At 61.2% G+C, this 57,671-nt stretch carries 49 protein-coding genes and 3 pseudogenes (1 of these 52 cut by a window edge); 26 read left to right on the top strand and 26 right to left on the bottom strand.

The annotated features are described in order from the left end of the window. Positions 1–224 carry the 3' portion of a S8 family peptidase gene (locus ASE89_RS12180; protein WP_056678484.1) on the top strand. Its footprint begins 1,909 nt before the window's first position, so the window shows 224 of its 2,133 coding nt (coding positions 1,910–2,133); its start codon lies off the left edge, out of view; the stop codon is at positions 222–224. Positions 225–638: 414 nt separating this feature from the next. Here ASE89_RS12180 and ASE89_RS12175 read toward each other — a convergent pair whose 3' ends face one another. The 3 genes from ASE89_RS12175 to ASE89_RS12170 all read right to left on the bottom strand — a co-directional run bounded on the left by ASE89_RS12175 (position 639) and on the right by ASE89_RS12170 (position 4,187). Then, positions 639–1,676, bottom strand: a complete 1,038-nt coding sequence (locus tag ASE89_RS12175; RefSeq protein ID WP_056678100.1) for a transferrin-binding protein-like solute binding protein — start codon at positions 1,674–1,676, stop codon at positions 639–641. 1,098 nt (positions 1,677–2,774) lie between these two features. After that, the gene (locus ASE89_RS19835) at positions 2,775–3,299 is read right to left on the bottom strand and encodes a CAP domain-containing protein (RefSeq protein ID WP_082451457.1); all 525 of its coding nucleotides are present in this window, start codon (positions 3,297–3,299) and stop codon (positions 2,775–2,777) included. Between the two features lie 162 nt (positions 3,300–3,461). Beyond that, entirely contained in the window at positions 3,462–4,187 is a 726-nt protein-coding gene (locus ASE89_RS12170; RefSeq protein ID WP_236701752.1) for a L,D-transpeptidase family protein, read from the bottom strand. A 2,735-nt stretch (positions 4,188–6,922) separates the two neighbouring features. Between ASE89_RS12170 and ASE89_RS21200 the strand changes: the two are divergent. The 3 genes and pseudogenes from ASE89_RS21200 to ASE89_RS19825 all read left to right on the top strand — a co-directional run. Continuing rightward, positions 6,923–7,295, top strand: a pseudogene (locus ASE89_RS21200) (transposase); the annotation flags it as partial. Positions 7,296–7,548: 253 nt separating this feature from the next. Next, positions 7,549–8,232 carry a recombinase family protein gene (locus ASE89_RS12160; RefSeq protein ID WP_236701751.1) on the top strand — a complete coding sequence of 228 codons (684 nt, stop codon included), beginning with the start codon at positions 7,549–7,551 and terminating at the stop codon, positions 8,230–8,232. 184 nt (positions 8,233–8,416) lie between these two features. Beyond that, positions 8,417–8,914 (top strand): MucR family transcriptional regulator, encoded by a 498-nt coding sequence (locus ASE89_RS19825; protein ID WP_082451455.1) that lies wholly within the window; start codon positions 8,417–8,419, stop codon positions 8,912–8,914. Between the two features lie 278 nt (positions 8,915–9,192). Here ASE89_RS19825 and ASE89_RS12155 read toward each other — a convergent pair whose 3' ends face one another. From ASE89_RS12155 to ASE89_RS12145, 3 genes are all read right to left on the bottom strand, one after another. After that, on the bottom strand, positions 9,193–9,603 hold the full coding sequence (locus ASE89_RS12155) for a hypothetical protein (protein ID WP_056678092.1): 411 nt from the start codon (positions 9,601–9,603) through the stop codon (positions 9,193–9,195). A 40-nt stretch (positions 9,604–9,643) separates the two neighbouring features. Continuing rightward, positions 9,644–9,850, bottom strand: a complete 207-nt coding sequence (locus tag ASE89_RS12150) for a ParD-like family protein (RefSeq protein ID WP_056678089.1) — start codon at positions 9,848–9,850, stop codon at positions 9,644–9,646. A 316-nt stretch (positions 9,851–10,166) separates the two neighbouring features. Further along, positions 10,167–10,574, bottom strand: a complete 408-nt coding sequence (locus tag ASE89_RS12145) for a response regulator (protein ID WP_056678079.1) — start codon at positions 10,572–10,574, stop codon at positions 10,167–10,169. Between the two features lie 584 nt (positions 10,575–11,158). Between ASE89_RS12145 and ASE89_RS12140 the strand changes: the two genes are divergently transcribed. Both ASE89_RS12140 and ASE89_RS12135 read left to right on the top strand, forming a co-directional pair. Then, the gene (locus ASE89_RS12140) at positions 11,159–11,671 is read left to right on the top strand and encodes a GAF domain-containing protein (RefSeq protein WP_056678077.1); all 513 of its coding nucleotides are present in this window, start codon (positions 11,159–11,161) and stop codon (positions 11,669–11,671) included. Next, positions 11,668–13,722 (top strand): putative bifunctional diguanylate cyclase/phosphodiesterase, encoded by a 2,055-nt coding sequence (locus ASE89_RS12135; protein WP_056678074.1) that lies wholly within the window; start codon positions 11,668–11,670, stop codon positions 13,720–13,722. The genes ASE89_RS12140 and ASE89_RS12135 overlap by 4 nt, the downstream gene beginning before the upstream one ends. A gap of 460 nt (positions 13,723–14,182) precedes the next feature. Here ASE89_RS12135 and ASE89_RS12130 read toward each other — a convergent pair whose 3' ends face one another. After that, positions 14,183–15,130 carry an alpha/beta hydrolase gene (locus ASE89_RS12130; RefSeq protein WP_056678069.1) on the bottom strand — a complete coding sequence of 316 codons (948 nt, stop codon included), beginning with the start codon at positions 15,128–15,130 and terminating at the stop codon, positions 14,183–14,185. A gap of 37 nt (positions 15,131–15,167) precedes the next feature. Next, positions 15,168–16,136 (bottom strand): annotated as a pseudogene (locus tag ASE89_RS12125) (glycoside hydrolase family 43 protein). Positions 16,137–16,376: 240 nt separating this feature from the next. Here ASE89_RS12125 and ASE89_RS12120 point away from each other — a divergent pair. Then, positions 16,377–17,462, top strand: a complete 1,086-nt coding sequence (locus ASE89_RS12120; protein WP_236701750.1) for a carboxylesterase family protein — start codon at positions 16,377–16,379, stop codon at positions 17,460–17,462. A 367-nt stretch (positions 17,463–17,829) separates the two neighbouring features. Here the strand turns inward: ASE89_RS12120 and ASE89_RS12115 are convergent, their stop codons facing one another. After that, entirely contained in the window at positions 17,830–19,371 is a 1,542-nt protein-coding gene (locus ASE89_RS12115; RefSeq protein WP_056678064.1) for a tryptophan halogenase family protein, read from the bottom strand. Between the two features lie 75 nt (positions 19,372–19,446). Continuing rightward, a complete protein-coding gene (locus ASE89_RS12110; protein WP_056678062.1) occupies positions 19,447–22,464 on the bottom strand; it encodes a TonB-dependent receptor in 3,018 nt (1,005 codons plus the stop codon). Positions 22,465–22,720: 256 nt separating this feature from the next. Here ASE89_RS12110 and ASE89_RS12105 point away from each other — a divergent pair, with 256 nt between their 5' ends. From ASE89_RS12105 to ASE89_RS12095, 4 genes are all read left to right on the top strand, one after another. Further along, the gene (locus ASE89_RS12105; protein WP_168427658.1) at positions 22,721–23,389 is read left to right on the top strand and encodes a SapC family protein; all 669 of its coding nucleotides are present in this window, start codon (positions 22,721–22,723) and stop codon (positions 23,387–23,389) included. Between the two features lie 8 nt (positions 23,390–23,397). After that, positions 23,398–24,393 carry a cupin-like domain-containing protein gene (locus ASE89_RS12100; RefSeq protein WP_236701749.1) on the top strand — a complete coding sequence of 332 codons (996 nt, stop codon included), beginning with the start codon at positions 23,398–23,400 and terminating at the stop codon, positions 24,391–24,393. 39 nt (positions 24,394–24,432) lie between these two features. Then, a complete protein-coding gene (locus ASE89_RS20410; RefSeq protein ID WP_156363456.1) occupies positions 24,433–24,828 on the top strand; it encodes a hypothetical protein in 396 nt (131 codons plus the stop codon). 198 nt (positions 24,829–25,026) lie between these two features. Further along, a complete protein-coding gene (locus tag ASE89_RS12095) occupies positions 25,027–27,513 on the top strand; it encodes a glycoside hydrolase family 9 protein (RefSeq protein WP_236701748.1) in 2,487 nt (828 codons plus the stop codon). A 266-nt stretch (positions 27,514–27,779) separates the two neighbouring features. Here ASE89_RS12095 and ASE89_RS12090 read toward each other — a convergent pair whose 3' ends face one another. The 8 genes from ASE89_RS12090 to ASE89_RS12055 all read right to left on the bottom strand — a co-directional run bounded on the left by ASE89_RS12090 (position 27,780) and on the right by ASE89_RS12055 (position 33,277). Then, a complete protein-coding gene (locus ASE89_RS12090) occupies positions 27,780–28,166 on the bottom strand; it encodes a type II toxin-antitoxin system VapC family toxin (protein ID WP_056678049.1) in 387 nt (128 codons plus the stop codon). Next, positions 28,163–28,453 carry an AbrB/MazE/SpoVT family DNA-binding domain-containing protein gene (locus ASE89_RS12085; protein ID WP_269082963.1) on the bottom strand — a complete coding sequence of 97 codons (291 nt, stop codon included), beginning with the start codon at positions 28,451–28,453 and terminating at the stop codon, positions 28,163–28,165. Before ASE89_RS12085 ends, ASE89_RS12090 begins: the two co-directional genes overlap by 4 nt. A gap of 224 nt (positions 28,454–28,677) precedes the next feature. Further along, a complete protein-coding gene (locus tag ASE89_RS12080) occupies positions 28,678–29,340 on the bottom strand; it encodes a recombinase family protein (RefSeq protein ID WP_056678047.1) in 663 nt (220 codons plus the stop codon). A 322-nt stretch (positions 29,341–29,662) separates the two neighbouring features. Beyond that, positions 29,663–30,058, bottom strand: coding sequence for a hypothetical protein (locus ASE89_RS12075; protein WP_056678045.1), 396 nt, complete (start codon positions 30,056–30,058; stop codon positions 29,663–29,665). Continuing rightward, the gene (locus ASE89_RS12070) at positions 30,055–30,741 is read right to left on the bottom strand and encodes a DUF433 domain-containing protein (protein WP_056678041.1); all 687 of its coding nucleotides are present in this window, start codon (positions 30,739–30,741) and stop codon (positions 30,055–30,057) included. Before ASE89_RS12070 ends, ASE89_RS12075 begins: the two co-directional genes overlap by 4 nt. A gap of 193 nt (positions 30,742–30,934) precedes the next feature. Further along, positions 30,935–32,401 carry an 8'-apo-carotenoid 13,14-cleaving dioxygenase gene (locus ASE89_RS12065; RefSeq protein ID WP_236701747.1) on the bottom strand — a complete coding sequence of 489 codons (1,467 nt, stop codon included), beginning with the start codon at positions 32,399–32,401 and terminating at the stop codon, positions 30,935–30,937. Further along, positions 32,398–32,715, bottom strand: coding sequence for an antibiotic biosynthesis monooxygenase family protein (locus ASE89_RS12060; RefSeq protein WP_056678039.1), 318 nt, complete (start codon positions 32,713–32,715; stop codon positions 32,398–32,400). The genes ASE89_RS12065 and ASE89_RS12060 overlap by 4 nt, the downstream gene beginning before the upstream one ends. A gap of 154 nt (positions 32,716–32,869) precedes the next feature. Beyond that, positions 32,870–33,277 carry a response regulator gene (locus ASE89_RS12055; RefSeq protein ID WP_056678036.1) on the bottom strand — a complete coding sequence of 136 codons (408 nt, stop codon included), beginning with the start codon at positions 33,275–33,277 and terminating at the stop codon, positions 32,870–32,872. Between the two features lie 270 nt (positions 33,278–33,547). On the opposite strand from ASE89_RS12055, the gene ASE89_RS12050 reads away from it, so the two are divergent. Beyond that, entirely contained in the window at positions 33,548–35,512 is a 1,965-nt protein-coding gene (locus ASE89_RS12050) for a GAF domain-containing protein (RefSeq protein ID WP_056678472.1), read from the top strand. Further along, positions 35,509–35,946, top strand: coding sequence for a response regulator (locus ASE89_RS12045; RefSeq protein WP_236701746.1), 438 nt, complete (start codon positions 35,509–35,511; stop codon positions 35,944–35,946). Before ASE89_RS12050 ends, ASE89_RS12045 begins: the two co-directional genes overlap by 4 nt. Before the next feature lie 211 nt (positions 35,947–36,157). On the opposite strand, the gene ASE89_RS20970 is transcribed toward ASE89_RS12045, so the two are convergent. Further along, positions 36,158–36,919: a CPBP family intramembrane glutamic endopeptidase gene (locus ASE89_RS20970; protein WP_201781536.1), complete on the bottom strand. Its 762-nt coding sequence runs from the start codon at positions 36,917–36,919 to the stop codon at positions 36,158–36,160. Positions 36,920–37,032: 113 nt separating this feature from the next. Between ASE89_RS20970 and ASE89_RS12035 the strand changes: the two genes are divergently transcribed. From ASE89_RS12035 to ASE89_RS12025, 3 genes are all read left to right on the top strand, one after another. Further along, complete coding sequence (locus ASE89_RS12035) at positions 37,033–37,485, top strand: hypothetical protein (RefSeq protein WP_056678030.1); 453 nt, start codon at positions 37,033–37,035, stop codon at positions 37,483–37,485. Then, a complete protein-coding gene (locus tag ASE89_RS12030; RefSeq protein ID WP_236701745.1) occupies positions 37,463–37,786 on the top strand; it encodes a transcriptional regulator in 324 nt (107 codons plus the stop codon). Before ASE89_RS12035 ends, ASE89_RS12030 begins: the two co-directional genes overlap by 23 nt. Positions 37,787–38,340: 554 nt before the next feature. Further along, positions 38,341–38,739, top strand: a complete 399-nt coding sequence (locus tag ASE89_RS12025) for a VOC family protein (RefSeq protein ID WP_056678026.1) — start codon at positions 38,341–38,343, stop codon at positions 38,737–38,739. Positions 38,740–39,069: 330 nt separating this feature from the next. On the opposite strand, the gene ASE89_RS12020 is transcribed toward ASE89_RS12025, so the two are convergent. Further along, positions 39,070–40,644: an ATP-binding protein gene (locus tag ASE89_RS12020; protein WP_443024348.1), complete on the bottom strand. Its 1,575-nt coding sequence runs from the start codon at positions 40,642–40,644 to the stop codon at positions 39,070–39,072. 63 nt (positions 40,645–40,707) lie between these two features. Beyond that, positions 40,708–41,007, bottom strand: a pseudogene (locus tag ASE89_RS21575) (PAS domain-containing protein); the annotation flags it as partial. Between the two features lie 290 nt (positions 41,008–41,297). Between ASE89_RS21575 and ASE89_RS12015 the strand changes: the two are divergent. Both ASE89_RS12015 and ASE89_RS12010 read left to right on the top strand, forming a co-directional pair. Further along, positions 41,298–42,404, top strand: a complete 1,107-nt coding sequence (locus ASE89_RS12015) for a histidine kinase dimerization/phosphoacceptor domain -containing protein (protein WP_056678013.1) — start codon at positions 41,298–41,300, stop codon at positions 42,402–42,404. Then, positions 42,401–42,853 (top strand): response regulator, encoded by a 453-nt coding sequence (locus ASE89_RS12010; protein ID WP_056678011.1) that lies wholly within the window; start codon positions 42,401–42,403, stop codon positions 42,851–42,853. Before ASE89_RS12015 ends, ASE89_RS12010 begins: the two co-directional genes overlap by 4 nt. 240 nt (positions 42,854–43,093) lie before the next feature. Here the strand turns inward: ASE89_RS12010 and ASE89_RS12005 are convergent, their stop codons facing one another. Both ASE89_RS12005 and ASE89_RS12000 read right to left on the bottom strand, forming a co-directional pair. Continuing rightward, positions 43,094–43,564 (bottom strand): group I truncated hemoglobin, encoded by a 471-nt coding sequence (locus ASE89_RS12005; protein WP_056678007.1) that lies wholly within the window; start codon positions 43,562–43,564, stop codon positions 43,094–43,096. A gap of 12 nt (positions 43,565–43,576) precedes the next feature. Then, complete coding sequence (locus ASE89_RS12000; RefSeq protein WP_082451453.1) at positions 43,577–44,473, bottom strand: DUF3034 family protein; 897 nt, start codon at positions 44,471–44,473, stop codon at positions 43,577–43,579. Positions 44,474–44,608: 135 nt separating this feature from the next. Between ASE89_RS12000 and ASE89_RS11995 the strand changes: the two genes are divergently transcribed. The 6 genes from ASE89_RS11995 (at position 44,609) to ASE89_RS11970 (ending at position 52,452) form a co-directional block, all read left to right on the top strand. Further along, entirely contained in the window at positions 44,609–45,208 is a 600-nt protein-coding gene (locus ASE89_RS11995) for a hypothetical protein (protein WP_056678003.1), read from the top strand. Further along, on the top strand, positions 45,208–47,547 hold the full coding sequence (locus tag ASE89_RS11990; RefSeq protein ID WP_056677999.1) for a putative bifunctional diguanylate cyclase/phosphodiesterase: 2,340 nt from the start codon (positions 45,208–45,210) through the stop codon (positions 47,545–47,547). Before ASE89_RS11995 ends, ASE89_RS11990 begins: the two co-directional genes overlap by 1 nt. Before the next feature lie 555 nt (positions 47,548–48,102). After that, positions 48,103–50,259 carry a TonB-dependent siderophore receptor gene (locus ASE89_RS11985; RefSeq protein WP_236701744.1) on the top strand — a complete coding sequence of 719 codons (2,157 nt, stop codon included), beginning with the start codon at positions 48,103–48,105 and terminating at the stop codon, positions 50,257–50,259. Next, positions 50,256–50,570 carry a hypothetical protein gene (locus ASE89_RS11980; protein WP_056677997.1) on the top strand — a complete coding sequence of 105 codons (315 nt, stop codon included), beginning with the start codon at positions 50,256–50,258 and terminating at the stop codon, positions 50,568–50,570. Before ASE89_RS11985 ends, ASE89_RS11980 begins: the two co-directional genes overlap by 4 nt. Then, positions 50,567–52,162 carry a PepSY-associated TM helix domain-containing protein gene (locus ASE89_RS11975; RefSeq protein ID WP_056677995.1) on the top strand — a complete coding sequence of 532 codons (1,596 nt, stop codon included), beginning with the start codon at positions 50,567–50,569 and terminating at the stop codon, positions 52,160–52,162. The genes ASE89_RS11980 and ASE89_RS11975 overlap by 4 nt, the downstream gene beginning before the upstream one ends. Further along, positions 52,159–52,452 (top strand): DUF3325 domain-containing protein, encoded by a 294-nt coding sequence (locus ASE89_RS11970; protein ID WP_056677993.1) that lies wholly within the window; start codon positions 52,159–52,161, stop codon positions 52,450–52,452. Before ASE89_RS11975 ends, ASE89_RS11970 begins: the two co-directional genes overlap by 4 nt. A gap of 268 nt (positions 52,453–52,720) precedes the next feature. Here ASE89_RS11970 and ASE89_RS20405 read toward each other — a convergent pair whose 3' ends face one another. Continuing rightward, entirely contained in the window at positions 52,721–53,092 is a 372-nt protein-coding gene (locus tag ASE89_RS20405) for a hypothetical protein (RefSeq protein WP_156363453.1), read from the bottom strand. Positions 53,093–53,375: 283 nt separating this feature from the next. Next, complete coding sequence (locus tag ASE89_RS11965) at positions 53,376–54,278, bottom strand: LysR family transcriptional regulator (RefSeq protein WP_056677991.1); 903 nt, start codon at positions 54,276–54,278, stop codon at positions 53,376–53,378. Between the two features lie 96 nt (positions 54,279–54,374). Here ASE89_RS11965 and ASE89_RS11960 point away from each other — a divergent pair, with 96 nt between their 5' ends. Then, on the top strand, positions 54,375–55,484 hold the full coding sequence (locus ASE89_RS11960) for an aldo/keto reductase (protein ID WP_056677988.1): 1,110 nt from the start codon (positions 54,375–54,377) through the stop codon (positions 55,482–55,484). A 202-nt stretch (positions 55,485–55,686) separates the two neighbouring features. Here the strand turns inward: ASE89_RS11960 and ASE89_RS11955 are convergent, their stop codons facing one another. Continuing rightward, entirely contained in the window at positions 55,687–56,283 is a 597-nt protein-coding gene (locus tag ASE89_RS11955) for a TetR/AcrR family transcriptional regulator (protein WP_056677984.1), read from the bottom strand. A 118-nt stretch (positions 56,284–56,401) separates the two neighbouring features. Between ASE89_RS11955 and ASE89_RS11950 the strand changes: the two genes are divergently transcribed. Further along, positions 56,402–57,622, top strand: coding sequence for an MFS transporter (locus tag ASE89_RS11950; RefSeq protein WP_056677983.1), 1,221 nt, complete (start codon positions 56,402–56,404; stop codon positions 57,620–57,622). Positions 57,623–57,671 lie beyond the last annotated feature (49 nt).

The raw sequence follows: 57,671 nt of genomic DNA, 5'->3' as shown, positions 1-57,671 counted from the left end.
TGCCGACCGCCTATGACTATGCGACCAGCCAGGTAACCGGCTGGACCACGCAGCGCCTGAACCTCACGCCAAGTGGCCGCCAGCTTGATATCGAGACCCGGTACGGCCTGCCAGCGTTTGGAGGCGGACTTGAAACCAATCTGTTCCTGCGCCACGACCCCGGCAATTTTGCGAATATTCCGACCGATTACGGTTTGGCGGTGCGCTTCAACCGCGGATTCTGACACGCGGGGCCGCTTAACTACCGGCCCGGATCCACGCGGTCGGACTGGCTGTCCTGATTGTAAGATGGTGGCCAAGCCTTGGACGGGATCTCAGCGATGCAAGGAAGAGGGCAGCGAAAGCAACAAGGGGTCGGTTCAGGCCGAGGACAAAATGGCACCTTAGGTATTACCTCCCAGCTATAGGCCATGAAGGTCAACCACCATCGAGGCAATTTTGGGCGGTATCCACAAGCAGATTACCGCCTCGGTGTCGCACATATCCTGAGTTTCGGACGTCGCGTATGTCGCCGGTTTTGCGACAGCGGGATGGCTGAACTGGTGGGAAGGCGAGCGGCAGCTCCTGGGCGGAAGGTACAGTCCGCTACTGTCGTACGTCGTCTTACAGTCCTAACACCGCTGAAGCAGGATAGGGTCTTACTCCTGACCCGCCAGAACACCGCCGAGCACCGATCCGGACTCCCCTGATGAGATCAGCACTAGGCCGATCTCGTCACCCGTTGGTCCGTAGAGTGCGCCGGTCAGGTACCCTGCTTCGAAAACACCGGTACCGCGGACCGTGACCTTGCCGGTAAGCGTGCCGTCCGCCGCGATCTCTCCAACGATCTCGACCGTCAGCGTGGGTCGAACGGGGGTAGAACCAAGATATTGAGCGATCGTGATCTGACCTGTGAGTGTCCGCCGACTGTAATCGACGGTCAGGACGGAGTCGCCGACATAGTCCTGCACGTTAGCATTTGAAAAATACCGCACCCCGAAAGACTCGCCGACAAACGTCCGAGTGCCTGCCGTCGGGACGGCGTTCGACATGGTGCGATCACCGACGAGTTGCAGCGCGCGGCTCTGAGGTGGGTTGCCGCTGGCGGCGACACGCACGTCCAGAAGTCGGACGCTTTCAGTGACGTTGTCCGTCCTCGCCGCCGTAGCCGCATTCTTCCGAACCTCCTCAAGCAGCGGCATGATGAGGAAGGCGGACGACGTCTGGCCGATCCGGCTCTGATAGCCTCGTGTGGGCAGGAACCGCTCGGCGCTCGACCCGGTGTAGAAACTATTGCTGCCGGCACCGCGATAGCTGTCGGATGCGAAGGTCTCTTTGTATGGAATTACCGGGCCGGTGTGTCGGACGACGATGGTCTCATCTCCGTCGAAGTTGATGTCGCCGAATGCGTTGGCGCCCGGCGCATCGGGATCGCCAATCGCAACGCTGAACGCCGTCGCGTTCTGCGTATCGAGCGTGTTGCCAGTGCCGCCCGCAGTCAGACCTGCCTGTACGAACGTCTGTACGACGACGGAGGGGGTTGGCGTGGGTGAAGGGGTTGGCGTGGGTGAAGACGTCGGCGTTGGCGATGGGACGCTAACGATCGGCGCTGTGGATGTCCCACCGCCACCACCGCCACCGCCGCACCCGGCCAACGCGAGTACGCAGACACCGGACAGCAAACGGTTGATAATCATACACTTGCCCTCGAGATCTGCTTGCTATTGGTACAGGTCTGCCTGACACTATGCGAGTAACTGACCGCCACGTCCATCGATAGCGGGTACGGCTCGAGCAGCTGAGCTTGATCAGCGGATCGGCATTGACAAGCTTCCAGTTCTGAAAAGCCCCCTCTCGTTTGCCGGCGCCCGGCCCGGCGCCCGGCTTCGGGCGGAGGCAGACATTGCGGTGTCGCGGAAGTGCTGATTTCGTGACACGCAAATTGCTGCCGGCTGTCGGAATGATATGTGTCGAAAACCCCTGTTTGTTGACCACTCAAGATTGAAGTGAGGCTTCGACACATTTGCCCGCTGGACCGCTATGATTGGTAAACACGCGACGGACAGATCGTGAAAGACGTAGAGGGCGCAATAATCGCAGTGGTCGACCTGGGGGAGGCGTAGACGGGCACGTGACAAATGAAAAATAGCAAACGGCAAACGGCAAACGTTGAGCTATATGACCACGAGGTACAGGAGAGTGTTTTATCTAAACCTAGGAGCTTGAAAGTCGCAAATTGTTACAAATAAGTCGCCGGGTGTTCTGCGTACTTTCTGAGAGCGACGACTTACCGCCTGCTTAAGGCGCATTATGGCGCCGACCGGCGAGGAGTTCTGTTCCAATGTTCGAAAGTGCTTTAGCGCAGCGGGCGACAATCGCCCTTTGATCATTCGCGCGTCTGGCAAAACTACGCCCGGAATACCGTCAGTGACGAGTTCGATTTCAAAGGTGCCGTCGTCATTTACCATCCCGATGACCTCAATCGGTGCTGTCGCCCTTTTCGCCCGGCGCAAGTTCGGGTCAAGGCAGCATGGCCATACCATCGAGTAATGTCGCTGTATCGCAAGCCGATCATGACGATGAGGCTTAGGAGGCGACGTCGCATTTTCTCTTCGTATATAAGCCTCGAATGACTGTAATTAATCGTTCTGCTGTTGCAACTAAAAGTCCTTTTCCCGACAACAGTTCACGCGCACGATCTGGAGAGAGGTGACGCGCCAAAGGTGGTTCAAGCCGCTTCAATTAATATTCGCGCCGAGCTGTTTTAATGAACCGAGACACCTCTATGCTTGCCCTCAGAACGGCTTCTCGCCAAGGTAGTTTCCAGCGCTGTTGTATCGACAGACGAGCACGTCTTCGCGAAATCCCGTAGCCTCGGCGCATCCGACCTCGTGCGTGTCGCGCCACATCAACTGTGTGTAGTGACCTACGTCGCCGATCTTGCCCGTCACGCTATTATTAGGAAACAACCCAGGCTTGTAATACCGCTTTTCTCTAACCCAGGCTTCTACACGAGCCTCAAGAGGATAATAACCTTTCGTTCCTGCCCAGAGGTTTTCTCCCTGTGGATCGGACGGCAATTCGGGCGCGTGCTCGAATGCTCCCGTTGCGGCGAGATGATCGGCCCAACGCTGCGCCGACTGCGCCAACCCGGCATTCCAGCGCAAAGGCGCGATGCCGAGCGCCGCTCTCTCCCGATTGTGCACCGTAAGGATACGGACGTCGAAGATCGAAGCCAAGCTGGTTGCGCCGATCAGAAACGGCGAGGATAGAAATAGTACAGCAACAGCCGCCTTTGATAGTAACAGTTTGCCCGGCATAATGTCGAATGCTCCGTTAAGTAACGGACGTTGGCACGGCATTCTATCGGGAGGGTTGCTATGTTCGGTTAGCAATGCGTTAAGTAAAATCGCTTCCTCGAGCTTCACTTCAGCTGCGGGGACTTGAGGGTTTGGCCTATAACAGCCTGCCTTGAGGTCGAGTTAAACGATTACCACCTGATCCCCTCGGCGCATTTGCCCGTAGAGAAGTTTGGCGAAAGCGAGCGGAACGCCGATGCAACCGTGTGTCGCAGAGCCTTCGCGGACGTTGCTGGCATGGATGGCGACGCCATCTTCGGTGAGCCGCAACATAAAGGGCATTTGAGCGTCATAAAGCGTCGACCGGTGAGTTCGTGCCTTGGAGAGGACCGGGAAGATGCCGGTTGGTGTTGGCTTGCCGTCAGTCCCATAAAGGATGACCGTCGTACCGATCTCATGACCGGCTCTAAATACGGATAGAGTCTGATGCCCGCGGTCGATGCGCACCCAAGTCAATCCGGCTGGAGTTCCAACTTCTTCCCAAACATAGTCACCGAACATCATCGGCTTTTTGATATTTAGCACGCTGCGGACGACGCGCTTCTCGCCATTCGGTAACAACAACTCGGGGTAGCCCGTTGAAGGGTAACGTATACGCGAACTCGGTTCCGTTACGGCGTTAAACGACCGAATGGGTTCTTGGACCTTAGGCTCGGAGCAACCGCCAACAATCGACAACATGTAAATGAAGCATAGAGCGATGCGACCCAATGGCGTGGGCCTCGACAAAAGTGCGAATTCGGAAATTGCCACCACCGTCACCGAACTTGAGCTGGCGGTCGCCCTTTGCGCCGTGCGGCACGTAAAGCTGAACCGATACCAAAAAAACCAGCCAGCATCATGAGCCATTGCGACGGCTCTGGCACGCTGGATACGGGTACACCGCCGGAGCCACCGCTTCCGCCGCCAAAGAACGGGCCGAATATAGGCGTGATCAATAACGGCGGGCCGAAGTTTAACCCGTTTTCTGGTACTGGCGGGTTGAAGAAAGACTCAGCCGGTAACGCTACAGTCACGTCGAGGCGTGGGAAGTTGGTTGTCAAATCAATAAATGGTCTCCATCGGACGTTGGAAAGCACACGTTCTGTCGGTATCCGATTAGCCGGGATGCGAGGAACGCCCCTCGCGGCCTTCGTTTGGACTAAAGTGCCGGAGCTTCTTTGGCCAGGAGAACGTAGCGCAAGCAACTCCAGGGGGTCCGCGAGGACGGCCGCGATCGCTTGCCGCGTAGGACCGGGGGTCATTGCGAAAAATCCGGCCGCGGCAGCTAAAGACGCTAACAGGAAGGCGCACCATGCGCGCCACGATCTCTTATTTGCATGCAGTTGCTTCTTACGAAACTTATTCATATCCCCCCCCGGTTGATATATACGTTAAGAATAACGTTAAGCTTTTCGCGTGAAAAAACAACGACGTTAGAAGGGCATCAGGGTAACCGGGGCAGATTGGCCGGCGGTCAGCCCTTTGCAAGCCGACCTGCAGGTGAAGTCAAAGCATTTGAGGGTCTGTTCCGCTCGGGCTACGCCCGCCCGATTCTGTTAAAAAGGCAGGGTCGGCAGCGGGCAAGCCCGTGTTTTAAAACAGCCGGGCGCGCGTGACGCCTCAGGCGGGTGCCATCTGTGTCGGCATCGGGATCAGCTTAACTACAGGCCCCCAATCAACTTTCTGTGCAGCGTTCGATTTTACAGCGCCTGTCGCGGCGAGCACGGGCGCCTCACCTCTCGTAAAGGGCACTAGTTGATTTGTAGGGCGGAAGTGTCTCGATCCTGACCATTGCTTACGACGTTAAAGCGTCTGGAGGGCCAGTGCGGGGCGTCCAAAACCTACCCGCAGGCAACAACTGTAGCAGGATACTTAATAATCAAACCGCCCGACCTGACTAGGGAGGGCTACGATGCCTGAAGACGGAAGCACTGCCAGCCACGCAAATTCGCATCAGTAACGTATTCAGACCTGCTGCGGTTTAACATATAAAACGCCCGGCTTTTGCAAGCCGGGCGAGCCAATTACTTGTTTGGCTTGTCGAAGATCCAATAACGCATTTTCGGTCCCCTTGTTTGCTAATTAAAATGCCGCCCTTCGGCGCCGCCAGCGTTGTAAGTTTAATATTTCATTAACATGAACGAACAGTCAGGCTTTGACGTCAGTGCGATGAATCGAACGCTTTTTGAGGCAGTGGGATTGGTGCAATACCTGAAACTCTAACGGCTTGGTCGTTGCCCATCCGCTCGAGTGCTGGGAGAGATTTTGGCCCAATGGACATCGACAGTGCGCAGTTTTTCGTGTCCGGACCATATACCTGAGTTCCGGGCGATCATCATTGCAAGCCGCTACACCTAAGGTTGCAGCACGAGCGAAGAGCCGCTTTTTCCCCACCTACGAAAAGCTTGGCCGTTTGGCTGTCTTACGGTCGGGGTTCTTGCGTCTGGCATTGGCAGTATTGTACTGATGGGGAACCTGTTGAGTACGTGCGACTCCTCAATCGGTTGTGCTGAAACGCATATTTTGGCCAGTCTCGGGTGGGCGCTATTAATCGCTTCATCATTCGCCGCACCAATATGGCTGGTCTACCCTTCGGCTGGCACATTTACGACCAACTTCTTTCTGACGTTCGTGGTGGTTCTTACCGTGCTGCTCTGCTTCAGCCCTACCGTCGACCTTCTATTCAGGATCGATAGATGAGAACCGTCATAATCTGCATCAGATGTGAGTGAGTCGGCCTTTGATCAGCATTGGTCGGCTTTTCTTGCCTATAGCTATGTGAGCTACTATCACTTCTGCCGCCTGCACGTCCGTGTTTTGGCGTAAGCGGAATGGCCGCAATCGGGCGACTGCGGAAGGGCCGCTTCCTGACGTCCGCTCGCCACTCCTGAATGGTGCGGCGTCGTAATTAGCTGAACATACCGCAACATTAGCGGTTTCAGGCTCTCGCCTACCTATGCGTCCGCCGCTTCATCTTTTTTAGGGACTGTGCGGATTGAACCTGCGCCGGACCGCTTTGCCCCTTGCTCTTGCGAGCCGGCTTTGCAGGAGCGCTCGTGACGTCAAAGGAGAAGCAAGTGTTGGGCTTCGAAAGGGTGTCGCCGATCATCTTCGAGGCGACAACCCGTTCTGACGACCGTGAACAATACGACAAGGTCTTAAGCGCGAAAAAATACCCGGCTTAGAAAGCCGGGTATTTTTAAGTTCAGCTTTTATGAGGCTTACCATTCCTCTAGTAACGCATTGCATGATGCCCTGCAAAACACGTTAGCAAGAACGATGACATTCCAACATAATTTCAACTATATCAACCCCGGATGGGCTTACCGATAGGCCAGTAGCGCATGTGAACCTCCCTAGTTGAGAAAGCGTCTGTCTTTCGACAGGGGCACTTATGCATTAAACTCTTTTATAAATTACAACGCGATAGGGTTTAAAGCGTGTTAATCGCGAGGCTTGGCTTTCAGTATTTTACCCTGTTGATGATGCCTCGAATCTCTCAAAGCCTTCTTTGGTAAAGGCAGGGTAAATTATCACCGAACTCACGTGTGTAGGCTGATCAGGTGAAAGTGAACTCGCCATCAACAAGATCGCCGCTCAACCGCCTGCGTCCCCGCAACCGCATTTTATGCAAGCCCACGGCGATGTTGGTAAGGATGGCTTCATCCGTTATCGCGCCCGCCAGCAGGACTGCACCAGCTGCAGCCTGGGGCAACGCGGCACGGCCAACATGCCGGCCCGCAAGGTCGCTGGCTCCATCCACGAGGGCGCGCGTGACCTGGCCCGCAGCCTCCCGTAGCCAGCGGAAGAAGGTGGAGATGCTGTTTGTGCATCTCAAGCGCATCCTGAAACTGGATCGATTGCGCTGCGAGGTACCAGCGGCACCAGAGACGAGCTCTTCCTAGCCGCTACACCCAGAACCCCCGCAAGATGCCCAAGTTGATCCCGATGCCGACGCATATGGCACCCGCCTGAAGCGCCGCGCAAACCCGAGTGTATTTTAAACTACGCGCTTGCTCGATGCCGCCCCCCCCACTTCTTCAACATGATCGGGCAGAACCGGCCTGGCTACGTTTATGCGCCGACTGCCCACCACGCCCCTGTCGGAAAACACATGATTTGCAACACCCTCAGTCTTGGCCGCAGCTGGATCAATGCAGCCTCCGGAAATGTGGTTCGACAAACCCTGTCGCTTTGACAGGGTGTTCGAGAACGTACTTTAGAGGGTTTGTCGTACACGCTCGTTGGATATATGCGGGTCTCGTCGGCCGATGACCGCCAAACGGTCGATCTCCAGCGTGACGCGCTAGTCGCAGCCGGCGTCGATCATCGTCATTTCCATACCGACAAGGCATCCGACGCACGCGACGATCGGCCGGGACTGAAAGCCTGCCTCGATTATCTGAACGCTGGCGACACGCTGATAGTGTGGACGCTGAATCGGCTTGGACGGCCACTGCCGCACCTACTGTCGATCGTTACAGACCTGAAGGCGCGCGGTATCACGTTCCGATCGCTGACTGAGAAGATGAATACGACCACGTCACACGGCGAATTGCTACTCTCTCTCTTCGGCGCACGGGCACAGTATGACCGAGCACTGATGCGCGAGCGCGTAATGGTCGGGCTCGCCGCGGCGAAGCGTCGTGAACGTCAGGGTGGCCGCCCACCTATGATTAATACTGAAATTCCCGAACGAATTGCAGCCGGCACTGGACGGTGGGGCCAGCAAGGCGTCTGTCTGCCGGACCTCAAGATACCGCGCTCGACGCTTATCAATGCGCTGGCCCGGATCGGCTGGACCACACCGGCCAAGGCCTGGACCCGATCGCATCAGACCGACTGTCGGCAGAACACGACGCTATCAAGAAGAGGTTCTGCATGGTCACTCATCCTGGGTCACCTGCCGTAATCACGGCACCAAACGATGGGCAAAACATACTTCGTCTTACGCAGTACGTCCCAAGATGGACAACCAAACACCATTTTCCTGAAATATCGTCAGGCGACTATCTTGCTGGTTAAATATCTATTTATCTTGAAGTTGGGATCGGTTGATCCTAATTGCATACTTTGCACAAGATATAGAGATTACAATGAGCGATGAGATCAACGCGGTTGAGTTGGCCGCAGAACTGACTGCTGCGTGGTTAGCCAATCCAAACACGCGCACGAATGCGGACGATGTGCCGGCATTTTTGCGGTCAATGCATGCCGCTGTCGCTCAACTGTCAGGCGCGTCTATCCCAGCAGAGCCGGAAGAAGCTGCCCAAACTTATGAGCCTGCTGTCACGGTGCGTAAGTCACTGGCGTCGCCCGATCACATCATTTCAATGATTGACGGCAAGCCATACAAGACATTACGCCGCCATCTGTCGAGCAACGGCCTTACGGCCCAGGAATACCGTGCACGCTATAATCTGAAGGCTGACTATCCAATGGTCGCGCCAACGTATTCAGAAGCGCGTCGAACGATGGCGAAGTCGATCGGCCTGGGGCGTAATAAGCCTGGTCAGACGGTCGAGAAGGCTACTGATAATACCCCTAAAGCCCCTCGTAAACCTCGCGCAACTAAGGTCACTGAAGAAGCATAAGCAAGGCGGGGAGGTTAGCCCTCCCCGTATCCCTTCCGGCTTCGCTAAATTTCGCGACAGAGCGTTTGCACATTCGAGACCGATGACGGCTTGTATCGCATCGCAAAAGGGCTAAATTTATGACGTTGCGAATGTCGGCGCTTTAGCGACAATAAAATGTTGCACCTTGGGGATTGCCGACTGGCTGCTTTTGGGAACGAGGGTGGCGATAGCCGACATTGCGGCCTTGCGGTTTTGCAACGACGGTATTTCGGGAATGGTCGAGCGGCAGCATTCGATCAGAGCTTAACGCCTTTTGCCGTCCAAGCTGCCATCTCGCCATCGGCTATGGTAAGCGATACGCGCCAGGTGTTGGTATGCCGTAGGACATAGACATGCTCCCACTCGGCCACCGGAGCGTCATCAGCACCCATCATGCGATAGGCCATGCGCGCTTGAGCAACGCCCGGGAACAGTTCGTCGGCGGATAGCAGGGCGCCCTCCGGCCGCACGATGCCCTGAGCTCGATAGAAATCGAACAGCGTGGCACAATGGTCACGGAACGCGGATCGCGGCATGGCGAAGTTGCCGGTGGGGGTGGGAAACAGTCCAACCTCGTCCCATAGCTCGCTTAACGTGCCTGCGTCTTCACGTGCGAAGGCATCGACGTAGCGGCCGAAAAAGTCTGCGATGTCGTCGTGAAAAGGCATGTCAGTCCTAGCTGGTGGCTGGGTCGATGGCAGTGCTTGATCAAGCCGCAAGCGGCCGGACCAGGCGGACGTTCGCCTCCGCGAGCTGCGCCTTCATGATGTCGTTGAAGGCCATGGTGGGATTGGCCTCGGCGAGCATACCGATCTTCATCCAGAACTCAGCCTGAGCGTTGATCGATCGGCACATGACGGCGCTGGCGCGGCGGGCTTCCTCGTGCAGCTCGTCATCGATCTTCACCAAACCCATTATCCAATCCTCATGCCCCGATATATGCATCGTCTATGTATCGTATATTATGGGGTCAATAGCTGTTGCGCCCTACTGCGGCCCCGCGAAGAAGGTCGCGCCCTATGAATGGCCGGTATCGGGATCTAAGGTCGTCACCCTGATCGTCCGGGCGTCGGCGGGAGCGGACATAGGCTTGTCGCGTAAGTGCTAAGTCTCGGACGTTTCGAATGTCGCGACTTTTGCGACAGCGGCATGCGCTAGGCGGTGGACTGCGAGAAAGCGTTCGGGGCGAACCGCTGATAGATGCCAACTCGCATCCAGCGTAAACGCCAGTCTAGACCGCTTTTTTCAGGGGCTCCGGCAGCTTGCCATCGGGAAGGGTCTTGCGGAGATGGCCATGGATCATCTGCGCATTGAACGGCTTGGATACGAATGTCGCCTTGTCAGGCAAGTCACCTGCCTTCGGGCGGAGGTGGCCGCTGCCGATGACGATCTCAATCCAGGGGTAGTTCTCCGCAACGTGGTGGGCGATTGCGAAGCCGTTAGTATCGCCCGGCATATCGACGTCTGAGAAGAGCAGGGTGATTGTGTGCGCAAACTCAGGCAGCATCGCGATCGCAGCATCGCCGTGATCTGCTTCATATGTACGGAAACCTGCATCTTCGAGAATGCCTGTGACATCCATGAGGATGAACGGGTCATCGTCGACGGCAAGCGCATAGGGGACTGTTGATAGGGACATGCCGGACTAACCCGTAACTTACGAAAACGGCACCATCGAATCGGTGTCTCGGCACTGGTTTTGACACGGCTACGCCATCGTTGCAGATACAGATCCCCAATTGCCTCATTGTCCAAGTGGACCCAGACAATAAAATGCCCCGCTGCGGGGGGGGGCAGCGAGGCGTCTTAAAACCAGCGAAACCAAGGGGGGACAAGTATCCGACCGGTTATGACAAAAACAGAGCAGCGCGGTGTCGGTTCCGCACATAGTTACAAAAATGCCCTGCCGGTCTAAGGACCGACAGGGCATTGCGAGCTTTCACCGCCGTTCCCCCCGAAAGGGCAGGACGCTTCAAGCACATGTAGAAACTGCTTAGCTTGTAGTGTGTTCCCAGTGCTCGCCTGTGATGCTCGCCCATCTGGTTGGTCGAGCGGGCGTCAGAAGTTGTCATCAAAGGATATGGTCGGCGATAACGCCCGCGACGCGCGGTGCTGAAACGCAGGCGCGCAGCCGGTCGGGGTTGGCACCTCCCAGGCGCGGTTACGGTTCATCAACAAGTTCAGAAGATATGTCACCGGTTAGCTATTTGATGGTGCCCTTCGATGCTCAAAAATCTCCTCCATGAGCACTTACGCTCACTTGCGGTGAAGGGGCTTGGCGTCCTCGATACCCCTGCAGAGCCGAGCTTCGACCGCTTCGTCAACGAAGCCGCCTCTGCCTTCAAGGCTCCGATTGCGCTTCTTTCGTTGATCCACAACGAGGATCAGTGGTTCAAGGCCACGCATGGTCTGACACTATCTTGTATTCCCCGTGACAGCGGCTTTTGCGGACACGCGATCGACCATGAAGGCGCACTCGAATGCTGCGATCCGCAAAGCGATCCACGCTTCGCTTATCTCGCTGTGGTCACCGGCGATCCGTTCGTTCGCTACTATATCGGCGCACCCCTGCGACTGTTGAACGGTATCGATGTCGGTGCCCTTTGCGTTGTCGACACCGTCACGCGGTCACCTGCTTCTGCCGATCAACGCGCATATCTGCTTGGCCTGGCACGCCAGGCATCGATGGTTCTCGAAGGTCGGCGTGATCTCTGGCGTGCAAGGACTGCGGCATGATGCAGGTGGCCTTATGTATCACGCAGCAACACGACCTGCGCCTCGTATTCACAGCGCTACTGGTGTGCCTGATAGGTTCGGTCGCAACCGTCCAGCTGTTCGGGCGGATCCTGTCGGCGAGCGGCACCAGCCGGGTAGGCTGGGTCATGCTGACCGCGGTCAGCACGGGAACAATGGTATGGTCTACACATTTCGTGGCAATGATGGCGTTCCGGACGCAGGCGCCTGTCGTCCTCGATCCGATCCTTACCCTGGCGTCGCTGGTGCTCGCCATTGTCGTTGCAGCGCCCGGACTTGCCCTGGCTGCGACCAAACGGCGATGGGCGGGTGCCGCTGGCGGCGGGATCATCGGCGTGGCCATTTCGACGATGCATTATCTCGGCATGTCCGCATACCGGATCGATGGTCTTGTCACATGGGATTGGCGCTATGTCACCGCCTCGGTCGTCCTGTCCTCGGTGCTTGCGGCAGCTGCATTCCAGACGAACAACAATGCTGACCGCTGGCGAAGGGCACAGGCGGCAGGCTTGCTCAGTCTCGCCGTGGCCGCTCTCCATTTTACCGGCATGGCATCGATGCATATCACGGTGCTGCAACTGGGCTCAGGTCTGTCAGACGGCACCTTGTCCGCGCTCGGCGTCACGACAGCGGTTGCTGCTATGCTCGTGGTCGGATGCGCAGCCCTCAGCGCCCTGATCGATGGCCATACCCAGGGTGAATCCTACCGGCGGCTAAGGCGTATGGCGTTGCACGACGGGCTTACCGACCTGCCGAACCGGATGAGCTTCAACGACGAACTTGGCCGCAGGCTTGCGATGCGCACGGGCCTGCCGTGTATGGCCGTCGTCATGCTCGACTTGTCGCGCTTCAAGGCCGTTAACGATACTTACGGCCACCAGGCCGGCGATCAATTGCTGATCGCACTGTCTGCCCGTTTCTCGGCCATGCTGAGGACGGGAGAATACATCTGCCGCTTGGGCGGCGACGAGTTTGCGGGGCTGATTTCATATACGTCGGCCGATGACCTGTCCGACTTCCTGGATCGCTTGCACGAGACGTTCGTGGCGCCGTTCGAGTTCGATCGGTTCACCGCCTCGGTAAGCGCCAACATAGGCGTGGCACTGGCCATTCACGACGGTCGCGATGCCGACACCCTGCTCGCGAAGGCCGACCTCGCCATGTACCGGGCAAAGTCGCTGCATTCTGACGCGCCGTGTTTTTATCAGGCGGACATGGATGATGCCGTACGCGAACGTCGCGAGCTGGCCAATGACCTGCGCGATGCCGTTGCTGCCGGCAGCTTCGAACTGCATTACCAGGTTCAGGCATCGGTAAAGACCGGGGAGGTCACCGGTTACGAAGCACTCATCCGCTGGCAGCATCCAGTGCGGGGCGCGATTTCCCCTGTAACGTTTATTCCGATCGCCGAAGACAGCGGTCTGATTGTGCCACTTAGCATCTGGGTATTGCGGCAGGCGTGTTTCGAGGCGGCCCTCTGGACCAATCGCCATGTTGTGGCGGTGAACCTGTCGCCGCTCCATCTCTCCGACCCACAATTGGTGGAGACGGTTCGATTGGCCTTGCTCGACAGTGGGCTACCTGCCGAGCGGCTCTCGCTCGAGCTTACCGAAAGCGCCATCATTCACGATCGCCGCTTTGCCCTGAACCAGCTGCGCCAACTGAAGGCGATGGGGATCGCCATTGCGCTCGACGACTTCGGCGTGGGATATTCGTCGCTGGACGTTTTGCGGGCTTTTCCCTTTGACCGTATCAAGCTGGACGCTTCGTTTGTAGCCGAGATCGAACATAGCGAACAGGCTGTCGCCATCCTGCGCTCCGTTACGGCGTTAGGTATCAGCCTCGACATGCCGGTGCTGGCAGAAGGCATCGAGCAGCCAGCACAGCTATCGATCGTAGCCCGGGAAGGCTGCGCTGCGATCCAGGGCTATCTGATCGGTAAGCCGTCGCGTTCGCTCGCCAGCCCGGACCAGGTTCGTCGCGCGATGCTATTGGCACCGCGGGCTGTTGAAGAGGGCGCAGCTTTCGGCTGACGACCCGAGCTTCAGCGTGAGAGGACGCCCAGAACATCATCAGCGGCCCGTGCTCTGGGCAATGGGCGATCGACCGGTTCGTGGATTGGTCGAGCATCCGCGAACATCTGAAACCGTTCTACAACGAGATGGGACGATCGTTTTTACGCCCCCCCGTCAGCCGGCCGGGCCGAGGCGAGTGGACTACGGCAAGCCGTGGCTACCCAAAGAGCTTTGCGCAGAGGGCATGGTGAGCGTTCGGGCAGGGCGCCGGGCCGATGAAAGCCTGAATCGGCAGCAAGGAAAGGGTGGCGCGCAACCTCATAGACGGGAAAATCGGAAATTGGCACGCTGGATGTGTATAGATCGGCCCGACGGGGAAGAGGACACGGTAGCCGCCGCCGCACCGAAGCGGGCCCGCAAAAAGGCCTGACCGAACAGGGGCGGATGCAGTAGCGTCCGCCCCAACATGCTTACGTGACTACGCTGCTTTCGGCTTCAGATAGCCGTGCATCGCCAGCCAGCGCGAAAAGTCACCGAACCAGCCCGTGCTGGTCGTCGCCTTCTGGTACATGCCGAACCCGTGGCCGCCCTGTTCGTACAGGTGGAACTCCACCGGCCGCTTCGCCGCGGTCCAGCTTTCGATCAGCCCATATCCTGCATTGGCGAACAGCGGATCGTCCGCCGCCAGCGCCACGAATAACGGCGGCGCACCGGCCGGCACCTTCACCGCGGCCAGCGGTCCGTAGATCAGCCCCAGGAACGCCGGCTTCGCATCCTGGCCCGCAAGCTCGGTCGCCAGCGTCAGCATCGCGCCCGCCGAGAAACCGACCATGCCGACCCGGTCCGGGTCGATCTTCCACTCCGCGGCGCGCGAACGCACCAGTGCGAATGCCGCGCGCGAATCGGCAATCATCGGTGCGATCCCGGCCATCCGTTCCTCCGGCGTCGCCCGCGGACTGGGCGTGGCCGCCGGGCCCGCTGGTTTCGCGAATTCCGCCATGTCGGACGGCGTCTGGTTAAGCCGGTATTTCAGCACGAACGCCGCAACGCCCTGCGCCGCCAGCGCCCGCGCCACGTCCCAGCCTTCGTTCTGCATCGACAGCGTCCGGAATCCGCCGCCCGGCGCCACGATCACCGCGGCACCCGTCGCCTTTGCCGGATCGGGCAGGAACGGCGTCAGCGTCGCGGTCGTCACGTTGCGCGCGAACACGCTGCCATACTGGCTGTGCCACGACTCCTGCGCCTTGGCATCAGGCAGCGGGGCGGTGTTGAGCGTGATCGCATCGGGCTGCGCCGGGATTGCGATCGGCGCCATCTTGTCGCTCTGCGCAACCGCCGGTCCGGCCGCGATACACGCCACGGCAAACGCCATCATCGCCGGCCGCAACCACCGCCGTGCCGCCGCGCCCTTACCCATCGTCGTCATCGTCTCTCTCCCTGTCTTATCGTTGTCGGAATTTCGTTCAACGCGTCGCCGGCGCGGTTACGCCCGCATCGGTCTGCACCACCGGCCGCATCGTCCCGTCCGGATTATAGTACAGCCGCTCCACGGTCACCGCGCGTCGGCCGATCGCCCCGCTCATGTCGCCGATCGCCAGATTTGCATTGTGCAGGAACAGATAGGACTGGCCTCTGAACTCGGCGATGCCGGGGTGGATGGTAAAGCTGTACTTGCCCGATTCGGTCAGCTCGCCGCGATACGTCCACGGCCCGAGCGGATTCGTCGCGGTAGCATAGGATACGCGTTCGTCGCGGTGCTTCGACCGGTCGAGCGAGGCATAGGTCAGGTACCAGAGCGCCCCCCGCTTGTGGAGCCACGGCCCCTCCTCGAAATGCGGCGGGGTGATCTCGGTGATCGGCCCGTCCATCTCGATCATGTTGGGTTTCAGCTTGGCGATATAGGCCTGCCGGTTGCCCCACGCGATCCAGGTCGTGCCGGCCTCGTCGGTGTAGACGGTGGGGTCGATATCCTCCCAGCTGTGCGTGCCCTTCGGCGTCATCTGGTTGGTCACCAGCGCCGATCACTTGGCATCGACGAACGGGCCGGTCGGCGTATCCGCCACCGCCACCGCGATCGCCTTGCCCGGATGCGTCGCGTCATGCTCGACCGCGGCATAGAACCAGTATTTGCCGTTCTTCGCGATCGTCTGCGACGCCCAGGCGTCCGCCTTGGCCCAGCGGAAATCGCTAACGTTCATGATCGGCCCATGGTCTTGCCAGTGCATCATGTCCGTGGTTGAATAGACCAACCATTCGCGCATGTTGAACATCTCGTCGCGCTGCGCCTGGTCATGTCCGACATACAGATACAGCCGGTCGCCAACGACCAGCGCCGCGGGGTCGGCGGTGAACTTGTCGCGGATGATCGGGTTGGACCCGGGCACTGTGCGCGCCGCGACCGAGCCGGTCTGGCCGAACGCCGCGGCCCCCATGCCTGCCACGCACAGCGCGATTGCCAACTTGTTTCCAACGTATCGCACGCCACCTCCCCGTTCGGTTTCTGCACGGAGTAAAGCACGGTTCTCAGCGCCCGTCACCCGTCCCGCATTGCCGCCGGATCTTGTGCAGTGAGGATGCCGAACGGCTGGGCGGGACGAGGGCCGAGTTGCGGGCGACGGCTTGCGCGACGTGCAGGCACGTATGACGGTAGGAAGTTGGCGCGCCGGGGTGTCGTGATCGTCACGGTCAACTACCGCCTCGGAGTGCTCGGTTACCTTGCCCATCCTGTCTTGAGCAAGGAGTCTCCTATTGGGTCTTCGGGAAATTATGGCCTGTTGGATCAAATCGCGGCGCTGCGATGGGTCCGCGGCAACATAGTGCGCTTCGGCGGCGATCCTGCGAACGTCACGGTTGCCGGCCAGTCCGCAGGTGGCGGATCGGCGATGCTGGTGACTGTGTCCCCGAGCGCGCGGGGCCTGTTCCAGAAGGCGGTCTTTGAGAGCGGTGCGGCGCTTGGGCTGCCTGGAACAAGCGCCCAGATAGGCCTTGATGAAGCCGAAATCGCCGGTGCGTCGTTCGCGCGGCGGTTGGCAGCAACGACGGCAGACCAGCTTCGCGCACTACAGGCCAAGGCGTTAATCACATCCAGCGTGCCCCGTGCCGCCACCGGACCGATCAATATTGCTCCCGCGTATCGCAGCGGACGCGACGCAGGCGTTCCCATCCTCCTAGGCTGGAACAGCAACGAAGCAGCGCGCTTTATCGATCATGTGACGCTGGATGCCTATGCTGCCACGGTTCGCCAGAGCTACGGCGTGATCGCGCCCGATATGCTGCGGCTTTATCCGGCTACGACCGATGCGACCGCGACCGGTGCCGCACAGAATTTGATCAGTGATGCTGGGTTTGGCTTGCGGAGTTGGAGTATTGCGGAAGCGCGCACGGCAAAGAAACCGGCTGCGGCGTTCCTGTACCAGTTCGATGGATCTCCGCCGGGACCTGACGGATCGCGCGCCAAGGGAGCGGTGCACTCCGATGAACTGGGATATGTCTGGGGGAAGAACGACCCGCAACGACACTGGTCGCCCACCGATAACGCACTTGTCGAGACGGTACACAGTTACTGGCTCAATTTCATGCGAACGGGTGATCCGAACGGGCGCAGCCTTCCGCGGTGGGCGCATTACGGACGGGCGGCGACCGCATTATCGTTGCGCGCCGGCAGGGTGACCAATGAACTGCCGCTGCGTGTCGCGAAGCTGAAGAGTATTAATAATGTGTTGAGTACTATCCTTCCGCCTAGCAAAAGACTGGAATAGACTGCGTTTTAGTAAAGATCACATGCTTAACGCGTAAATATGCGTTATAGAATGGTCAAACCGGTGAAAATAACTTCAGCCGTCTTTTACGGCCTGTCTGGTGGACGCTACCGGTGCTCACGGTTCAACCGTTGAGAGCAACATGGACGAGCTGACATCAGAATCGATCTTTGCTTACTTCGCAGGTGAGAGTTTCTGCAGAGGTCCGCAATGCGACGATCGGATACGCGCCGGGTTGCGGACGTGGCGAACCGAGGTCCCGCTAGGTACTGCCAGCCGCCGCCGTCTTGATGGCAGAAACAGTATCGCTTCGCGGAGCAAGCGCTCTGCGCACCGGATTACGCCCGCCGTCTGGTTGCCCAGGACGTCAGATCGTCGGCAACCCGTATTCGACGATTTTGCGGATTAGACCACGGTGAAGCGGAAGGCCGGCCATTAGACGTTCGGTCTGCGTTTGGTTCTCACGGATCGCGCGATCCGCGGCACGGACGTCCGCCTCCGCCACGCCCGGCGGGACATGCGTGCGATGACCCATGCCGTAGAGCACATACTGGTAACTGGCAGCTGGAAAGACCTCTTCCGCTCGGTCGAATTCGTCTAGCATCCAGGGCGCATGGTAGCGCCACAGGTCCATCAGGCCCTGCAACCGGTCCGGAATCGACTCCGGGCGGACGTTGTCCCGCCAAAAATCGTTGTCGGTCCGCTGGGTGAGCGCATAGTGCAGCTTGAGGAAATCGATGATCCGACCCCAGCGGTAGAGCGTCGTCTCGTTAAAGCGGCGGGCGACGACGTCCATCACCTCGCGGCAGGCGGGCAGCTGGTCGGCGATCAACTTGGCGGACAGTTCGATCAGCACGATCGCGGAGGCCTCGAGTGGCTCGAGGAACCCCGCGGCCAGCCCGACGGCGACCGTGTTGTTCTTCCAGAAAATCTCACGGTGACCGGCCTTGATCGACAGCTTGCGGACCGGCAGGTCGGCGGCGGCGTCGCCGATATAGGCGCGCAGTTCGCGTTCCGCCTCGTCCACGCTGATGTGGCTGCTGGAGAACACATGGCCGACGCCGCGGCGGGTGGGCAGGCCGATGTCCCACGTCCAGCCCGCCGATTGCGCGGTGGAGATAGTGTGGCTGGCGATCGGGGTTTCGTCGTCCGGGTAGGGGACCTGGATGGCGAGCGCTGTGTCGCAGAACAGCGTGTCGGCGCAGCTTTTGAACGGGACGCCGAGCGTGCGGCCGATGAGCAGCGCGGCAAAGCCGGTGCAGTCGACGAACAAGTCGCCCGGGATGTCGCCGGCTTGTTCGGTACGGACCATGGCGATGTCGCCGGTTTCGGTGACGACCGCCTCGGTCACGTCGGCCAGGACGTGGCGGACGCCGAGCACGTCGCAGCAATGGCGTTGCAGGAAGCCTGAGAATTTGCCGGCATCGAGATGATAGGCGTAGTTCGCGACCGCCTCATATTCCGGCGTGGCGATCGTCTTCGGCCCCAGGCCCGCATCGCAGACCCGGCCCTGCGGCGTGACCGCGTCGCAGAAGCTGGTGGCGTCCGGGGTTTCAAGCCAGTGCGGCGCGAGGTTCACCTGCCCGAAATTCTGCGGCAGCATGAGCGGGTGGTAATAGCCGTCGTCCGGCGCGCCGGTGGTCCAGCGGTTAAAGCGCGCGCCCTGCTTGAACGAGGCGTCGCATTGCCGGAACAGTTCGGTTTCGGAGATGCCCATGCGGCGCAGCGTGTTGCGCAACGTGGGCCACGTGCCTTCGCCGACGCCGATGATCGGGATGTTGGGTGATTCGACCAGCGTCACCGTAAAGCCGTGCGCGCGACGTGCTTGATGCTTTGCGGCGATGACGCCCGCGGTCAGCCAGCCGGCGGTGCCGCCGCCGACGATGACGATGTGCTTGATCTCTCTCACGTCAGTTCATCGTTCACAGACTGGGACCCGATATCGGGGGTCGCCGAAACGTCCGGCAACCCCGTTGGCAGTCGATCAGTAGCGGAAACGCGCGCCGAGCGTAAAGCGGCGGCCGTAATCGAACACGTCGAGCAGTTGGTTCTTGAACCGGCCGTGCGTGCTCTGCTGGTTGTTGTTGATGTTCAGGATTTCCCCGAACACGCTGAACTTGGGGGTAACGTCCCAGCTCGAGCTCAAATCGACCTGAAAGCTGGAGTTGACGAATGTCGGCTCCGACCCGAACGACCCGGTGTTCTGGTTCTGCCCGAAACCGGCGAGATATTCGTCACGCCAGTTGAGTGCGGTCCGGAACTGGAACCCCTTTTTGTCGTAGAAGCCAACGAAGTTCGCCGAGTTCGCAAGACCTGTCACGGCAAAGCCGGTCTGAGTGATGTTCGAGCTGTCATACGGCTTGTTGGTATCGACGAACGTGGCGTTTGCCTGGAACCCGAAGCCCGTGTCGCCGAACACGTGCTGCAGCGCGACCTCGACACCGCGGACCGTTGCGGCCGGGCCGTTGATCTGCTGCGACACGGCGAACTGCGCGGGCTGGCCCGTTGTCGGATCGATCACGCCGTTGATCGTCTGACGCGTCACGCCGCCGACGATGAAGTTGCTGACGTTCTTCAGGAAAAAATCGACCGAGAGATAGGAGTTGCGCTTGTAGTACCATTCGCCCGCAAGGTCGAAATTGTCGGCCAGATAGGGCTGCAGGTTCGGGTTGCCGCCAGTCGCGGACAGCGCGTTGACGCGCTGACCGACACCGGCGCTGGTGACGGGGTTGAGCAGGCCGAGGTTCGGGCGGGTGAGCGTGCGCGACGCGCTGAACCGGGCCTGCAGCTTGTCGGTGACCTCAAGCCGCATGTCGACCGTGGGAAGCAGATAGGAGTAGTTGCTCTTCTGCGTAACGGCCTGCGTGTCGCCGAACGAGAGGGTCAGCAACGTCGGATCGGCGGCGCTGGTGACGATTGAAATCGGCACGCGGCCCTGACCCATGGCGACGAGATTGGTGGTCTCGTTCCGAATGCCGGCGTTGAAGTGGAACGGCATGCCCGCCAGATCGACATCGAAGTTGGCACGCATGAACAGCGACCAAGTCTTCTCGTTCACGCGCAGCACACTGCCCGGATCAACCGCTTCGTCGAAGGAGCCAGTAAACCCGGGAACGGCCGCATAGTTGAAGCCGGGGATGTTCGTCGCCTGCGGATTGCCGAGACCGGACAGAAACGCCTGATAGGCGACCGGATCGACCTTCAGCACCTGCGGCGGCAACGTGCCGTTGAACCCTGGAATGAAGTTGTTGAGGCTCAGCCTGCCCTGCAGCAGATTGGCGGGCAGCGGCGAAATGCCGGTCGTGCCGCCCGACGGGCCACCATATCCAGCATAAGCCTGCCAGAAATTGTTGGTGAAAGTGCTCTTGTTCGACAGTTTGAATGTGTCGTCATAATATTGACCACCGAACTTGAGCGTCAGGCCATCCTGCTTCCAAGTACCGGATGCACGGAACTGCTTGAGCTCGTCAGTATTGTTCTGCGTCTGGCGAACGGCGACGTGCGAGCCGATCTTCGTCGGATCGGTAAACCCAGCCTCGTCCCCGGCCGGACCGAAGTTGGTCAGTACCGGGAATGCCTTGTCGCTGTTCCCGTTGATGGACAGGCCGGTCGTGTTGGACAGCAGGCCGGAATAGCCGACATCGGAGCTGAGCGCGCCGACCACATTGCCGGGGTTCAGCCAGCTTTTGGCATAGGACCCGTCCACGTCGAACGAGAGGTTATCGGTCGCGTCGAACTTCACGTTCAGGCCGGTCTGGTTAGTTTCCAGAATCCGCTTGTTCAGCGAGGACTGAAAATCGGTCGGCGTGCCGACCTGCGTGAAGCTGGTCGGGGTGCTGTTGCCGTCGAGCGTCAGATTGCGCAGGTCGCTCTGGTTGAACCAGACGCCAAAGCCGTACAGGTCAGTCGTGATCTTCTGACGCGAGTAATTGTCGTCGAGCGTCACCATCACGTTCTCGGACGGATGCCACTGCAGCGCAATGCGGCCGTCGATGCGCTCATCCTTCACCTGCTGCTGTTCCGCGCCATATTGCTGCGGAAACCAGCCGGGGATCGTCTTGTTCGCGGTCGAGAGCTGATCGGGGGTGCAGGCCGCGGTGAGCTGGCACGGTGCATAGTTGCCGCCCGGCCAGCCGGACACGAACACCCGATTGGTATCGGTATCACGTCGGGTGTAGACGACATCGGCGAGGATGCCGAGCGTGTCGTCCGCGAACGTGTTGCTGATCAGCAGGCCGGCCGTCGGGACCACCCGACCGGCGCGGTCCTGGAGCGAGCCCGAAACGGTGGTCGCGAGCCGCAAACCGCTATGATCGAACGGCTTAGGGAAGGCGACGTCAACAGTCGCACCGATCGAGCTGGACGCCAGCGATACGTCCGGCGTCTTGAGCACGCTCAGCTGACCAATGAAGTCCGCGCTCAGCGCGCTGAAATCGATCTGGCGCCCGCCGGTCGCGGTCGCAACGCGGCGGCCGTCGAACAGCGTGGTATTGAAATCGCCGCCGAAGCCGCGGACCGTGATGCCGGTCGCGTCGCCGCGCGCACCATCGCGCTGGATCGACACGCCGGGGAGGCGCTGGAGCGAGGCCGCGACGTTCGAGTCGGGGAACTTGCCAATATCCTCGGCCGAGATGACGTCAACGACGCCCTGCGCGGTACGCTTGAGATCAAGGTTGCGCTGGAGCGAGCCGCGCAGGCCGGTGACGACGATTTCCTGGCCTTCGTCGGCCGCGGGTGCGGCGGTCGCGATCGACTGGCCGTTCGCGGGGACGGGCGCGGTCGCAGCTTCCTGCGGCTGGCCGGCCTGCTCGGCGGTGACCTGCGTGGCGGGGGAGGGGACGGCCGGTTGCATGCCGGTCATGACCTGGCCGGGGACGGGGGTCTGCGCCTGTGCGAAGGCGGGGGCCGCAAACGCGATCGCAAGCACCGAGGAGGTGCTGATCAGCGGGAGCCGACGCGTCCGGTTCCAATGCAAACTCAATTTGCCAACGACGCTCTGCATGCGCTTCCTTCCCCTATGCGATCCGTTGAACCGGCCGCGTTCTGCCTTCCATGCCAGCCAGCGTTGCGGGATCTGGTCACGGGACTTGTTGTAGGAGGAATATGGAGCGCCATCATGGGATGCAAGACTTTTGTCGGTGTAATGAAATACGCTACCAGGACCGTGGCTTGGCGGCCACTGTCGCAGCCACTACGGTTCGACAATCACAGGGCGTCACCGCCCGCTAAATGAGGATGACGGCGTGTCGGCATGGGAAGTGCTCGAGTTCGAGCTACATAAGTCCCTCGGAATCCGGGCATCAGGCGATGCAGAGCGGCTTTTCGTCCAGATCGTGGTCGGCGAGTTCGGGTCCGCCGCCGCCGACTATCCGATCCTGTTCGCCAAGCGTCCGGACACCGGCCGCTTCTACGCCGGCGCGCTGTTGCGGTTGCAGGCGGGCGACGACGCGAACCTCGACGAGCGCGGACGGCTGCGGGGCTATCGTCCAGCGGACCTGGAACGCGAGGGGTTCTTCGTGGAGCAGGACCGCATAGTGATTGACCGCGCGCACCCAGTGTTTGTCGAAGGAGGTGGCTCCGCGTTGTTCGAGATCGAGGGGGCGCAGAGCGAAACGTTGCAGCGCGTGCAGCGTGCGCTGGGACGATTGCACGCCGGGCTGCCGGCGACGGATGACTTCATCGCTCGGCTGCTAGAGCGGTCGCTGCTGGAGCCGATCGACATCGATTTGCGGTTTGACGATGGCACACGGTTCCGGCTGGAGGACCTCTACACCGTTAGCGCAGACGCGCTGGCCGACCTGCCGGACGCGGCGGTGTTGGCGATGTTCCGTGAGGGCGATCTGGCGGCATGCTACACGCAGATCCAGTCCGTGCGGCAGATCGCGCGGATGGCGCGGTTGCGGAACGACCGGCTCGCCGGCGCATGACGGGGCGGGTGGCCGATGTCGCCGCGGAGGCGCTTACCTCGCCCGAACGGTTCCAAACGGAGGTGGTCGGCACCTGCCGTCCCGTGGTGTTGCGTGGTGCGGTGCGTGACTGGCCGGTGATTTCCGCGGCGCGGCGCGGGGAGCTGGCGCACTATCTGGCGCGGCTCGACGCGGGCCGCTCGGCGGAGGTCTTCGTCGGCGCGCCGGCGATCGCCGGGCGCTATACGTACAGCGAGGACCTGAGCGGGTTCAACTTCGAACGGCGGACAATGCAGTTCGTGGAGGCCCTGAACCGGATCGTCGCGACCGCCGGCGTGCAGGATTCGCCGACAATGTATGTCGGATCGCTGCCGACCGAGGGATATCTACCGGACTTCGCGGCTGAGAACGGGCTTTCCTTCCTGCCGACGGTGCAGCCGCGGATCTGGTTGGGGCATCGGTCGTCCGTCGCATGTCATTATGACACCTCGGACAACATCGCGTGCGTGGCGGCGGGCACACGGCGCTTCACGCTCTATCCGCCGGATGCGATCGGAAGCCTCTACGTCGGGCCCATCGATCATACGATGGCGGGCCAGCCGGTGGCGCTCGCGGTGGGAAGCACGCCCGGCGACCCGCGCTATCCACGGTTCGAGGCGATCCGTGACACCGCGCTGATCGTCGATCTGGAGCCGGGCGACGCACTCTACCTTCCCAAGCTCTGGTGGCACCAGGTGGAGGCGACTGCAGACCTGAATGTCTTGGTTAACTACTGGTGGGACGGAACGAGCAGCGGGCCCGACCAGCCCTACACCGCGATGATGCTTGCGATGATCGCGATCGCGGAGCGGCCAGCTGTCGAGCGTGCGGCCTGGCATGCCCTGTTCAGCCATTACGTGTTCCGCCCGGATGGCCACCCGCTGGCCCATCTTCCCGACGAGCGCCACGGGATATTGGGGGCGCTGGGCGCCGGCAACTACGGGCGGATCCGCGCGACGATCATGCGGTTGTTGCGCGGGATCTGATCGTTTTCGGGTATGGCCGCAGTGGATGCGGGATTAAGCGTGTTGCGGGTCATCAACGGCAAAGGGATTAACCCGACGATATCGGTGCGCTATTTCTCTCACACCTATATGCGCGACGACCAGGACTTCATGTTCGTCCTTTCTAAACAACCTGATGGCGTTGATGATCAACCCTGGTCGGCTCATGTCAGCACGCCCGAAGCCCGCCGCACATTGCGCCTAAGCGTCCGATTTTGGCCGCAACTGGACGTTAGCGGCCATTCTCTCGATCGACGGGGCGAACGGCCCGGCATTGACGCAAACGGTCATCGGGTCTGGCGCTCATCGACTGCAAGACACGGGTTTTTGTGCCAGCGAAGGTTGCAACATAGTGCTGGCGCGCGTCTTGCGCGCGGTCTGACCGGAAACCATCGCGATCACCGCTCTTTGCGCTGATTTGCAGTTCATTTCGGCGGGACCGGCAGCACAGACCAGCGCGGCGCGGCGCGGCGCGGCGTCGTGCTCACACGCAATTGATAAACAACTAGTACCAACGTTTCGCGGTTGCCATTCAGCAAGCATTGCTACAGATTTGGGACCGCTATCATACTACACAACGCCGGAGAATGGCGGGATAAACTGGGGGAGATGCTCGTGTCGAATAGGCTTCTGAATGGCTTGCTTGCGTCCGCGAGCCTTGTCGTCGGCGCGACCGCGGCCGTTGCCGACCCGCTGGTCGTCACACCGGACGAAACGCTGGAGACACAGGGACTGACCGTCATTGTCGATCAGAACCCGTTCAGCCCGATCTTCTTCGACGAAAAGAACGCCGGCATCCAGATTGTCCTGCATGGCGACCGGATCGCAACCGACGGCGCGGTCCGGCTGGACCGGACCCCCGAGCAATGGGCCCCGGTCCCCGCCTTCGTCAACCGCACCCGCGGTCCCGAGGCCAACCAGCTGCTGGTCCGTTCCGCTTACAAGGACGTGAACCTGAACTACACAGTCAAGGTGACGGCCGAAGGCGAGGGTTTCCGCATCGCGGTCGACCTTGATCAGCCGCTGCCTGCGAACCTGGCCGGCAAGGCGGGGTTCAACCTCGATTTCCTGCCAACCGCCTATTTCGGCAAAAGCTACCTCATGGACACGGCGCCCGGTCTGTTCCCGCGCCATCCGACCGGCCCGATGGCGAAGGACGGATCGGGCGATCCGCTTCCGCTCGCATCGAACGGCCGCTCGCTGACGCTGGCCCCGGAGGATGCGTTGACCCGCGTCACGATCACCTCCGACAACGCGCCGCTCGCGCTCTACGACGCGCGCAACCGCGCACAGAATGGCTGGTTCGTGGTACGGTCGCTCATCCCGGCCGGGGCGAAGCAGAATGCGGTCGTCTGGCATGTCCGGCCCAATGTGGTGAAGAACTGGACGCGGCAGCCTGTCATATCGTTCAACCAGGCCGGCTATACCCCCGGCCGGTCGAAGGTCGCGTTGATTGAGCTTGATCCAAACTTCAAGGCGCCGGGCGAGGCGGAACTGGTCAGGCTGACCGCCGATGGCGGCAAGCAGTCCGTCCTGCACGCCAAGACCCAGCCACGCGGCCACTGGACGCGCTATGACTACGCCGCGTTCGATTTCTCCGCGGTGCGCGAACCTGGCGTCTATGCCATCAGCTATGCCGGGGCGACCACCAACCCGTTCCGCATTTCGCCCGATGCCTATGGTCGCATCTGGCAGACCTCGCTCGACACGTTCATCGCCGGGCAGATGGACCATGTCGGCATCCGCGAACAATATCGCGTCTGGTCCGCTCCCTCGCACCTCGACGACGCGCGTCAGGCCCCGCCGAACATCACCCATTTCGACGGGTACAAGATGGGCGCCAATCTCGACTCCCCGTTCAAGGCGGGCCAGCACATTCCCGGCCTTGCCGTCGGCGGGTTCCAGGATGCGGGCGACTACGACATCCAAACCCCGGAAAACGCATCGGTGGTTCGCGATCTGGTTTGGGCACGCGAGATGTTCGGTCTGGACTGGGATGAGACAAGTGTTGACGAAGCGGCGCGCGCCGTCGAAATCCGCAAGCCGGACGGCGTCGAGGATGCGGTCCAACAGATCCGGCACGGCACGCTCCAGCTGCTTGCCCAGTACAAGGTGTTCGGCCACGCGATCGTCGGCATCGTCGATCCGGCGTTACGGCAATATGCGCATCTCGGCGATGCCGGATCGCAGACCGACGGGTTGATCTACGATGCGAAGCTGAAGCCGACCGACAAGCGTCCGGCGGCATCGGGCGCGCAGGACGATCGGTGGGCGTTCACGACGGATCTGCCCGCGAACAACCTGATCGTCGCGGGCGCGCTTGCCGGTGCCAGCCGCGCCTTGCGCGCAAGCGATCCGGCAATGGCGGACGAAGCGCTCGCGGCCGCCAAGGCGCTGTGGACGAAGCAGCAGGGCGGCGTGGTGCGGTCCGGCGACGGACGCGACGACTCTACGTCGCCCCGCTCGGCAGACGCCGCCAACGTGTCCGCCACGATCGAATTGCTGATCACCAGCCAGGGCGACAAACTCTTCGCCGACCGCCTCCGCGCCCTGCAACCCGCGATCCGCCAGAACTTCCAGTGGGTCGGCGGCGCGGCCGTGCGGGCGATCCCGTTCATGGATGCCGCCTATCGCACCCAGCTCGAACCCCTGGTCCGCGATCTGAAGGCCAAGACCGACGCCGACCTGAAGAACCCGTTCGGCGTGCCGATCAGCGACGGGGCGTGGGCGGGGTCGAACCAGGTCGTTAGCTTCGGCACGACCATGTACCTGCTCCACAAGGCGTTCCCCGAACTGATCGGCACAGACTATACCCTCAACGCGATCGACTACGTGCTGGGGCGGCATCCCGCGAACAACCTGTCACTCGTCTCCACGGTCGGCACCGCCTCGAAACTGGTCGGCTATGGACATAACCGCGCGGACTACAGCTTTATCCCTGGCGGCATGGTGCCGGGCGTGTTGATCGTCAAACCGAACTTTCCGGAGTTGAAGACCGACTGGCCGTTCCTGTGGTTCGAGAATGAATATACGGTCAGCACGACGTCGGCTTATATTCTGGCCGCACGTGCGGCGATGGCGACCACCGCAGAAACGCAATGAGCGGTACCGGGTCCGGCGTCGACCGGACCCGCAGAACTTCGGCCGGGCAGTATATTCCGCGCGCTGGCCGGGGTCACGAACGTAGCGCGACCGCACCGCGCTATTCCGATCCGCGCGGACCTCGGTCGTGCGCAGGTTGGCGCGCAACATGGACCAGTCAATGTCGAAGCGCGTCCGGCGATGGCGCCGGCCTCCTCAAGCCGCATGCGTTGCCCGGCGACACATTCGTGAGCGTAAGGGCCACCCGACGACTGTACTGTCAATTGTTATCGGATATGCTCAACCCTGAGCCCCTTGACCTTTACCTTCTTCCACTCGCGATCAGCGGTGAGGGCCGGCACACCTAACTGCATTGCAAGCGCCAAACAGGAACGATCACCAAGACCGCGCCCAAACTCTTTTGTATGTGCGTGCAGTCGAGCGGCCGAATAAGCGGCCTCCACATCGTGAGCTCGGACATCGAGGCGAAGCTCGTCGAGCAGTTCCCGGATGGTTGTGGCGTCCAGACCGCTTAGCAAAAGTTCTTTGATCACCTCCTGGAGGTTAACCGCCGAGATCGCGGCTCGCCCAACATGGGGGGTAACCTTGTCCGCACCCGGTTCGTCTCGAACCAGCGCCAGTACCGACGAAGCGTCCAATACAACGGTTGTCATGCCGGATCCTGGTGGTCGGTCGCCGGAGTAGCTTTGCCTGCGTCAACGACGGCTTCCGCCTTTCGGTCAGTAAGAAAGTCGTCGATCGTCCTGGCCTGTTTGGCATGTTCCCGGTAGAGAGCTTGTGCGCGAGAGACCCCATGACCGATTGGTGACAGCCGAACCTGATCGTCCTCGACTGTCAGAATGACTTTACCGTCGCCTTGCAAGCCCATGGCCCTGCGAACCGACGCTGGCAGGATCATGCGGCCGTTGCTTGCTACTTTGACGTCTATGGACTGTATCACCACCGGGACACTCCTACCGGATACTGAGATTCAGCATATGGCACCAATGCGAAAGTGACACAACGTTCGCTTGGACAGAAGGTTAAGCCCTGTCATCCGCCTTGAGTCCATGTGGGTATACCCTGAGTGGGCATGGGCTTTGGTACACGAAACCCGTTCAATCAGGGTCGGCAGCAGCTAAAATGAACACCTCATTATGAGGGTCTAGAGGCTGCCTGAACACATTAGCGATGCGCGACTGACTCAGCCGCGCGGATCGCTGCGTCAGCCTCTGCCTGTAGACGGCGATCACGAGCAATCTTGGCGAGCAGCGTTCGACTGCACCCAGTCGCATCCATTATATCGCGCCAGCTTCGGCCATCGCGGAGAAGGCTCGAGATCGCCGCGTTGCGGGTCTTGTTCTCGGGGCGTCCCTTATAAAGGCCCGCTGCCTTGGCTTTCGCAGTGCCTTCGGCCTGTCGACGACGACGATCCTCATAGTCCTTGCGGGCAACCGCGGCGAGTACGTCCAGCATCATGGCGTTGACCGCTGCGAACATCCGGCCGGTGAACTCATCGGTCAGTGCCGTCAGGATCCAGGACGTCGGCAGGTCGAGCGCGACGATCCGGACCTGCTTCGTGTCGAGCAGATTGCGCAGCTTGATCCAGTCCGGTGAGGTGAGGCGAGAAAGCCGATCAACCTGCTCGACCAGGAGCACGTCTCCCGGCTCGCAATCCGATAGCAGGCGGAACAGCTCGGGCCGGTGAAGCTTGGCACCACTTTCGTTTTCAACATAGCGGGCCGCAATCCTAAGCCCGTGCTCCGTCGCAAACATGTCGAGGGCGCTCTTGGCGCGCGCGGCATCCTGTTCGGAGGTAGATGCGCGAAGATAGGCTCGGATGAACATGCCGCAGTCTGCTATATGTGGTACTTATTAGTCCAGTCCTTTTTACACATTCAGGACGGTGATAAAGTACCAGCGATTGGGGGGTCTGCGAAAGGCATACCCATACCGCACTGCATGGATCATCGATGACGCCGATAGGGGCAGGGTGGGGGCCTCCTTTTTTGGTGGATAGCGGCCCGTCCGGTTTCGGGCGGCGATCGGCATAAAAGGACGTTCATTCAGAATGTAAGGTATGCGTGGCTGCCGGGTTAGCCCGGAGGTTCAGTTTCGCTATCTGGGTTGGATGCGTTCGATCGATGCCATGGACGCCGAGAGCTACAACCTAGGCGATCGGCCGTAGTCGATTGCCTTTAATGCCAACCTCAAAGCATCCTCGGTCCATTGCCCCCGCCGTCGTTTCCAGAACGGGCCATAAGTATAGGATACGTGCGGTGAGCGACGTGAGCGGCAGGCGGGTCACCGCCGGGAGAGGGAAGAAGCCGATCAGGTTGGAGCGCAGGAACAACTCTCGCGACGGCTTTTTGGCGGCAATGCGCCGGTCCGCGGACAGGACGCACCAACCGCTCTCCTTACCGAGCGCTTCGATCCACGCCTCGTCGGGCAGGCTGCCGGTGCCGAACTTATCTCTGATGTGCACGACTTGATGGATGCCGTCGAACAACGCGCCCAGTCCTCGACCGAGCCGGGGTGCCAGGTTGTTGTCGATCAGCAGCTTCACGCGGCCCGTCTCACCTCCAGCATGTGTTCGTAGGCGAGAGCGTCCCGGATGAGCTTCGGTTTCAGTTCGTAAATTTTGGCGACCTTCGTCACCGATCCCTCGGCCTCCACCGCCTCAGCCACCCGCGCTGTGGTCATTCCGTGCTCGGCGATGATCGGCTGTCCAAAGGCGCGGTCAGGATCCGCGACAATCGTGCGCTTGCCATGGAGGAGCCACCACCGCTCGGCGCCGTCAGGTCCAAAGTCGAGATCCGCCAGGCTGGGAGCGACGACCCGATTAAAGACGCCTTGGCTACGCTTGAGATCGATCAGCTGCGGTTCGTCCAGATCCCGCGTTATGTGAAGAAAGATCGTCTTGCCGTCAGTCTTGAACTGAGACGTCGAGAACGGGCGATCCTGCCCAACGATGTCGCGCGCTCGGTCCATGCAGGTCCGGATAGTAGGTAGCCCGATCTTCTTTGCACGCAGCGCGTTGACGATCCTCGCCTCGACCAGATCGCGGAAGCCGAGCAACACGCCGTCGTCGTCCGTAGGATCGTACTGGGGACGCCACAGCGCGGCCTCGTGCTTCGTGTCATGATCGTAGCCCATGAGCCAGCGGCGCAGTGTCGCCGGACGCATGCCTACCATGCGTGCCGCCTCTGGTGCGGTGTATATGCCAATGCCGTACGCCGCGTCGCTCATGACGCATCTATAGCCATATTGGCCAACTGAATGACAAACGTATTCTTCTTTCAAAGCCTGACGGCTCTGGGTGGAACGTCAAAGACGTTTAGGCGATCCAATGTCCGCTGATGGTAAGTTGTAGGCGTCGCTGAACGACCGGAAATGAGTCGATTGTCAGGCTGGAAGATGCACGGCTGTTGCGTGAACAAGTTTACTTGAGCCATGCACCATGGATGCCGGGCGGCACGCGGTGTGGGATGCGGACGGATGCGACGGGCGGTGCCTCAAAGTTCCGGGCATCAAGTATCTCCAGCGCGGTGGTGTGCCCCCCGGCGTCGATCACGAGCCCGATAAGCCAACCGTCATCCTCAGCAGCGTCCGGCGAGCGCGGCACGAACACGAACTCGCCCGCGATGCGTCCCGGTCCGAATTCGTGCAGCCGTCGCGTGTCATCTTCCAAATCGTGCCTGATGAGCGGCGCCTCACCAACCAGCGTTTCCGTCATCTGTTCGGGCAGGCCGAGCGCATAGATATAGCGGTAGGGGCGGCCGGTGCGACGCTCGTCTATCGTCGGCAGCTCCTGTGGCGAGGGGTCGATCGCGCGCTGGTCCACCGATCCGGTCAAAGGGTCGATCGTCCATCGCTCGAGGCCGCGCGGCTGCTCGTCCGGTGCCAGGTTGTCGCCGGCGAACATGCGGTCGTACGCGACCACGTCGAGCGCCACGCTCCCGTCCGGCAGGTCATGAGCGTTGGCGGTGTGGAACACGAAGCAGGGATCGAGCGGGAACCACCGGATATCCTCTGCCTCGCCGTCGCGCGGCAGCAGCCCGATCCGGGCCGGATGCTTCTCGTTCCACCGGTAGGGAAAGCCGTGCCCCGCCAGTACCGTGCGCATCGACAGGGTAAGGGGCAGGTCCATGACCACGACATAGCGCTGCGTGATCGCGCAGTCGTGGATCAGTGGCCCGTGCGACACCGGGATCGTCACCGATCGTCGTACCCGGCCGGCGACATCGACGACGTTGTAGCGAATGCGCTTGGGATCGGTCGCCTCGTAACACAGTGCGTGCAACTCGCCGGTCGCCGGGTCGCGGCGCGGATGAGCGGTGAACGAGCCGGGCAGGGTGCCGCCGAAATCATCGTAGCGCTGGGTCTCTAGATGCTCGTCGAAGCGGACCGGCGTGCTGCCAGCTTCGACCAGCGCCCAGCCACTGCCGGCATGGTCCAGTACACTAGTGTTGACGGTGTCGAAGATGTGCCGCGGCCCTGGAGCCGCCGGCACGCGCCTGGCTGCCGCGACATCGGTCGAGCGGATCCAGCGATTCCGATACCACCGGGCTTGCCCGTCCTGGAGGCGGATACCGTGCAGCATCCCGTCGCCAGTGAAGAAGTGGTAAGAGCGCGGGTCGGCGTCGGCGGGGTTTGGTCCGATGCGAACGTAGCGGCCGTCGAGCTCTGGCGGGATGATACCGTCGACGGCAAGGTCGGTGAGGGTCAGCTCCTCAGTCATCGGCTCGTGGATGCCAGTTAGTAGCGGATGCGGCGCATCGCGGGGCGGCAGGCGGCGCTTGTTGAACGCGGCGATGCCGGTAACGATCGGTGAGGCGATTGCGCCCACAACGTTGTCGATCGACTGCTCGACCCGGCTGGCGAACGTCGGACGCCGAGTTACCGTCACGATGGCGTCACGGTCTGGATGACGTCGAAGCCTTCGAAGCGAGGCGGTGCCAGGTACAAGGGCTTGTGGTCGCCCGCGCCTCGATGGGCCGCGCGAAACGCCTCGGACCTGGTCCAATTCTCGAAATCCCCGCGCGACAGCCACACAGTATGCGACGAATAGAGGACGTGATCGTCGGCCGCGGGCCCGCGCAGCATGTGGAACTCGACGAACCCCGGGACGCCGGCAAGGTACGAGTCGCGCGACAACCAGACCTGCTCGAACGCCTCCTCCTCACCGGGAATCACCTGAAATCGGTTCATGGCGATGAACATGGGTCAAGCTCCTGCGTCGACTGGGCAGGCCTAAGGTGGGGTCAAGCGGGACCAGATGCGAGAGCGATTACGCGCGATATGAAGCCGAACGGCCGTATTTGGGTCTTTGCTCTCCCTGTCTCGATCGCTGTCGCAACCGAGGTAAATAGCGTTGCTAGACGGCTCTCTTTAACGGCTCTGGCAATTTGCTGTCAGGCAGCATTTTGCGCAAATGGCCGTGCACCATCTGTTTGTTGAACGGCTTTGCAATGAAGGTGGCTTTGTCAGGCATTTCCCCCGGTTTGGGTAGGACATGCCCGGAGGCGATGACGATTTCGATTGCGGGCCAGTTCTCTGCGACGTGCCGCGCTAATGCAAAGCCGTTTGTCTGACCGGGCATATCGACGTCAGAAAACAGCAATACGATGTCTTCTGAATTTGCCGCCAAGATACGTTTTGCTTCGTCTCCATCCATAGCCCCATAGAACCGAAATCCGGCGTCTTCGAGAATGCTGGTTGTATCCATCATGATGAGCGGATCATCGTCGACGACGAGGGCATAAGGGACGGTGGAAAGGGTCATAACGTCCTAACCTTCCGCCGCGACCGGAGTTGCCAGACTACACGCTATTTCGACTTTCGGGATCACTGTACGCCTTGGTCGCGGTCAGTCCGGCGTAACGGCGGTAGCTCGCAAGCGACGTTCGTCGGGGCCTCATTGGCTCGGATGATGAGAGCAAAGATCGCAATGATAATCCGGCGCTTACGCCAACCGGCGTATGCCATTTGAATTCCGCCCTTTTCGCAGCTAGCTCCAAACCAAATGCGCCGACGCGCGAATGGAGAGGGCGCGATGACCGACGCGAGGGCAATCAGCCATTACGAGGTGCTGGACACAGCACCCGAGATTAGCTTCGACGATATCGTAGCTCTGGCGGCGCAAATATGCGAAACACCGACAGCACTAGTCTCACTGTTAGATGGTAACCGCCAGTGGTTCAAAGCGCGCACAGGATTCGAACCTTGCGAAACGGACATTGATAGTTCCGTATGCCAGCACGTCGTGGCTGCTCGAAGCCTCATCGTCATCCCTGACCTAACCAACGACGAACGTACGGTGTCGCACCCGCTGGTTCTCGCCGACGACGGCATCCGTTTCTATGCGGGCGCGCCCCTTGCGACCCGCTTCGGGGTCGTGGGCGCGCTATGTGTCATCGATACCTCACCTCGCCCGGCCGGTCTGACAGCGGATCAGGAGGCAGCCCTGCTACGGTTGTCGAGGCAGGTCGTGGCCCTGCTGGAGATGAGACGTGACACGCTGGACTTCCAGGCAGCTCTGGCGGCGCGCGATGCGTCACAAGAGGCGCAGGCTATCAGCGAACGCCGCTGGCAGGATCTGTATCAGAAGATGGATACTGGCTTCATCTACGCACGGGTGATCCGCAATGCGGACGGCGAGATCTGCGATTGGCGATACGAAGAGGTGAATGACGCCTGGGGCAATCTGGTCGGCATCAATCCGACCGACGCACGCGGGCGCACGATCCGTGAACTGATTCCCGGCATCGAAGACGAATGGGTTCTGGCGCTGGCGCGGGTCGTCGAGACTCAGGAACCGTATCACTTCACTAGCCAGGTGGGCGTATTTGAACGTTGGTACGACGGTACGGCGCAATCCCTCGGTGGTGACGATTTCACCGTCATATTCCACGAGGTCACCGCGCGCATCAACGGTGTTCGACGCAGCGAAGCCCTGCTGGCCTTGGGCGATGTACTGCGGGATCAGATCGACAGCAAAGGAATGATCGTCGAAGCCTCACGCATCATCGGCGAGGCGGTGGGAGCGTCGCGGGCTAGCTTTGGCGAATTGGACCATACCCGGGAGATCGTGAGCGTCGAAGCCGGGTGGTCGGTCGCGGGCATGCCCTCGGTGGAGGGTGAACATCGTTTTTCGGACTATGGCGAACTGCGCGGTGCGTTGTTCGACGGGGATGTCGTCGTCATCGACGACACCTCAACGGACGCGAGGACGGCAGCCGATTCTGCGGCCTGGGCCTCGCTCCGCGCGCATGCCGTCGTCATCGTACCTGTGCGAGATCGGGGCCGCACTGTTGCCGTTCTCCTCGTTCACAAAGACATGCCATATCGCTGGACGGATGACGATGTCGGCTTCCTCCGCAGCGCTGCCGATCGGCTAGAAGCAGCGAACGCGAGGCGGCGAGACGATGAACAGCAAGAACTGGTCAACGGCGAAATCGCTCACCGGCTCAAGAACGCATTGTCGATGGTACAGGCCGTCGCGACACAAACCTTACGCGGCGATGCTTCTCCCGAAGGTCTCGAAGCCTTTACGCGCAGATTGCAGGCGCTTGGTCATGGTCATGACGCGCTCACCAGCGGTCGCTGGAAGGCAGCTACCCTCAATGATATTCTAGGAGGAGTACTGGATGGAGCCGCCATCCGCGACCGCTGCACCATCCAGGGCCCATCGGTCGAGATGGGCGCCCGTGCTGCGCTGTCGACGTCGTTGCTGATCCACGAACTAGCCACCAATGCCGTCAAGTACGGAGCTCTTTGCGCTGCCAGCGGCCATGTGGACATCACATGGCAGATTGAAGGTGACGGCGACGAATGCCACCTGGCGCTGGACTGGGCCGAACGAGGCGGGCCTACGGTCACGCCACCAACGCGTAAAGGTTTCGGTTCAAAGCTAATTCGGCTGGGCCTCGTCGGAGCCGGCGGTTCCGACATACGCTATGAGAAGGAGGGTCTGCGAGCTGCCTTCACGGCACGGCTCGCAGAAGTGGAACAAGCGTGAGCACAACCGATCCTCAGATTAATGGACATACCGCCATCGTGCTCATCGTCGAGGACGAGCCGTTGCAACGGCTGGACATGATCGACATGGCCGAACGCGCCGGCTTTGAGGTCTTGGAAGCGCATGATGCCAGCCATGCGGTGGCGCTGCTGGAGACAAGGACGGACGTCCGCCTTGTTCTGACTGACATCGATATGCCGGGCGCGATGGACGGAATGAACTTGGCTGCCGCAGTCCGCAAGCGCTGGCCACCGATTGAAATTATCATCATCACCGCTGGTCCGGCTCCCGCGCAGTCGGAGATGCCCGAGCGTGCCGTCTTCATGACCAAACCACTGAATTACGAACGTGTGATCGAGACCATGCAACGAATGACCGCGATCCAGGACGCTAAGAAATTGGACCTAGATAGCGGTCAGCGCGAAGATGAATGAGTGTCTGAAGTTGAGAAGCGGGAAAGGGCGTACGAATGTCCGGGTATGGGTCGCTCCTGACGCTGAGCTGCCTGTCAGGTAACGCCTCATTTCCAACCGTTCAGTTGCGCCCTAGAAGAAAGCCTAAGGTCTATTATACGTTAAGCGGCCTGGCTTTACGAAAGGGACACACGATCCGCCCAGCTCGCGGGGCGAGGTAACGCCAGTCTCTTCACGACGCCGCAATGGTCCATCGCGGCGCTTTACGCGAGAGGATCAGGTCCGCGATCGCGGGGCGGATGAAGAAAGCGGTTATGTCGATGACCGCATGTGCTGTCATGACCCGTAGCAGCGATCCGTGATGCAGATAGTATATTGTCAACAGCGCACCCGCAGCTGTGGTGGCAAGCACCCCCTTCCAACCGTAATGCGCGTGCGCCAGACCGAACGCCAACATCGACAGAACTAGCGAGACCGTGAGCGAGCCCGTGACCTGCAGAAACAGCAGCGGAAGCGCCAGTCGGAAAAACAGCTCCTCGCTGAAACCTGCATTCAGGCTGAGCAACAGCGCCAGCGTTGCTTCGCGACGGTTGCGGGGGATCAGCGCTTGGTCCGGACCTGCCCCTGGCGCTAGGCTTTTCTTGATCTGCCACCACTTGATGGCGACCGATAGAACCATGCCAAAGAAAAGTCCGATCGCTATCGGCAGCCACTGATCGCCGGAGATCGACCCATCGGACTGTAGCAAGCGGCTCGCTGGGGCAAACGCCGACGGGAAGCCGTTGAAGGGCCATAACGCGTCGGACAGCCAAAGGCTGAACACGCTTGCACTTACGAGAACGACGAAGCTCTCGATCAGCCATCGCCGGTACAGCCGCTGCCGGTCGATCGTGTCGGACTGCGTCTGGAAGCGTGCGTACGCCGTGATATCCCTCCGCACCCACCATGTCCCCGCGATCAGCATGACGGCAATCCAAGCCAATATGAGCAGCATGTTCGTTCCCTTGTGCCAGTTTCCGTATTGGAAAGTGAATGTTGCTTTCCATATCGTCAAGTCGTAAGTTGTGAAGGTGGAAAGCGGGCGGGCGGCCTGCGGGAGAATTGCGCATGAATGAGGAGGAAGCTGCTCGTTTGCTGGACGTGATGCGGGTTACACGCGGGGCGTTGGCTAAGCGGGCGAAATGGTCCTTAGCGCGCCATGGCGTGGTGGGATTGCTGTTGGGCGGCCTGATCGCCGGCTTTGCGCTGCCCGGGCCATGGCCGTTGATCGTGGCGGCCGCTTGCATGGCCGCCACCGCGATGGTGGTCGCCCGCGATCGGCAGCGGGACGGGTTCTTCGTCAGCGGTTATCGGTCGGGGCGCACTTGGCGGGTGACGCTCGCGATGCTGCTGGTCGGGTTGGCTGCTCTGATAGCCGCCACGGGCCTTAAGACACGCTATGGTCTGGCTTGGGCGCCGTTCGCGGTTGGTGGCGGCATGGTGGTGTTCGCTACGATCATGAGCATCGTGTGGGAGCGGGTGTACCGGAGGGAACTGGATGGAGCGCAAGATGGGCGCTGAACGGCTGGATCCGCTGATCCACCCACCGGCACGGCTACAGCTCATGGCATTGCTGACCGATGTGAGCGAGATGGAGTTTGGGACTGCGCGCGACGTCATCGGGGTCAGCGATTCCGTTCTGTCCAAGCATCTTTCGCAGTTGAGTGATGGTGGATACATCGAGTTGCGGAAGGCTACGGTGAACACCCGGCAAAGGACCTGGATCGTTGCCACGGCCGCGGGGCGGAAAGCCTTCAAGGGTCATGTCCTGGCATTGCAGGCACTTGCGTCTGGACGAGTGCCTTCAGGCGCGTGCCAGTAAGGGCAATTGCCAGACCGTGGTGCGCAAATAGTTTTTGAAGGGGCTGAGCCGTCCGCTTGGTCCGCAGAGCTGCCCCCCGCGTCTCACCCAAACTCGGCTGTTAGGCGACCGCTCAGTAAATCTACGAACGATCGTCCGCCCGAGATGAACAGACGTCCGAAGTTGGGGGCGGGTCGAATGCGCACGACCGTCTGCAACTGGGTCTGGCCGGAAGCCGTGGGGCAGGGCGTGTTCGCCCACAATCGGACGTTCAGAATTGCGATCCGGGTTGCCGATAACGCCCGTTCGTTAAGCGCGCTCTTTCCCGTTTCTCCGTCTCCGATTGGCCATTTCGGGAAAGAGCAATTGGGAACAGATTTTGGGAAAATGGGCGCCCCAGCCTGTTAGAGGCGCGATCGCCCGTGCGAGTGTCCCGCCAGACCTTCGTTATGGGAATGTCCGCTGTCGCTTAGGAGCGAGCATTCCAAGGGCACAGGGGTGACTGCGGGTTATGTTTCGGTTAGGTAAGACCGCTACTGGCGATGGGCAGTCGATCCGGCCTCAGGAGAGTACGCGTGCTTTTTCACACCATGGTCGGATCGAACGACATTGAACGGTCCAAGCGCTTCTACGACATGGTGCTTGGCACCCTAGGTTCAGGGGAAGGTACGCGGAACATCGCCGATAGCGGCCATACACGTCTGATCTACAATAATGGCAACGGGACTAACTTCATCGTCAGCCAGCCGATCAATGACGAACCGGCAGGCGTCGCTAACGGCAGCACCGTCGCCTTTTCCTGCGACTCGCCCGAGCAGGTGAAGCAGCTTCACGACACCGCCGTTGCCGCTGGCGGAACCTCGATCGAAGCTCCGCCCGGTCCGCGCAAAACTGCCTCCATGGGCACCATCGAACTGGCCTATTTTCGTGACCCTGACGGTAACAAACTGTGCGGAATTCATTTCCCTACCTGATCCGCCCGGCGACGGTCCGCTTCTGACTTTAGCGGACCTCGATCATGCGATCCCACGAATGTCCGTTTCCCACTGATTGTGTTGAAAAAGTCGGAACGTGAAACTTTCGTGCTTTGAGGCGCAGGCATAATACGTCCGCGCGACATTCTGTGAATCAATAGCTTTCAACGAAAGTGTTCAACGAACGGAAATTCCGGGGCCTCCGAAACTACCGACTTTTAACTGAATCCACTCGAAGCGGACAGTCCCATTACATCATCCCAACGGGAATGGCGCAGCCGTCTCACGCGCCGCTTATATCTGGGAAAAGCTCTAAACCACCTTGACAGACTAGTTTGTCCGGTTGGTACCAAGCATGTCGTGCACTCGCCGTGCCAACTCAGTCATCGAAAACGGCTTGGTCAGCAGCTCCATCCCGGGTTCCATGTGGCCATTGCCGACTGCGGCATTCTCGGCATAGCCGGTGATAAAAAGCACCTTCAAGTTGGGGCGCAACACTCGCGCCGCATCTGCGACCTGGCGGCCATTCATACCATTCGGCAGCCCTACGTCGGTGATAAGCAAATCGACTGGGGTGCCCGATTCAAGTATCGTCAAGCCTGCGGCACCATCACCGGCTTCGATCACGTGATAACCCGCTTCGTCAAGAACCTCGTCAATCAGATGTCGGATCGTCGGTTCGTCATCAACGACTAGGACGGTTTCACGACCTTCCGCGCGCAATATGGCGGTGCCATCCTCGCCTTCCGCATCGATAGCACTATCGACGTCACCGCGATGGCGGGGCAGATAGATGCAAAGGGTCGTACCTTCGCCGATCTGCGAGTAGATGCGCACCTGCCCGCCGGACTGTTTGGCGAAGCCATAGATCATCGATAGCCCCAGACCGGTTCCCTGCCCGATCGGCTTGGTCGTGAAAAACGGATCAAAGGCCCGCTCGATCGTTTCAGGTGCCATGCCAGTGCCGGTGTCCGTCACACAGATCGACAAATATTGCCCCGGTGCGATATCGCGCTCCCGTCCCGCTCGCCCGTCCATCCACTTGTTGGCGGTTTCGATCGTCAGGCGGCCACCCCCCGGCATGGCATCGCGAGCGTTGATGCACAGGTTCAACAGGGCGTTTTCGAGCTGGCTGGCATCGACCATCGCCGGCCATAGTCCGGCCGCGCCGACGACCTCCATCTGGACTTCCGGTCCGACCGTGCGACGGATCAGTTCCTCGATCCCGGCGATCAAACGGTTGACGTCCGTAGGCTTGGGATCAAGGGTCTGGCGTCGCGAGAACGCCAGCAATCGCTGGGTAAGCGATGCAGCTCGATTTCCAGCTCCTTGTGCGGCGGTGATGAAGCGCTCGAGATCGTCCGTCCTGCCCCGTGTGATGCGCAGATGCAGCAGCTCCAGATTGCCCATCACGCCGGTCAGCAGATTGTTGAAGTCATGAGCCAGACCACCGGTAAGCTGACCCACCGCTTCCATCTTTTGCGACTGACGCAGGGCTTCCTGCGCGCCCTGAAGCTCAGCCTGGGCGCGGACGCGATCAGTGATGTCCCGCGCATGATGGAACGCACCAAAGATCCTTCCCTCCTCATCGCGCAGTGGTGAGTAGGCGACTTCCCAATAGGGTTTTGCGCGATCGGGGTCGCCGAACTCCTCGACGATCGTGAAGCTTTCGCCAGCCAGGGCGCGCTCCATGAAACCACGGATCACAGCGCCCTGATCGGGCAGGAACAGGCTGGGGAAGTCATCACCGATCTGGACCCTGTAGCCGTAGATGCGGTGAAAATCGTCACTGTGCGCCCGGTTGAAGGCGATGAGGCGGCAATCCCTGTCGAAGGCGCACACCGGTGCCTGATCGGACTGAACTATGTTCTGATAGAGCAGAAGCGCGGCGGTACGCTCGCGCACTTGCTCTTCCAGCGTCTCTGCGAGGTCACGCAATCCCCGCTCGGCTACAACCTGCGCCGTCGTCTCGCTGGTGACGCAAAACAAACCCGCAATCGTACCCTCATCGTCAAAGGCGGGTGAATAGGTAAAGGTCCACCACCCCTCCTCGTCGACGCCCCTACGGCTGAGATTGAGCGGCATGTCGGTCATGGTCCGCGACTCCCCGGCAAGGGTAGCAGCGACCAAGGGGCCGATGTCGTCCCAGATGCTTCCCCAGACTTCCCTGAACGGGCGGCCAAGGGCAGCATCAAGCCGGTAGCCTAGGAACGGCCGGTATGCGTCGTTATAGAAGCATAGCAGCTCCGGTCCCCACGCGAGGAACATAGGGGTCGGGCATGCAAGCATCAGTGCGAGGGTTGAGCGCAACGATGGTGGCCAACCCTTCATCGAACCTAGCGACGTAAGCGACCAATCCTGTTCGAATATTTCCCTCCCGGTAATGCTGGCGGCATTGGGGAAGTCTGCGGAAGGGGGCGGCATTGGCATCATACCTACCTAATGAACTTCGCAAAAAAAACTCGCATTTTTAATGAAGGGTACAGTCCAGGGAACCAACCCAGGCAGATTACGTTTCACGGAGACGTGAAGCCTTCCGGCCTTCGCCGGAGGCAATCTTGAAGCAACGCGACGACTGGCATCTAACCGACGCTCTTGAATACGAACACGGTCGAGGCGATCCCTTCGCAGCCGCTGTACGCGCTACGCGTATGCCGATGGTAATTACCGACCCGGCACAGGACGATAATCCCATCGTTTTTTGTAACGTCGCGTTTCAGGAGCTGACCGGTTACACGCGAGGCGAGATCGTTGGGCGTAACTGTCGCTTCCTTCAAGGCCCTGACACCGATCGTGCATCGGTTGCAAAGGTGCGCGAAGCTATAGCGGCCGGGCATGATATCGACGTCGACCTGCTGAACTATCGCAAAGACGGCACCACCTTTTGGAACGCTCTGTATCTGTCCCCGGTCAGAGACAAGGACGGTGTGATCCGCTTCTTTTTTGCATCCCAGCTCGACGTCAGCGACCGGGTCGAAGCCCAGAAGATCATCAACGATCAGAAGCTTTTGGTCGAGCGGGAGGTGGAATGGCGCACCGCTGATCTACGCGCCGCGCTTGATGCCAAAACCATCCTACTCCACGAGGTCGATCACCGGGTAAAAAACAACCTGACGATGATCGGGTCGCTGTTGCGGCTTCAGGTGCGAACGATCGATGATCCCTCGGTAGCGGCGAAGCTCGATTCCATGCTGGAGCGCGTTGACGCCCTCGCCGTGGTGCATCGTCAGCTATACCAGTCCTCTGATATTGCCCGCTTCGATATCGGCAGTTTCGCAGAAAGCCTTGTCTCGGACGTGGTAGGGTCAAGTGGACGCAGCGACATCACACTGGATGTCAGGGCGCAGCCGCTATTCGTGGATGCCGCCAATGCGTCGGCGCTCGGTCTGATCCTCAACGAAATCCTGACCAACGCAGTCAAGCACGCCTTCACGGATGGTCGGTCGGGACATTTGAGCCTTGTGGTCCAGGGAAGTGATGACCACGGCACCATTCGCATATGCGATGACGGACCCGGCATGCCCTCTGCCGCCCGTGGCAGAAGCATCGGCACTTCATTGATAACCCGCCTCGCCCGTCAGGCTCATGCCGAGGCGACTTGGGAAGACAATGCGCCCGGAACGTGTGTGACGATCACATTTCCGCAAACCGGGGTAGGATCATGACCAACCGGCTGGACGTCCTGATCGTCGAAGACGAGATGCTCCTTGCGATGGACATCGAGGCCATGGTCGAGGACAGCGGCCACCGTGTTCTGGCGGAAGCCGCGAGCCTTCAGGATGTCGAAGCGTTACCCGACGACCTTAATCCTCAGCTTGCATTCGTCGATATACACTTGGCGGACGACTCGAACGGTCTAGATGTGTGCCACTACATACGGGCGCACTGGCCCGACGCACTGATTGTTTTCGTCACTGCTAATGTATCGAAGATACCCCCAGACTTTTCTGGCGCGCACGGCGTGATAGCCAAACCTTTTTCGCATGCAGGCGTCGTCACCGCCATCAATTACCTGGCCAACGGTGTGTTTGATCCACCGCCCAGCATGCCGCGCCCGGCAAGTTTGATCGCTTCACCACATCTTGAACGTCGATGGTCTACCGCAACCGGCTAGCCCGATGAGGACATCGCCCGAGTTGACCGCTGTCGAGACCTAGCAATTTAGCATCTGTTTCTAACGACGTGACGGACGCCCGAAGCGATATAAAAGCCCCGATTGACCGACCTTTTTGAGAACGTTGGCGGAACAGCGAGTGAAGCTTGGGCTCAGCACCTTCTCCGCTGCTAATATGAATGGATGGCAGAAAGCGGGAAGCCGAAAAAAGGCCACGAACGTCCGGAACTGGGTCATTTTCTAACGGGTGACGACGTTCGACTTCATTACCGCAAGCTTGGCGAGGAAGGCGTTTTGGGCTGGAAACGTCACACCCTCGTGACGCATGGCGGCCTGGAGGTTTTCAACCAGCGCATTCATGTCCTTCGCCTGGATTCCGAGATTCTTGTGCGCGGTCGCCATGTCGCGACCGGTATAGCTACAGCCGCCGTTCAACAGGACGCAGAACTGCTCCTTCAGCGTGCGGCGAAGGCGGATCATGTCCTGCCCCTTGAAGATGTCTCCTATCTGCGGATCGGCCTGGCTCGTCTTCACCAGATCGTCGACGATCCGGTCGATGCCAGCCACCCCGTGAAACGCCTCAAGCATGGCAACGCCCTTGAACGGACCACCGCCGACATTGGCGTCGCTCATCGCATAGGGCGCGACCGGGTCCTCGCCCGGTGGCGTGGGTGCGGTCTGGAGGAGGACGAGCAGGGCAAGCCAGATCATCGAAAACGCTCCCTAGAAGGCCGTCTGGAGCGACAGGAAGCCGCCGCGTTGGCGCTCGGCCGTCGTGATCGATCCGAGATCGACAAGGGCCGCGGTCGCGGTCAGGTTTCTATTGATCGCATAAGCGGCATAGACGGTCTTCCAGTCATTTTCCGTGGCGAACCCGAGATTGTCGGGTTTCGACCGGTATTCGCCGCCGACGACGAGCTGGCGCGAGATTTGATAGCCGAGCGTGCTCTCGACCTGGACGCGGCGATTTGTACCGCGATCGCCACCGAACCCGAGCAGGCCGTTCTGGTTGGCCTTGGTGTAGCGGATCGTGGTGCTGAGCAGGATGCTCTGCCGCAGCAGGAGCTTGGTGCCAGCGACGTAGAGATCGGTTCCGCTGGTGTGGCGTCCGCCAACCGCGGCGACGATCTGCGGATCGGAACTGCGCTTGTACTGCATGCCGATCGCGATCTGGGGCAGGTAGGGGCTGCCATAGACGGCATCGCCGGCGACGCGCAGCTTGGCACCGAACACGTCCTGGTTGAGCGTGTAGCCGCGGCCGATACCGAGCGTTGCACCGACGTCGCGTGTGTCGAGATTCTGTCGGGCGTAGCTCAGTTCCAACCGGTCGTGGACGCCGATGGCTGCGCCGTGGCTTTGCCAGCGATAGTCCGGCAGCAGGATGACCGAGACATGCGCGGACCCGCCGATCCCGTCGACGGTTTCGTTGCCGGCGATCAGAGCCCAGGTGGAGATGCCGCCACCCGAACTGCCTTCGATCGTGGTGACGCCGTTGGTCAGCATCAGCTTGCCGCCGGCGCGACCCTCGCGTGCCGCGGCGGGGGTCGTCGTCATGACGGCGGTCGCCACCGCGACCTTCGCGATACATCCGGCAACAGTCGAAAGCGGAATACGAATCATCCGGCATCTCTTGGAGACCATTGGTTAATACTCGGTCTCCCTCGCCAGGCCATCGCCGCGTCGCCCGGTCGAAAAGGCATGACAAGCCGATGACGTTTACCGGTTTGCAATTCTCCGACTGTTAGAAGCCGATGCATGCACGTATCCGTCCTCCGCCTGAGTTTGCTGTTCGCGGCGTCTGCGCTGCCTGTCGCTGCGCATGCCGCCCCGGTGGTGATCGATGTCCGTGGTTTCGACGGCAAGCCGCTGCCGGGCGCGGTGGTCACGATCGAGACGCCCAAGGCGCCGGGGGTGACGGTGCGCGGGCCATACATGATCGAGCAGCGGGACATCGCGTTTCAACCGCATGTGCTGATCGTCCCCGTCGGCGCGACGGTCGGCTTCCCCAACCGCGATCGGGTGCGTCACCACGTCTATTCGTTTTCGAAGGCCAGGAAGTTCGACCTGAAACTCTACGGGCAGGAGGAGTCGCGGACCGTCCTGTTCGACCGTCCGGGCGTGGTCCCGCTCGGCTGCAACATTCATGACTCGATGAGCGGGTTCGTGTTCGTGACCGCCACCCCGTTTGCCGAACTGACCGACCAGGCTGGGCATGTCAGCATTACCGGCGTGCCCCCAGGCACAGCGACGGTCCGCGTCTGGCACCCCTCGATCCGGGCGCCCGGCAGCACTGCGTCCCAGCCGATCGATGTTGCCGCCACCGGCTTTGCCACGACCTTCGTGCTGCACCGGTGATGCCTTTGCGCCCGCCGCGGTTTCGCCATCTCCGGACCAAGCTGTCGGTGCTGTATGCGAGCCTGTTCGCGGTGACGCTGGTGATACTCGCGTTCGTCGCGCAGGCCATGATCTGGATGCATGCGCGCGACTCCGTGCGCCAAGAACTCATTGCCAGCGGCAGCGTCTACGATCGAATCTGGTCGCTCAGGTCGCAATCCTTGATTGCGTCCGCGAACCTGTTGTCGCGAGATTTTGGATTCCGGGCCGCGGTCGCCAGCGGCGATCGGCCGACGATCGCGTCCGCGCTCGCCAATATCAGCCACCGGGCCGAGGCCACCGCCGCGTTCGTGGTTGATCAGGACGGGCAGGTTACCGGCCCTTCGGGCGCACTTGCCGCGACGGCTGCCCGGTTCCCCTTCGCGATGCCGGACGGCCGGCGCGACGCGGTCGTGGTCGTGGCGGGGCAGGTGTACCGATTGATCCTGTCACCGGTTATGGCACCGACGCAGGTAGGCTGGGTGGTCTTCGCAGTGCGGCTCGACGGCACCGAGATGCGCGCGCTCGAACGCTTGTCCGCGATCCCGCTGATCGCAACGATCCTGCGAAGCGATGGCGCAGGGCGCTGGCACGCGGCGGACGGGTCGATCGGATCCGACTCCGCGATCGACGATCTGGTCGACGCATCGCAATCAACCCGGACTCTGGCAACGCTCAACCTGTCAATCGGCCGCGCTTTCGCGATCGCAAAGCCGCTTGCCGGTCTGACACGTCGACCGCAGGCGGCAATCCTGATCCGCTATCCGCTCAACGCCGCACTGACCCCGTACCTGCCGTTGCAGGCGGGCATCGCGCTCGCCGGATTGGCCGGGCTGATCCTCGTCGTGCTCGGCAGCAGGCGGCTGGCGAGGGGGATCGCCGGACCGATCGCCGCGCTGGACGCCGCCGCGCGAGCGCTGGAGGAGGGCGGGCGTGCCCATATCGTCGTGAAGGGGCGCGACGAGATCGGCAGGCTCGCCGCCAGCTTTAATCGGATGTCGGTCGGTATCGTCGAACGCGAGAACCGGATCACGCATCTCGCGTTCCACGACGTCCTCACCGGCCTGCCCAACCGGACGTATTTTCGTCAGTCGCTTGACCAGGCGATCCTTCAGGTCGGGCGGACCGGCGGGGCGATCGCGGTGCTGTGTCTTGATCTTGATCGCTTCAAGGGCGTGAACGACACGCTCGGCCATCCGGTCGGCGATGCGTTGCTGAAAGCGATCGGCGCGATGTTGAGCGAGGTCGCGCCCGACGGGCTGGTCTCGCGGCTCGGCGGTGACGAATATGCGGTGATCCTGTCGGGCCAGTTCGATGCCGATCGCCCGCGCGTCCTCGCCCAGAGCATCCTCGACATGATGCGCCAGCCGGTCGAGGCCGATGGCCACCGGATCGCGACGGCGGTCAGCATCGGCATCGCGATCGGCCCGGTCGACGGCGAGGACGCCGACGAGCTCCTCAAGAATGCCGATCTCGCGCTGTATCTCGCGAAAGAAGACGGTCGCGGCGTCTTCCGGTTCTTCGAACCCGCGCTCGACGCCGCGGCGCGCTGGCGTCGGCAGGTCGAGCTCGACCTTCGCGAGGCGATTCAGGCGGGCCATTTTGTCCTCAACTACCAGCCGGTGTTCGACCTGAAGGCGGACCGGATCGGCGGGTTTGAAGCGCTGGTGCGCTGGCATCATCCGGAGCGCGGCATCATTCCCCCGGCCGAATTTATTCCGATCGCCGAGGATACCGGGCTGATCATCGCGATCGGCGAATGGGTGATGCAGGAGGCCTGCCGTCAGGCGATACACTGGCCCGAGCATGTCCGCGTCGCGGTAAACGTGTCGCCGCTGCAGTTTCGCAACACCGGGTTCCAGGCGATCATTCTACAGGCGCTCTCGCGTAGCGGGCTGGCACCCGATCGGCTCGAGATCGAGATCACGGAATCGGTCTTCCTTGACGGCGAGGGGCCGGTGATCGCGTTGCTGCACCAGCTGCGCGCGATGGGCATCCGGGTTGCGCTCGACGATTTCGGCACCGGCTATTCGTCGCTCAGCTACCTCCGCAGCTTCCCGTTCGACAAGATCAAGATCGACCGCTCGTTCATCACTAGCATCGCCAGCGATCCGAGCGCCGCGGCGATCGTCCGCGCGATCGTAGACCTGGCGACCGCGCTGGACATGGAAACGACCGCCGAGGGCGTCGAGGATATCGGGCAGCTCGCCCTGCTGCGCGGCGAGGGCTGCGGTAATATCCAGGGGTATCTATTCAGCCGACCAGTTGCGAGTTGCCGTATCGCCGGGCTGCTCGAGAATAGAACGAGCCAGGCTGCCTAACGGATGGAAGAGGGGGAATCCCCTCAAGGCGGCGCACGACGTCTGAAGATGGCCGGATATCCGAAACCCGACTTTCACGCCAGATTACCCGGACGCCGGTTTTGTCTCACGTTTTGCTCTCCGAAGGCCGGCTTTGGTGCCCGGTCGAGACCGTCTGGCTAAGATTAACGAGCGTCTGAAGTTCGGAAAGCCGGGGAGGGCTCTGAACGGCGACTTATGGGTCGAATTGCTTTCCATCGCGCGCTGAAATCAACAAGCGCGGCCGGCGAACCATAAGCCTCGTACGACATGATATTTTTTGCGAATCCCAATAGGTTGAACGTGCGCCTGCGCGCGCCCGTCTCAACGATCATGACAAAGCTGTTATATTGCTAGTGACTCGCAACAGCATATGACATAGGGCCCTTCCGATAACGGGGGTTCAGTATGAGTTTTTCGAGTATATTGCTGGCGAGCGCAGCGTTTGTCGGGGCACCTTTGCCAGCTCCGGCTGAGAAGCCAACGACCGTAGAAACGTCCACCGGATCGGACGATGCGCAGAAGTCCGACGAAATCATGGTTATCGGCAAAAGCTATGGTCGTGCGGTCGGAAAGACCCTGACGCCGCTCAAGGACACGCCGAACACCATTACCGTGATCGATCGCGATCAGATCGAGGCGCAGAATCTGTTCACGCTGGAAGACGCTCTGACCGCGACCAATGGCATCACCGTCAATGGCGTCGGCAGCGAGGATCCGTCGTTCTTTTCGCGCGGGTTCGCGATCACCAATTATCTGATCGACGGCGTCCCGAGTTTTGCGTTCAACTTCCCGTCCGCCGTGCCGGACCTGTTCTTCTACGACCGGCTGGAAGTGTTGCGCGGCCCGGCAGGTCTGTTCAGCGGATCGGGCAATCCGGCGGGCAGCATTAACATGGTGCGAAAGCGACCGCTCGACGCGTTTAAGATGCAGGCTAGCGCCGGTGCCGGCAGCTACGACAATCTACGCTTCGAGCTCGACGTCTCGACGCCGATCGGCACCAAGGCGGGCTTGCGGTTCGGTGCGATGGCACAGGACCAGGATCAGTTCTTCGCAACCGCGCACCGCAACCGCATTGGCGGGTTCGCGGTCGGTTCGCTCGAGATCGGCGAGCGCACAACGCTGACCGTCGGCGGCTATTACGATCGCTTCCGCCCGGCGGTGCAGTCGGGCCTGCCGGGCATCATCGGCAGCGCGGACGGCAGCGACGGCAAGTTGCTCGACGTGAAGCGATCGACCTATCTCGGTGCCGACTGGAACCGGTTCAACGCCGAGACCTGGACCGGGTTCGCCGAACTCGCGCACAAGATCAGCGATCGCTGGACGTTGCGCGCGACCGGCCTGTTCACCGACGTCGATCGCGTCGACATCTACAGCTATATCGGCAACCAGCCGGTCACCGCGACCAATGGCTCGACCAGCCACATCGCCTATCGCGGCGACAGCAAGCAGCAGACGCGCTCGTTCGATTTCAACGGCATTGGCAGCTTCCCGCTGTTCGGGCGCGACCAGACGCTGATCCTCGGCACCGATTATCAGGCGAGTTCGGGCACGTCGTATTTCACGCGGTTGTCCAATTATGCGCGGATCGACGTGTACAACCCGGTGTCGCCGTTCGAGCCGCCCCTGAACCCGTATGGCGCCTCGCCCTATTATCCGGTGCAGGGGACGGGAGCGACCTGTCCCAGTTCCAGCACCACGATCACACCCGCGCCCGCCAATTGCGTGCTGCAGGCCTACGGCGGTTCCTCGACCGACGTCGAGCAGTACGGCATCTACGGGCAGATGCGGCTGAGCCCGCTCGCCGGCCTGACGCTCATCGGTGGCGGGCGCGTGACATGGTGGGATACCACGACGACCACGTTGCTGACACCAAGCGGTGTCTTGCCGCCGTCGACCCGCTACGGGATCGACAACCGCTTCACGCCCTATGCGGGTATTGTCTGGGACGTAACGTCGCAGCTCAATCTCTATGCGAGCTATGCCGACAGCTTCACGCCGCAGGCGGCACCGGTCGGCCGGGCACGTCCCGACGGGCAGCAGATCGAGCCGCTGGTCGGCGCGCAATATGAGGCGGGCACAAAGCTTTCGCTGATGAACGATCGCCTGCTGCTGTCCGCGGCGGCGTATGAGATCACACAGACCAACCGGTTGTTCAACGATCCCGACATTCAGACCGTCGTGCTTCAGACCGGCAAGGTCCGCTCGCGCGGTATCGAGGCCGAGGCGACGGGCGAGATCCTACCCGGCTGGCGGATCAATGGCGGCTATACCTACACCAAGACCAAGTATCTGGAAGACCAGACCACTGCGTTCGAGGGGCTGCCACTGGTGCCGATCGTGCCGAAGCACATGGTTAAGGCGTTCACCAACTACGCCCCGGTCGATGGGCCACTGGCAGGCGCGAGCCTTGGCGGCAGCGTGACGTGGTTCAGTTCGACCTATGGCGGCAATGCGGCGGTGTTCAACGCTGACGGTACGCTGCGCACCCGGTCCACCATCGTCCGCCAGCCAAGCTATGCGGTGCTCGACCTGCGCGCAGGCTATAAGTTCAACGAGCGGGTGGGTGTCTCGGTCAACGTCGCGAACGTACTCGACAAGAGCTATTACGCGCGCATCGCCGCCACCGGTCGCGGCAACTACTACGGCAGCCCGCGCACCGCGTTCGCGACACTTCGGTACAGCTTCGAATGACGGCGGGCGATGCGCATGCCCGTGCGCGCTGGGCTCGGCGCGGCGACATCGCGCTGCGCGTCGTCGCCTCCGTGCCGCTTGCTTATGCAACTGCGAGCCTGTGGGCGATGGCGCTTGCGCGGCTGCTGCCGGGGGATCGTGCCGAGGCGACCGTCACCGCCGCGCTGATCGCGCTCGCCTTGTGCGCGCTTGCGGCGATGTGGGCGTTCGCGGCCCGTAGCGGCTGGCGCGCGATCTGGACACTCGGCCTCGCAGCGGCAGTTGCGGCTGCAATCACGTGGATATCGATCGACGCGACGGGGCGGGTATGAGCAAGGGCTTCCGTCAGTCGCAGGCGTTCCTGCACACCTGGTCCGGATTGCTGCTCGGCTGGATCCTGTTCCTCGTCTTTGTCGCCGGCACGATCGCGTTTTGGCGCGAGGGTTTGAACCGCTGGATGCGGCCCGAGATCGCGCGCGTCGAACAGCCGATGCGCGTGCTGGCAGGGTCGCAAGCGTTCCTTGCTCGCAAAGCGCCCGATGCGAAGAGTTGGATCATCCCGGTAGCGACGGAACGATCGCCCGGTGCGCAGGTCTTCTGGGTGCCGCAGCCGAAGCCCGGCGAAGAGCGTGGCAGGCGGGGCAGGCGAGGGCGCGGCGACACGCAGGCGCTGATCGGCGCCGACGGACAGGTCGCGCAGGCGCGCGAGACGCGGGGCGGGGATTTCTTTTACCGCTTCCACTTCGATCTCCATTACATGCCGGTGATCTGGGCACGGTGGCTGGTCGGATTCGCAACTATGATGATGCTGGTCGCGATCGTCAGCGGGATCGTCACGCACAAGAAGATCTTCAAAGACTTCTTCATGCTGCGACGTGCCAAGGGCCAGCGATCCTGGCTCGACGGACATAACGCGACCGCGGTGCTGGCGCTGCCGTTTCATCTGATGATCACCTATACCGGGCTGGTCACGTTGATGACGCTGCTGATGCCGTGGGCGGTCGTCGCCAATTATAACAATCAGAATACCGTGTTCGCGACGATGTTTCCGACCGCTTCGGTGGTCGAGCGGACCGGCCGTCCCGCACCGCTGATCGACCTGCGACTGATTGCCGCCGATGCCGAGCGCCGCCTCGGTGCCCCCGCCAGCTTCATTGAGGTCAGTGATCCCGGCGACGCCGCTGCGCGCGTGTCGGTCAGTCAGAGCGCCAGTTCGATGCTGTCCTCGCGGACGCCGCGACTGACCTATGACGGCGTGACCGGGCGCCTCGTCTGGCGTTCGCCGCCACCGGGCGCCGCTGCCGAGACCGCGGGCGCGATGATCGGGCTCCACGCCGGACGGTTTGCAGGCGACGGCGGCCGCTGGCTCTACTTCCTGTGCGGGATCGCGGGCACGCTGATGGTCGCGAGCGGTCTCGTGCTATGGACCGTCAAGCGTCGCGAGCGCCTGCCCGATCCGACCCGGCCGCATCTCGGGTTCCGCCTCGTCGAGCGGCTTAACGTCGCGGTGATGGGCGGTTTCCCCCTCGGGATCACGTGCTTTTTCTGGGCCAACCGCCTACTCCCGGTAGCACTTCGCGGACGCGCCGATTGGGAGACGCACATGCTGTTCATCGCCTGGGCTGCCGCGGCGCTGACGGCCTTCGTCGTCAGGCCGGCGCGCGTTTGGCATTCGCTATTCGCGGTGACCGGGGTGCTGCTCGTTGCGTTGCCAATGTACGACGTCGTCGCGACCGATCGCGGGTTGTTCGCGTCGCTGGCGATAGGCGACCTGATGATCGCTGGCATCGATGCGGCGATCTTGGTCTTCGGGATAGGGTTTCTACTGCTTGCCCGCCGCGTCGCGCACCATCGCCCCGCTGCAAAGCGCGTTCGCAGGGCTGAAGCCGCCACCGCCTCCAGGGTTCCGGAGCCCGCGGAATGAGCGTCCTGTCACTTCTGCTCGCCAGCGCCGCGTTCTTCCTGCTTGGCCTGGCGACCGAGGCGCGTCATCGCCGTCGGTTCGGGGCATGTCCGCAGGCAGCGCGGTGTAAAATGTTGCGGACCGGCGGCTGGCTTTCGCTGGTCGTGAGCGTCGCGCCCGCGCTTCTTGCTCAAGGATGGATCTTTGGACCGATCCTTTGGGCAGGCGCGATCATGGCCGGCGCCGGGATCGCCTTCCTCGCGCTCAATTTCGTTCCCGCTCGCGCCAATGCGCGATCCGGAAATTTCTAGCCCATCGGTGAGCGCTTCCAGCCGCCTGTGTAACGGATTGGCCTGCAGGTGCGGCGCATCGATCTGATGAATGATTGGCCGATATTGAGTAGCCGACAAGAGCCTACGAATGTCGGCTTGTGGATCGTGGGAGCCACAGTCATGCCCTAGATGTGATAGTCGAAAGCACGAGGTCAGCTCAAATTGACGTCTGATCGCGCCCACATCCGAACGTTAGAGGTACGACTGCGAAGCCATTCCATAAAAGCGACTTTTCATTCCGATCACTTTAGTTCGCTGCCAAACCGACCCCCGGCAGCGGCTTCTCCCACTTGTCTTCTGTCGGCCAGCTACCTGCCGGTCCCTGCCAGTTGGTGGCATACATGGCAGTCACCGGTACTTCCTCACCGTCTAGAGACGCGCTGCACCGTATTTGGGTGGCGGTGCTTCTTAGCCAGACCTTTAATTCACCATCGCCGAATGGCGTGAGCCACGGCTCGCGGTATTTCTGTGAAAACCGTATCCTGCCGTTGCTGGCGTGAACTTGCTCTCCGTTCACTAGCAGGCGTTCTTGTCCCCACAGTGTCCAGCTGTACGCGTTATGCACCTCGACCATGGTGTTACCGATCTGGAATTCCCAGCGTTGACCAATAAGCCTCATTTTCCGTTCCTGCCCAACCAATGTCTTTGATGATGACGTTAATCTCACCACCATCATCGCCTAACCAGAAGTGAGGCGGAAATCGTTTTCTTTGCACTGCGCGTACCGGATCAATACGGCGAACCAAAGATGCCATAGTGGTCGACTTTGTCCAGAGCACGACATTCGTCAGTGGATGGCCGGGGTATCAGGCTGATTATTCGCGACGATGAACGAACGTCCAAAGTTGGGGAGCGGGAAGGGGTGGCTGAATTTCCACTTGTGGGTTAACGCAGCTGTTTGATCATGGTATGCCAGTAGGTGTCCACCGGAGCGTGTCGACCAGTACGCGCAGCGCCGGCGTGATCTGTCGGCTCGGATAGTAAAGGTAGCACCCAGGAAAGGGCGGGCACCAGGTGTCGAGCACCTGAATCAATTGGCCGTTGGCAATCTCTTCGGCGACGTCATGCTCCAGCATATAGCCCAGCCCCGCGCCTGCGCGGACCGCGGCGGCCGACAGCACCTCGTCGTTTACGATCAGCTGCCCAGTCGGGCGGAATCTGATCTCGCGGCCGTCGCGCTCGAACTCCCACGGCAGCAGGCCGCCGCCGCCGAGCAACCGGTAGTTGATGCAATTGTGGTTCTCCAGATCGGCGGGGGCTGCAGGCAACGAGCGGCCTTCGAAATAGCCCGGTGTTCCGACCACGAGCGTGCGCAGCGCAGGGCCCACCGGCACCGCCACCATGTCGAGATCGACGGTTTCGCCCAGCCTGATACCCGCATCGAAACCACCCGCCACCAGATCTACCAGCCGATCTTCGACGATTACCTCAACCGAAATGTCGGGATGCTCGCGTAGGAATTGCGGCAAGATCGGCGCGAGCACAGTGCGCGCCGCATAGCCGAACGTGGTCAGCCGGATCGCGCCCGAGGGTATGCCGCGCCAATCGGCAAGCGCGGACAATCCTCGCGCCACCTCCTGCAAAGCCGGGTCGAGCGAGCTTAGCAGGCGCTCCCCGGCAGCGGTCGGAGCAACGCTTCGCGTGGTGCGCGCGAGCAAGCGGACACCGAGCCGTGCCTCGAGACTGCGCATCGCGTGGCTGAGCGCGGAGGGTGAGAGACCGAGTTCCGCCGCGGCACGGGTAAAGCTTCGCGCGCGGGCCACCGCCGCGAAGGCGGCCAGATCGTCGAGGTCGCCACGCTTCATTGCTGCAGATCTTTCACAAGGCCTTGTCGGCGATGACGGCTAATCCTCCCGCAAACAAGCACTATTCTCAGGTCCACTTTCCAAGGAGCTACAGCAATGACCCTCACCACCTATCGCACGCTCGGACGTTCGGGACTGACGGTCAGTCCGCTCGCGCTCGGCACGATGACCTTTGGCGCCGGACGATGGGGTGCGGACGAAGCGACTGCGCGGGTGATTTTCGACACCTATGTTGAGGCAGGCGGTAACTTTGCCGATACGGCCGATGTCTATTCCGGCGGGCAGAGCGAGGAGATGCTCGGCCGCTTCATCGCCGAGCGGGGAAACCGCGACCGGATGGTGATCGCAACCAAATCAGGCTTCCCGCGGAGCGAGGGAACGCCGCTCGCCGGCGGCAATTCCGCACGCAACATCCGCGACGGGATCGAAGGATCGCTCGGCCGGCTCGGCACCGACTTCATCGACATGTACTGGACGCACGTCTGGGACCGCACGACCCCGCCCGAGGAAGTGCTGCGCGCGCTGACCGATGCGGTGCGGCGCGGCGACATCCTCTATTACGGTTTCTCCAATGCACCTGCCTGGTACGCCGCGCAGATCGCGACGTTGGCGCGCGCCCATGGCCTGCCCGAGCCGATCGGCCTGCAATATTCCTACTCGCTGATCGACCGCGGCGTCGAACTAGAAGTGATACCTGCAGGGCACGCGCTCGGGTTGGGGCTCGTCGCCTGGAGTCCCTTGGCGGCGGGGATGCTCACCGGGAAATACGGCCGCGACAAGATCGCCGAGGCCGGCCCGGCCGGCAGTCTGCCCAACCGTGCCGGCGACGCGGCGCCCAGCGGGAGCAACGGCCGGCTGAACGGCGACAATCCCTTTGGCGGCATGCTGTTCACCGAAAAGAATTTCGAAGTGGTGGACGTATTGCGCGTGATCGCCGCTGAAATCGGTCGGCCGATGGCGCAGGTCGCGCTCGCCTGGGTCGCGGCGCGCGGCGGTGTTGCTTCGGTCCTTGTGGGCGCAAGTCGGCCCGAGCAGCTGCTGGAAAACATTGCCGCGCTGGACATCGTCTTCAGTACCGATCAGCAGGCACGGCTCGATGCCGTGGGCGCGCCGCCGATGCTCAATCCGTATTTTATCTTTGCCTTGCCGCGCGCCCGAATTTTCGGTGGTCAGGCGATCGAGCCTTGGGCGCCAACCTTCGTATAATTGGATGAGATGGTGGCGGGGAGCGTGCTGGCAACATCCCCGCCTCTGTCCAGTTGATCCGTCACATCACAAGACTTGTTCATCGCTGGTCCGAGTGGATATGAACAAGCGTCCGAAGTTGGGAGGCCCGAAGGTACGCTGAATGTCGGTTTCTGGGTCACAGGTCCCCAGTTGGGGAAAGCCGGCCCAAGCAGAAACCTGTTCACTCCTCAAGGGTTGAGCGACACAGTAGAGCCTCAGCTGCCGTGTCGGCGACGGCAAGCAGTCTTGGCTCGTCCCATCCCTCTCGCGCTGCAGCCGATAGGCCGAGCATTGTCGTAGCGACGTAATCTGCGACACGTCCGGAAGCTTTAATTCCCGCATCGTCCAAAAATTCCGCCACCCTACTGCGGTTTTCTCGCACAATTTGTTTGGCTGCGTTACCCCAATCCGTTGTGCCCGCTTTTGTGTGTTCAAGGATCAGGCAACCACGCCGCTGCGGACTAGTGGTATAAGCGTGCGCCGCAGCTCGCAGCATTTCGCCAAGCGCCGCCATCGGCGCTGCACCCGGCGTCAGGAAGCGGTCCAGCGGCACTACGGTGGCCGAGTAAAGCCTTAGGCTCTCTTTGAAGAATGCGGCCTTGCTGCCGAACGCTGCATAAAAGCTCGGCGGGGAGATCCCAATCGCCTCGGTCAGCGCGGCCACGCTGACGTTCTCATAGCCGTGCTCATGAAACAGATGCTGCCCGGCCTCGATCGCAGCCTCAAGTGCGAAACCACGGGGGCGCCCCCGTTGTCGCTTATTTACATTAACGTTCATTACAGAAATCACTTGCCTCTGAGAGTCCTATTTATATAGCGGGCATTAACGGAAATAGCGATGCCTCTGGATCGTCACGGTGCAGAGGCGGGCATTACATCGACGAACTAGGACACTCATGCAGCCTTCCTCCAACAAAACCGGCGTTCAAGCGGGCTCAGCGGCGCGCGCCGCACTCCCGATCGCGGCCCTTGCCGGCCTCGCCGCCAGTGGCTTCCTGTGCATCGTCACCGAGACGCTACCCGCTGGCCTACTCCCGCAGATCGCATCCGGCCTAGGGATCTCCGAGGCGATCGCGGGACAACTCGTTGCCGTCTATGCGCTTGGGTCCTTGCTCGCAGCGATCCCGCTCACGAGCATGACCCAAGGCCGTCGCAGACGACCGGTACTCCTTGCCACCATCATCTGCTTCGTTGTGGGCAACACGCTGACCGCTTTAGCCGGATCGATCACGGTCGTGCTGGTCGCGCGGTTCGTCGCTGGATGCGCGGCGGGTCTCGCCTGGGGAATCGTTGCGGGTTACGCGCGCAGCATCGTGCGTGCCGATCAGACCGGTCCGGCAATGGCCCTCGCCATGGTCGGCGTGCCGCTGGCGCTTTCACTCGGTGTTCCCATAGGCACCTTCCTAGGCGGTTTGGTTGGGTGGCGCGGATCGTTCCTGATCCTCTCGGCACTGAGTGTCGTGCTGATCGGCTGGGTTATCTTCAAGGTGCCCGATGCCCCCGGGCGGACGGGTGACGATCGTCCTTCTCTGCGCCGCGTCGTCGCGACACCGGGTATCATACCGATCCTGCTCGTCATCCTTGCATGGATGACGGGCCACAACATCCTCTACACCTACATCGCGCCGTTCGCGACCGCTGCGTCCGCGCGGGTCGATCTCGTCCTGCTGGCGTTCGGCATCAGTTCGCTCGTCGGCATCTGGATCGTCGGGCGACTGGTCGATCGGATGCTGCGCATGCTGGTGTTACTCGCGATCGGATCGTTTGCGGCCATTGCATTTCTTCTGACGTTTGCCGGTGGCCAAGGCCTTGCCGTCTATGCGGCAGCCATCGTCTGGGGCCTCGGCTTCGGTGGTGCCGGGGCGATGATGCAGACGGCGTCGGCGGACGCAGCAGGGGACGGCGTAGATCTGGCGCAGGCGATGGTGACCACGGCCTGGAACCTGGCGATCGCGGTCGGGGGCGCGCTGGGCGGGGTGCTACTCACGACGGGAGGGACCACGCTGCTGCCGCCCGCTGTCGTCGTGCTGACCCTGATCGCCTTCCTTATCGCGCTGGCCGCACGCCGTTTCGCCTTTCCACCGGGTCACCGCTCAACGTCGGCCAGCCAGCTCTAAAATACTCTCAGAATACCGCCCCCATTGAGAAAGCCGGCCGGACATCGAG

This window comes from Sphingomonas sp. Leaf30 (genome assembly GCF_001422525.1).
GTDB lineage: Bacteria > Pseudomonadota > Alphaproteobacteria > Sphingomonadales > Sphingomonadaceae > Sphingomonas > Sphingomonas aerolata.
The sequence above is the reverse complement of the archived record's forward strand: the minus strand, read 5'-3'. Positions and strand labels throughout refer to the sequence as shown.

Excerpts from the sequence above, each read along its gene's own strand:
- ASE89_RS12175 (WP_056678100.1), bottom strand. The coding sequence starts at position 1,676 with ATGATTATCAACCGTTTGCTGTCCGGTGTCTGCGTACTCGCGTTGGCC.
- ASE89_RS19835 (WP_082451457.1), bottom strand. The coding sequence starts at position 3,299 with ATGCCGGGCAAACTGTTACTATCAAAGGCGGCTGTTGCTGTACTATTT.
- ASE89_RS12170 (WP_236701752.1), bottom strand. The coding sequence starts at position 4,187 with ATGGCTCATGATGCTGGCTGGTTTTTTTGGTATCGGTTCAGCTTTACG.
- ASE89_RS19825 (WP_082451455.1), top strand. The coding sequence starts at position 8,417 with ATGAGCGATGAGATCAACGCGGTTGAGTTGGCCGCAGAACTGACTGCT.
- ASE89_RS12155 (WP_056678092.1), bottom strand. The coding sequence starts at position 9,603 with ATGCCTTTTCACGACGACATCGCAGACTTTTTCGGCCGCTACGTCGAT.
- ASE89_RS12150 (WP_056678089.1), bottom strand. The coding sequence starts at position 9,850 with ATGGGTTTGGTGAAGATCGATGACGAGCTGCACGAGGAAGCCCGCCGC.
- ASE89_RS12145 (WP_056678079.1), bottom strand. The coding sequence starts at position 10,574 with ATGTCCCTATCAACAGTCCCCTATGCGCTTGCCGTCGACGATGACCCG.
- ASE89_RS12140 (WP_056678077.1), top strand. The coding sequence starts at position 11,159 with ATGCTCAAAAATCTCCTCCATGAGCACTTACGCTCACTTGCGGTGAAG.
- ASE89_RS12135 (WP_056678074.1), top strand. The coding sequence starts at position 11,668 with ATGATGCAGGTGGCCTTATGTATCACGCAGCAACACGACCTGCGCCTC.
- ASE89_RS12130 (WP_056678069.1), bottom strand. The coding sequence starts at position 15,130 with ATGACGACGATGGGTAAGGGCGCGGCGGCACGGCGGTGGTTGCGGCCG.
- ASE89_RS12110 (WP_056678062.1), bottom strand. The coding sequence starts at position 22,464 with ATGCAGAGCGTCGTTGGCAAATTGAGTTTGCATTGGAACCGGACGCGT.
- ASE89_RS12090 (WP_056678049.1), bottom strand. The coding sequence starts at position 28,166 with ATGACAACCGTTGTATTGGACGCTTCGTCGGTACTGGCGCTGGTTCGA.
- ASE89_RS12080 (WP_056678047.1), bottom strand. The coding sequence starts at position 29,340 with ATGTTCATCCGAGCCTATCTTCGCGCATCTACCTCCGAACAGGATGCC.
- ASE89_RS12070 (WP_056678041.1), bottom strand. The coding sequence starts at position 30,741 with ATGAGCGACGCGGCGTACGGCATTGGCATATACACCGCACCAGAGGCG.
- ASE89_RS12060 (WP_056678039.1), bottom strand. The coding sequence starts at position 32,715 with ATGTTCATCGCCATGAACCGATTTCAGGTGATTCCCGGTGAGGAGGAG.
- ASE89_RS12055 (WP_056678036.1), bottom strand. The coding sequence starts at position 33,277 with ATGACCCTTTCCACCGTCCCTTATGCCCTCGTCGTCGACGATGATCCG.
- ASE89_RS12050 (WP_056678472.1), top strand. The coding sequence starts at position 33,548 with ATGACCGACGCGAGGGCAATCAGCCATTACGAGGTGCTGGACACAGCA.
- ASE89_RS20970 (WP_201781536.1), bottom strand. The coding sequence starts at position 36,919 with ATGCTGCTCATATTGGCTTGGATTGCCGTCATGCTGATCGCGGGGACA.
- ASE89_RS12035 (WP_056678030.1), top strand. The coding sequence starts at position 37,033 with ATGAATGAGGAGGAAGCTGCTCGTTTGCTGGACGTGATGCGGGTTACA.
- ASE89_RS12030 (WP_236701745.1), top strand. The coding sequence starts at position 37,463 with ATGGAGCGCAAGATGGGCGCTGAACGGCTGGATCCGCTGATCCACCCA.
- ASE89_RS12010 (WP_056678011.1), top strand. The coding sequence starts at position 42,401 with ATGACCAACCGGCTGGACGTCCTGATCGTCGAAGACGAGATGCTCCTT.
- ASE89_RS12005 (WP_056678007.1), bottom strand. The coding sequence starts at position 43,564 with ATGATCTGGCTTGCCCTGCTCGTCCTCCTCCAGACCGCACCCACGCCA.
- ASE89_RS12000 (WP_082451453.1), bottom strand. The coding sequence starts at position 44,473 with ATGATTCGTATTCCGCTTTCGACTGTTGCCGGATGTATCGCGAAGGTC.
- ASE89_RS11995 (WP_056678003.1), top strand. The coding sequence starts at position 44,609 with ATGCACGTATCCGTCCTCCGCCTGAGTTTGCTGTTCGCGGCGTCTGCG.
- ASE89_RS11990 (WP_056677999.1), top strand. The coding sequence starts at position 45,208 with ATGCCTTTGCGCCCGCCGCGGTTTCGCCATCTCCGGACCAAGCTGTCG.
- ASE89_RS11985 (WP_236701744.1), top strand. The coding sequence starts at position 48,103 with ATGGTTATCGGCAAAAGCTATGGTCGTGCGGTCGGAAAGACCCTGACG.
- ASE89_RS11980 (WP_056677997.1), top strand. The coding sequence starts at position 50,256 with ATGACGGCGGGCGATGCGCATGCCCGTGCGCGCTGGGCTCGGCGCGGC.
- ASE89_RS11975 (WP_056677995.1), top strand. The coding sequence starts at position 50,567 with ATGAGCAAGGGCTTCCGTCAGTCGCAGGCGTTCCTGCACACCTGGTCC.
- ASE89_RS11970 (WP_056677993.1), top strand. The coding sequence starts at position 52,159 with ATGAGCGTCCTGTCACTTCTGCTCGCCAGCGCCGCGTTCTTCCTGCTT.
- ASE89_RS20405 (WP_156363453.1), bottom strand. The coding sequence starts at position 53,092 with ATGAGGCTTATTGGTCAACGCTGGGAATTCCAGATCGGTAACACCATG.
- ASE89_RS11965 (WP_056677991.1), bottom strand. The coding sequence starts at position 54,278 with ATGAAGCGTGGCGACCTCGACGATCTGGCCGCCTTCGCGGCGGTGGCC.
- ASE89_RS11960 (WP_056677988.1), top strand. The coding sequence starts at position 54,375 with ATGACCCTCACCACCTATCGCACGCTCGGACGTTCGGGACTGACGGTC.
- ASE89_RS11955 (WP_056677984.1), bottom strand. The coding sequence starts at position 56,283 with ATGAACGTTAATGTAAATAAGCGACAACGGGGGCGCCCCCGTGGTTTC.
- ASE89_RS11950 (WP_056677983.1), top strand. The coding sequence starts at position 56,402 with ATGCAGCCTTCCTCCAACAAAACCGGCGTTCAAGCGGGCTCAGCGGCG.